Here is a 56782-nt window from a genome sequence, read left to right on the forward strand (position 1 = left end):
CACGACACCACGTGCGCTTTTGACTGCATCAAAATTCATGGACACAATATTTGCATGCGCCTTGGACGACAGCCCCAGTGCCGCGTGCAAGGTGCCCTGCACTTCCGGAATATCATCGGTATAACGCGCCTCACCCAGCACATGCAAGACTGCGGATTCATGCGGATGCGATTTGCCTACCTCTGCCCAGTCTGCATTATCTTTGGCGAGGTTTTTATCGGTCAGGAAAGCTTCAGTTTGGGTATTCATGTTTTCTCCTGAGCTTAAGCTGTGACGGTGGCGGGGGCAAAGACATTGATGGCTTGCAGTTTCAGCGGCGCATCAGTACGTGTCTCCAGCCAGAAACGGCGCAAGAGATTTTGTGCTGTCTGCATGCGGTAGGTATTGCTGGCACGCATGTCGGTCAGTGGTGTGTAATCCTGCGCCAGCAAGGCCATGGCATTTTTCACTGTTGCTTCATTCCATGGCTGGCCGTTCAAGGCTGCTTCTGCCAGCGGCGCGCGGCGTGAGGTAGCGGCCATGCCACCGAAGGCAATATGCGCATCTCGCACGATGTCACCATCAAGGTTAATTGCAAAAGCGGCACAAACGGCAGAGATGTCCTGGTCATAACGCTTCGCCAATTTATAGGTGCGGAATTGTTGCCCTGCCTTGGGCAGGGGTATGCGCACGGCAGCGACAAATTCGCCGGGCTGCATATCCTTTTTCATATAGTCGAGGTAAAAACTCTCCAGCAACAGCACGCGCTGGCCGCGCACGCTGTGCAAGACGATCTCTGCACCCAGGGCTATCATCCATGGTGCTGAATCACCAATCGGCGAACCATTGGCGACACTGCCACCGAGCGTACCGGTATTGCGTATGGGTTGCGAAGCAAAGCGCTGCCACATCTCGGTCAGTTCATCTGGATAATGCTGGCAGACTGCGCCATAAGCATCATTCAATGACACGGCGGCACCTATCTCCAGCATGCCATCCACAGTCTTGATGTGTTTTAACTCATCGACTTCACGCACATAAATGATATTGCCCAAGTCGCGCATTTGCTTGGTCACCCACAGACCGACATCGGTAGAACCTGCCAGTATGGTGGCCTTGGGATTAGCCTCACGCACTTCAGACAGTTGCTGTAAAGTGCGCGGTGCATAGAAAGTCTGGCCATCTGCCGTATAGCTGAACATCTCGCCACGTTGCAGACCTTGCAGCCCACTGATAACAGCCGCGCGGTCAAACTCAGCCGCTGGCAATTCACCCATGCGCTTGGCGGCATCGATGATGGGGCGGTAACCTGTGCAACGGCAAAGGTTGCCGGACAGGGTTTCGTCTATCTCCTTGCGGCATGGCGGAACGGAATCGCCTTCTTTTTTCAGATACAGGCTCCACAGCGACATGGCAAACCCTGGTGTGCAAAAGCCACATTGCGAGCCATGGCATTCCACCAGCGCCTGTTGCACGGGATGCAGTTCACCATTCTTTTGTTGCAAGTCTTCTACGGTAAACACTGCCTTGCCATCGAGGGTAGGCAGGAATTGTATGCAGGAATTCACCGACTGCAATTCGAGCTGCCCATGTTTCATTTCACCAACGACGACTGTACAGGCACCACAATCGCCCTCGGCACAACCTTCCTTGGTGCCGGTGCAATGCAGGTCTTCACGCAGATGCTGCAACAGTGTACGCGTAGGCGCAGCATTGCTGACTTGCTGGATTTGGCCTTGGTAATAGAAACGTATAGGGTCAGACATGAATGCTCCGGTATGAAATTCTTATGGGGCGAGGTTAGCATCCGCGGCGCTGACATCTATATGCATAAAATGATGTAGCTTATCTGCGGCTCAAAATATAAAACACCAGACCAACACCCTGGCAGGCTGGCAAGCCTTGTCAGTATTCAGTATAGACAGTACGGGCGAAAACGCAGACCGGGGTGTAAATGGGGGATATCACGGTTTTTATATACTGGCTTGAGCAAACAATATGCTTTGCTCTGCGCTTAAGTTCCGACGTCTGGCATAGGCTCCAGCCTTACCTGGAGCCACGGTCAATGTTCAGACTATGATCAACCATGAAATAAAACTCAAAAAATCTACAAATTTATGTATGATTTGCAACTCTTTTAATCAGCCGGGCTTGCGCATGTACACCTCTACGTTCACTTTCAAGAAAAAACAGTACGACGATGTTTTTTATGCGCTGGATGAGCAAATTGCCTCTCTGGCGAAAGCCACGCCCGGTTATCTCGGTGAAGAGACCTGGGAAAATGCGGCTACGGGCCAAATTTCCAATGTGTATTACTGGGACAGCCTGGAAGCCTTGCAGGCCCTGATTGCCAATCCCATACACCAGCAGGCTAAGGCAGCCCAGGCCAACTGGCTGGATGGTTATCAGGTCGTCGTGGCAGAAGTCTTGCGTACCTATGGTGATGGCAAGCTGGCACATCCCTGTGTTTCTGTGCATGCTGGCTAATGAATAAATCCGCCTGCCTGATCTTTGATTGCGATGGCACCTTGGTGGATAGCGAGGGTCTGTGCAACCTGGGCTTGCAGATAGAGTTGCAGCGTTATGGGGTAGAAGAAGATCTCGCTGAACTGACGCAGCGTTTTCGTGGCGGCAAACTGACAGATATCTGCAAAGCCTTGTCGCAGCAGCATGGCCTGCATCTGGGTGAGAATTTTATCCACAGCTACCGACGCACGGTGGATAAGCTGTTTGACGAATCCTTACAGGCTTTTCCCGATGTCATCGAAGTTTTGCAACAACTGGATTTTCCCATGTGCATTGCATCTGCCGGGCCACAGCAGAAAATCAGGAGAGCATTAAGTCTGACCGGACTGAGCAAGTTTTTTGGTGAGCATATCTTCAGCTCGTATGACATTTCTTCGTGGAAGCCAGAGCCTGATTTGTTTTTACACGCTGCCAGGAAAATGGGTGTTGCGCCAGCAGACTGTATCGTGATTGAAGACAGCGAGGTGGGCATACAGGCTGCAATCGCGGCAGGCATGCAAGCCTGCTGGTTTGGCGATGCGGGAGAAGTAGCGACTTATCCACAGGTGCCACGATTTTCCTCTATGAGTGAGTTACCATTCTTGTTATTGGGTTTGCCAACCACATCCTGAAAGCTGCAAATATGAAAACTAGTCTCAGCAAGGTCTTGATCGCCGCCTTATTGAGCAATACGCCTATCGCCAGCGCAAACAGCCAGGATGAACAGGCATTGATGGCTAAGGTGCAGGGGTTTTATGGCTGGGTGCTGAAAAATGGCAAGCAGGTTTCAGCCCTGCAACCACAAATCAAGGATATTGCGGGCAGCAAGAAATTTCAGCTGGATACCAAAAACCTCAAGACTTTCAGTGGCAAGTTCATGGCTTCCGGCTATTTTGCACCAGACTTTCCGGCAGCGCTGGAGCGTTACTATGGCAAGTACCAGCAGCAATTCAAGGCTTATACCGATGCCGAGTTTGCCCAGATGGCCAAGGATGGCCGTGGGCCGCTGATGGAAACAGAAGACATGGACATCTTCTTTTGTGCCCAGGAATATGAGTACAAGAGCTCTTTCATCAAGAAAATCAAGGCCAAGGCCATCAAGCTGGAGGGTGACAAAGCCAGTGTTACTGTGGTTTCACCCTATCAGTGGGAAGCTGAATTCAAGTTCGTCAAAGTCGATCAGCGCTGGCTGATTGCTGGTTACTGTGTGTTCCAATAAGCCTGCGGCCCATGGCTAGGGTCTTCTTGTGCATGCTATATTATGTTTTCTTGCAACTTCCTGAACAGGGCTTATGAGCGGTCCTACCACCGTTTTGACCAGAGCCGATGCGATGCGGGTTTTGCTGTCGGCAGCAGGCATACGTGCTGCCATGGCTGTCAAGCAGGCGCATCAGGATGCCGGGCTCTTGCGCACGCAACAGAATGAGCAGCAAGCCATTCTGCAAGAACGCCTGCGTGCTGCAACTGGCTTGAGTCAACAGGCTTTGCAGCAACAAATGCAAACGACAGAGCAAGGCTATGCTGATTTATTGCTATTGGCTGAAAAAATAGGCTGCATTGATCAGGTACAGGCGATTCGTCCGCTGTCTCCACAAGGAGCGGATGAGCAGGAAATCATTACTTACCTGCGTCACTTGCGGGCACTGGTGTATGAGCTCAGACCTGTGCTTTTGCAAGAGTCTGCCAGACGGGCCGATGCCCTCTTTGATCAGACAGATTTTGATGTAGCAAGGGCCAGCAGTGCAACTCTGCCGCAAGACCGGCTGGCGCGCCTGCTGAAACGCGTCGCCCACCTGCCACAATTACCAGAAGATATCGCAGGGCTGGCAAGAGAGCTGGAAATATCCCTGCCCGGCGAGCGGGCTGATCTGCTTGCCAGCGATTTGCGCCTGCACATCCAGAACCTGCTGGAAGCAGAGAAAAAACGTCAGGTAGATGAAGCCCAGGCCCTGATACTCGAGCAGACGTTGAAAGACCTTGGCTACCAGGTTGAAGAGATATCCCACACCCTGTTTGTAGAAGGTGGCACCGTTCATTTTCGCCGCAACAGCTGGGACAAATACATGGTGCGCATGCGCATGGATGCCAAGACCGGGCAAGCCAATTTCAATGTCATCCGTGCCGTCAAACAAGGCGAGAATGAACGCAGCGTGCTTGACCATCTGGCAGAAGACCGCTGGTGCAGTGAGTTCCCGACTCTGATGGCAGCACTGGAAGCGCGCGGCATACACATGCAGGTGACACGGCTATTGCAGGCAGGAGAGTTACCAGTGCAACTGGTCGTGGAAGACAAGCTGCCGCGATTTGCAGAAGAAGAGCAAATCGAAAGCCACACACAACAACGTAGCAATAAATTGCCATGAATGTACCTGACATACGCTGGCTGCAAGACTTGCAGCGCTTGTTGCCTATACGATCCCAGTATGTGGTTTCTGGCAGTATACGCGACAGTTTTCTATTGCCGCTTGATGCCGCCTCTGGCAGTGCCACCCTGGTGCCTTTCAACCGCGCCTTGTGGGAATTTTTAAAAAACCAGGACTACAGTCTTTTACTTGCGTATGACCCTGTCGATGGCTTGCGAGTCTATCCTGACGAAGCGGCGCAGCGTGATCTGGCCGCCCGCCTGTTCGATGTGAAGCTGGCAGATGGTTGTCAGCAAATGAGCCTCGAAAGCCTGAGCAAGTTGATGAAAAAAATCAGTGCTGAACGCGAAGTACGTTGCGCTCTGATGCTGGATTTTGCCTCACGCATCAGCCGCAAGCCTGAGCAGTTGAGTGAGGCTGAACACCGTTTCTTTGTCGCTGCAGAAAAAATCTCACTGAATGCCTCTGCCATAGTCCCGCGTCAGAATGGTGGACCACCGCTATACAATCCCATATTGTGGCTGGTGAACCGGGCGCAGGATTTACCATCCTGGTTCACGCTTGATAGCGAGCGGATTGCGACCCTGCATATCGGCAAACCCGACTTTGAAATGCGCCAGGCTGCGGCACAACAACTGGCACCCTTGTTTGCCGGGTTTGCTGATGCGCAAGCTGATGTCCGCACCCAATTCGTCAAAGCTTTTACTGAAGGAACGGATGGCATGTCCCTGTCTGCCCTGGCAGATATCACTGAGCTGGCGGACCGGCAAAAACTCGCTATCAGTGACATAGATGATGCAGTACGCTGCTATAAAGTTGGGGTACTGGATAATCCCTGGCGCAAGGAATATCTGCGCGACAAGATACGCGATGCTGAAAATTTTATCGAAGACCGTGTCAAGGGCCAGCGTCCTGCAGTCATCAAGACCCTCGATATTCTGAAGCGCTCGGTCATGAGCCTGACTGGGGCGCAGACACGCTCGGTCGGCAGCAGGCCACGCGGCGTCTTGTTTTTTGCCGGTCCTACCGGTGTCGGTAAGACCGAACTGGCCAAGACCCTGACAAAACTGGTGTTTGGCGATGAAGCGGCTTATTCACGTTTTGACATGAGTGAATTTGCAGAAGAGCATACCAGCGCCAGGTTGCTCGGTGCCCAGCTGGGTTTCATCGATTCTGAAGCTGGTGGCGAACTCACCAACGCCGTCAGGCAAAAACCTTTTTCTGTTGTGCTGTTTGATGAAATCGAAAAAGCCCATCCGCGCATACTCGATAAATTCTTGCAGATACTGGAAGATGGCCGCCTCACCGATGGCCGTGGCGACACCGCGTATTTTTCTGAAACCATCCTGATCTTCACTTCCAATCTCGGTATCTATGTAGAAGACAATCACGGGCAACGCCACGAAAATGTCAAACCAGGTGACAGCTATGAAACCGTGGAATTCAAGGTGCGTGCAGCCATAGGCAATTATTTCAAATTCAATTTATCACGGCCAGAATTATTGAACCGCATCGGTGACAATATCGTGGTTTTTGATTTTATTTCTGCCGAAGTCGCCGCCAAGATTTTTGATGGCATGCTGCGCAATGTGGCGCGCCGTTTGCAGGAAGAACTCAAACTGCAACTGGCCATGCCAGCGACGGTGCGCGATGACTTGCTGGCACGTTGCATACGTGACCTCAGCAACGGTGGCCGTGGCATAGGCAACCAGCTCGAATCAAATTTCATCAACCCCTTGTCGCGCGCCTTGTTTGAACAGGAACTGACAGGCAAGCAGCGCCTCACTGTAACGGCGATTACCGAAGCCGATAAAGTCATCAGCCTGAACCTGCAATTAGCATGAAGATAGCCATCAATAAAGCGCATTTCCCGGTCACCGTGCTCGGGCCGGGGCGGCGCATAGGTATATGGGTACAGGGGTGCAGCATAGCTTGCAAGGGCTGTGTTTCGCAAGATACCTGGGCCAGGGATGGCAGTAAGGAAATGACAGTGGCGGGTTTGCTGAGCTGGTGTCGCGAAGTCAGTGCCGGGCAATTTGATGGCATCACCATCTCAGGTGGCGAACCATTCGAGCAGCCCAAGGCCCTGCATGCCTTGCTCGATGGTCTGCATCACTGGCGCAGCAGTGCGGCGATCGATTTTGACATACTCTGCTATAGCGGTTATCCACTCACGACCCTGCAAAAGAAACATGCAGATTTGCTGCAAAAACTTGATGCCCTGATCCCCGAGCCTTTCATTGCCAGCAAGCCACTGATCCAGGCCTGGCGCGGCTCATCCAATCAGCCGCTGGTGCTCTTGTCAGACCGCGCCAGGGCACGCATGCAAAGCTATGTTGATGCGCCCATAGATGAACAGGACAAGCGCATACAGACCATGATAGATGGCCAGCGTGTATGGTATGTAGGCATACCGGCGCGTGGTGACATGCAGGCACTGGAACACTTATGTGCCAGTCGTGGCCTGAGCTTTGATAGCGTCAGCTGGAGGCCCTGAGTGAGTCAGATTTACATACGTCGTTGCCCTGCCTGTGAAACCGAAAACGCGCCCGAAGTCATGCGCTGTGTTTGCGGCACCTTGCTGTCTGGTGTGGACTTGATGAAAAAACGCGGGCAGGCAGAACCATCAATTGAGATAACGCCGCCAGCAAGCACAGTCACAGCAACAGAATTAATTTGCAGTTATGAAGATTGCGAACAAAGTAATCCGCCAGGTAGTGAACTATGTGTGTATTGCAATCGCCCACTGAGCAAGGAACCAGCAACACCAGACGGCAATCAGATTCACAGCCTGCTATCACTGCCGCAAGCCCTGCGTGATCGCTACAAAATATTGCATCACCTGCCGACCCTGGGGGCAGAGGCTGAACTATTATTGGTGCAAGAAAATACATCCTGTGTACAACGCGTCGCAAAAATCTATCGCCACGGCATACATGGCAAATCCGAAGTCAGGGAAAGGCTGCAAGCGGTACCAGCCGAGCACCGCGTCGTCGTGCTGGAAGCTGGCGTGTCTGACGGCCATGCCTATGAACTCATGGAATACTGTGAGCTTGGCTCATTAAAAAAATTTGTGCAAGACAAACGGCCAGATGCGGCCATGCTGGAAAGCATAGTGCGTGAACTGGCAACAGCCATCGCCAGTGTGCATAAAGCCGGACTTATTCACCGCGATCTCAAGCCCGAGAATATCCTGGTGCGCACACTACAGCCACTGGATTTGATACTGACTGACTTTGGTATTTCATCCGTGCTGGACGCCACGCAAAGACTGACTGGCACGGCGCGCACCCTGCCCTATGCCTCACCAGAAAGCCTGTCCGGCGTCATTGATGCCAAGGCAGATTATTGGGCGCTGGGCATGATCATGCTGGAACTGGCTCTGGGCCAGCATCCATTTGCCGGATTGTCAGAAGCTGTCATCCTGCACCACCTGACCACGCGCGAACTGGAACTCAGTGCTGTGCCGGATGCTTATCTGCGCAAGCTGCTGCGTGGCCTGCTGTTGCGGGACCCTAAAAAACGCTGGGGTGAGGAACAGATCATGCGCTGGCTGGCGCGTGACACCAGCTTGCCAGAGGCGGTGGAAACCATGGCCATGGGCGGCTTTCGTGAGCCGTATCATATAGGTCAATATCTGTGCCACACCCGCGAACAATTGGCAGTGGCATTGGCACGCAACTGGGATGATGGCGTCAGGGATATCTCGAATGCGCAATTGCTGGCCTGGTTCCGCGATGTGCAAAAAGACCAGAATGCGGTGCGGGTCTTGCTCGATATGCGCCAGGATAAAAAACTCTCGGTCGATTTACAGCTATTGCGTCTGATCCTGCATCTGGCACCCGGCATACCACCGGTGTGGCGTGGCGAAACCATAGAATTGCCTGCCATACTCGGCTATGCCAATCGCTCATTGAAAGGTGATGAAGCTGCCAGCAACTGGCTGAAACAGTTGTACAACTATGGTGTACTGGAAGCCTATGCCGATGCGGGTAACAAGGAGGTCGCCAGCATAGTCCAAAAATGGCAGGCTTGCTGCAAACAAATCGAACAGGCCTGGCAAGAAGCTTTTGGCCTGGTGAAAGACTATGCCAGCAAGCAATTGCCGGGGGAACATAGCAATATCGACAAACTCATGTACGGCCTTGAGACAGATGACAGCGCACCCCTGCATAGATTGCATGCCCGGGTGCTGGCGCTGGTCTATGATGAACGCTGGCCTGAGCGCCTGCGCAAGCGCCTGCAGGTCGCCTATGCTGGCCTGCAAGCTTATTGCCCCTGGTTATCTGCATTGGGCGAGATAGAAAAAATGCCGGTCGCTTCGCTGCTGGTGCTCGAAGCCCTGTTGCCGGAGGCACAAAAAGCCGCCGAACGCCAGCAAAAAGCCGATGCCTGGCTGCGTAGCACAGAGCAGGATGCCGCCGCAGCAATAAAGCAGGAAGTCTTGCAAAGTATCAAAAGCTTGCGCACGGCTGCCACTGACAGTCTCTTGCCTGACAGCGCCGTAGAAGACTTGCAAAAGGCCCTCGAAGAGTACTATGTATTGCTGGAAAAACTGCGCACCTCAGCCAGCACGGAAGCAGCATGGCAGGAAGCAAAGAAGAGCGCATCGCGGGTAGAACATATTGCCGCAGGAATATCCCGCGAGCTCAATCAACTGCTGGCAAGACGCACAGAAAACCAGGGCTGGGCAGGGCAGGAAATGCGGGTTTTTCTGGCCATTGCCATCATCGTCGCACTTGTCTTTTTCAGAAAGAGCTATTTTTACTGGATATTGCTGCTGGTCTCAGGCTTTGCCGCCTGGCGCTTCTTGCCTAATTTTTTGAGCATGCGCAAAATCCGCGAGTTGGGTGAGCAACTATAAATTCTGGAGTATCCATGTCTGCCATTTTTAACAAATTGAATTTGAAAGATCAGAGTGAAATCCTGGTCTTGCATGCACCAGCATCATTTGAACCCGAAATCGCGGCTTTGACCGGTGTCAAGGTGCTCAAGAAATTATCTGGCATCAAAAAGCTGAATTTTGCTTTGGTGTTTGTCAGCAAGCAGCAAGAGCTTGATGAAATCTCCCTGGTCCTGAGCAAGCTGGTAGAGGAGGATGCCCTGCTGTGGTTTGCTTATCCCAAGGGGACCTCGAAGAAGTATCAATGTGAATTCAACCGCGATACTGGCTGGGATGTGATCAAGGCGGCAGGGTTTGATACAGTGAGGATGGTGGCGATTGATGAAGACTGGTCGGCATTAAGGTTCAGGCATGGCGACTTTATCAAAAACTCTACCAGGAAGACTGTTGGCTGAAGGCCTGATTATTTTACAGATAAAAATACTGACTCAATCCAGTCGGCCCTGAGCTGGATTGAGCGGGTTTGAGCTGGACTAAGCCTCTTGGCAGCCTGGCAAGGCAAGAATCAAACCTGCCCACTGCCAAACCAGCCCTTCATCTTATCCCTGGCACTCTGCTTCACGTCGTCGGTAATATAAAAACTGACGGTCACCAACGCGCCCGCGATCACGCCGAGATCATCGCTGTAACCAACCACTGGCAACATATCCGGCACTGCATCGAGAGGGAAAATGAAATACCCGAGCGCCCCGAAAATAACAGTCTTGGCCCAGGCCGGAGTTTCAGGCCTCTGCGCTGCATAATATAGACAGAGTACTTTTTCTATGACTTCGCTGCCGGCAGCTTGTGCATATTTCTTGAGCTTGTCCCAAAAACCTTTTTCACTATACGCTTTGCCATGTGACATGATACTGCTCCTCAGTCATTCGCCTTTTTCACGGTGGCCAGCAAACCCGCCGCCGCCACGAATACCCCGCCAGAAAACTGGTTGAACATCTTTGCCTTGCCTTTGGAACGCAGCCACGGCCCCATGCGTTCGGCAAAAACCGCATACAGCATCAGCACACTGAATTCAAAAAATACAAAGGTGCTGCACAGGACTAAAAATTGCGGCAGCTTGGCGGCAGCCGGATTGATGAATTGCGGGAAAAAAGCGGTAAAGAACAGCAAGGCCTTGGGGTTGCTGGCGCCGACCAGCATGCCTTTGATATACAGGCGCAGGCGGGTGCCGCGCATCTCGGTTTCTGTTGGTAAAACAAAATCACTGCTTTTGGCACGCAAGCTGCTGATACCCAGATAGAGCAAGTAAGCCACACCCAGGTATTTGATGATGGTAAATACCAGCGCCGATGTCGCCAGGATGGCGCCTATGCCTATTGCCGAGCAAGTCATGATGGCAATCAGGGAAGTGATATTCCCCAGCGCCGGAAACAAGGTCATGCGCGCACCGAAATTGATGCTGTTGGTGATGCACATCAGCACGGCAGGACCGGGGGTGATGGTCAGTACCAATACGGCGATAACATACAGCAACCAGGTTTCTATAGACATACGGGCTCCCCATGAGTTAAATATCCTGTTACAGATATCTTAGTCGATTTCAGGGGCAGCCATCATATTTGCTTTTTTATGCCGGTTTCACCACTTTGCGTGGTGCTGGCGGCGGCGGTGTATAAGCGGCCCATTCTGGTTTTTGCTCTTTACCACTATCGATGATGACCATGTAACGCCCGGCCCAGGGATTATCTTCGCGGTTTTTATCGAGTACCCAGAATTTCTTGCCCTCTGCCAAGCCTTGCATATAGTCAGCATCCAGCACTGAGTAGCGGTCCAGCAAGAAATTCAAGGTACCCGGTATACGTACACAGCCCTTGGATTGCACTGTACCCAGACGTGATTCGAGTACGCCAGGGTCAGTCGCATGCATTTGCAGGCGCATGTCGGCGATGATTTTATCGCCCCAGCCTTTTTTGGCCTTTTGCCAGCCAAAATCAAAGACGCGTCGCCCTTTGATGCCATAACCGCGTATGCCCTTGCTGTTCTTGCTGCCCTCTGCACGATAATCCAGATTGGCCAGGCTATGCGCGTAGACACCTGTCGGCGTTTCAAAATGCTCGAAACCTGGCGAGCGCCCTGTAGAAACAGGTGAAGCACCAATGAACTGGTATTGCCCTTCCTGGTCCAACCAGAACAACATGGCAACCTGGACTTTGGGATTACGATCGACCAGCAAAATATATTGTGAAGGCAGGCTGGTGATGCTGTTACTGCTGAGTGCGGTAGCCATCTGCTCTATATAAAATTGCAAATCTTCAGGTGGCGGTTGTACCTGCTGCACTACAGTGCTGGCGTAAATGTCCTTGAGACTTAGGGCAGACTCCAGCGCTTGCGCAGGCGCGGCAAAAGCAAGTGCCACCGTCATGGCGATGGCAGGTTTAAGCAGGGATGAAAGCATCTTGAATGGGAAAAAAGAATCTGTAGTCTATGCAATGAGGCCCCGGGGCCTGTCGCTTTCAATATGCCGCAGTTTGATGGTCACAGACAAGTATAAACATCATGCTGGTATGCAAGGTGTTGCAACTTTGACTCATCGCAAACACCTTCATGTCACAAATACTATATTGAATGCTTTACACAGGAGGACTCAGTCGTGAAACTTATGAAATTAGCCGCACTCTTGCCCTTGTCGCTATCGCTCTGTCTGAGCATGCCTGCATTGGCCGCGGGCAGCAATTGTTCAAACAAGGATATCGCTTGTGTCACTGGCGGTATAGGCAGTACGGAAAGGGAAGAATTACAACAGCAGGCCGGGCAATACAATCTGTGGCTGCGCACTGCTGCCAATAAATCCGGCGCTTACCTGGCGGATATCAAGATCATTGTGAGAGACGACAAAACCAAAGCCGTGCTGCTGACAACGACGCTGGATGGCCCCTGGTTATTCCTGAGCCTGCCCGAAGGCCGCTATGAAGTGGAGGCACAATACCATGACAAGGCAAAACGCTCTGAGCAGATCGTCAAAAAAGTGACCGATATCAAAAAAGGCAGCCAGCGCCAGATGATGATGTATTTTGATGCCAGTAATGTTGGGGAGCTGGATTACAAGCCTGCCTCCTGAAAGCGGGCTTGAACAGGCGTTTAGTCCAGGTAAATCCTGGGCTTATACACTTCCATGAAATTGTCCGGTTTGCTCAGTGGTGTAAAACCGAACTTTTCATACAGGCCAGCGGCAGTACTGGTCGATAGTGTAAAGCGGCGCAGCTTGCTGACTACCGGGTGGGCCATGACTTCTGCCATCAGTAATCTGGAGATGCCCTTGCCACGCATATCAGTGACAACAAAGACATCGACGAGGTTACCAAAGGTCGCCATGTCAGTGATGATGCGGCAAAAGCCCACCATGCGCTCTTGCTGAAAAACACTGAAACACAGGGAATTGCGCAGGGATTCCTCAACTACAGGTCGTGAAATACCTGTGGCCCAGCCACTTTCAGTCGTCAAGAATTGATGGACGAGGTCGATATCAATCTTGTCCTTGTCTGTGGTGATCCAGTATTCGCCTTCCTGTGCTGCGTTCATGCGGTCTTACCTTTCTCTGTCTGCTGGTTTGAAAACCCTTCGATGATGGAATTGCTGCAATCTGACCCTGAAGCGGCTTGCAAGTTCCAGATTGCCAGTTCAGTTTTCAGCCGTAGTTGCCGTAGTCAGGTAATTATTCTTGATACGCACATAATGCTCTGCCGAGTATTTGAAATAACTGATTTCTTCCGGGCTCAGGGCGCGGACTTTGACTGCCGGGCGGCCTACATATAAAAAGCCGCTTTCCAGCACCTTACCTGGTGGCACCAGGCTGCCTGCACCGAGCATGACATGCTTGTGGATAATCACATCATCCATGACGATGCTTCCCATGCCTATCAGGCATTCATCCCCGATATTGCAGCCATGCAGGATGACGGAATGGGCGATCGTCACATAATCGCCAATAATCAAAGGCGAACCGGCAGGTTTGCTGGCATTTTTGTGCGATACATGGCCCATGGCCAGGTCCTGGAAATTGCTGCTACGCCCTATGCGTATGTGATTGACGTCGCCACGCAAGACGGCATTGCACCAGACCGAGCTATCTGGCCCGATTTGTACATCACCGATGATCTGGGCACTGGGGTGGATATAGCAATTTTCTGATATTTCAGGAAAGGCGGTCAGGTAAGGACTGAGTGGCATGGTGCTGTATAGAGTTTAACGATCTTATGAACAGCAATTTTAACTGATCACTAGCCCATGCTCATGTGGATAAACCTTCAGATATCCACAGGATCAATCTCCACCGACCACCTGACCCGGCTTTTCATGGCGCGCAAATCAGCTATCCAGGCTTTGACAAAGGCTTGCAGAGCTGGGCGTGAGACTGATTCGACCAGCAATTGCGCCCTGTCCACATTGGCGACCCGTGTCATGGTCATGGGTATGGGGTCATTGATCATGATGCCCTGATGCTCGGTACAGAGCGCGGCTTCTTTCAAAAACGCGATGGCGGTTTCCAGCTCTCTGGCTTCTGCCCGCAATAAAGCCTGATACATGAAAGGCGGCATGTGGGCTTGCTGGCGTTCGTCCAGCAAGTCTTTGGCAAAGTCGGGGTAATTGTGTGACATCAGCGCATGGTAGAGCGGATGGTCAGGGTAGCGGGTTTGTACCAGTACCTCGGATGCATTGCCGCCTTCTTTTTGCGCGGCCCGCCCTGCCCGCCCTGCGACTTGCATGAGCTGGGCAAACAGGCGCTCACTGGCGCGGTAGTCTTGCGAGAACAGCGCAGCGTCTGGATTCAATGCCGCCACCAGGGTCAGGCGTTTGAAGTCATGGCCCTTGGCCACCATTTGCGTGCCTATCAGGATATCGACTTCACCGGCATGTACGCGTTCAAAAGCGGCGGCGGCACTGCCTTTGAGGCGGGTGGAGTCAGCATCGATGCGGAATACCCTTGCCTCGGGGAAAAGCAGGGCCAGGCCTTCTTCCATGCGCTGGGTGCCACGGCCCAGGGGTTGCAGGTCTATATTGCCGCAAGTCGGGCATGAGCGCGGTATGCGTTGTTCCAGCCCGCAGTGATGACAACGCAATCTGTGATCACCTTTGTGCAAGACCAGATGGGCTGTACAGCGGGTGCAATTGCTGATCCAGCCACAGGCGTCGCAAGCCAGTACCGGTGCATAACCGCGCCGGTTAAGAAACAGGAGTGATTGCTCACCCTTCTCAAGACGTAGCTTGATTGCAGCTATCAATCTTTGCGTCAGGCCTTCGCTGGGTTTTTCTCTTTCGAGGTTGATGATGCGTATGATGGGCAGGACGGCGTGCTGGACTGCCCGCTCACGCAATTCCAGCAAGCGGTAACGGCCAGTCTGCGCACCCTGCCAGCTTTCCAGCGAGGGCGTGGCAGAACCCAGCAAGATGGGTATCGAGAGCTGGCGCGCCCGCCATACAGCAAGGTCACGGGCAGAATAACGCAGGCCTTCCTGTTGCTTGTAGGAAGGGTCATGCTCTTCATCAATGATGATCAGTTTCAACTTCGGCAGGGATGCCAACATGGCCAGGCGTGTACCCAGCACGATACGGGCACGTCCGGTATGTGCAGCCAGCCAGTGTAGCAAGCGCTCACCTTCGGCCAAACCGCTGTGCAGAGTGGAGAGCATCAGGCCTGGGAAACGGGCGCGGATATGGGATTCTAACTGTGGCGTCAGGTTAATCTCTGGCACCAGGATCAGGATCTGAGCATCTGGGGTCTTTGCCAGTACTTTGGCGGCGGTCTGCAAATACACCTCAGTCTTGCCGCTGCCAGTAACGCCGAACAAGAGATGCGGGGCATAGCCCTCGGCATGGGCAACCGCATCCACCGCCGCCTGTTGCTCAGGATTCAATTGCGGCTCACCCACTGGGCTGACATCGGCCTGCTCAGGTAATTTGGCCAACTTCTTGATGGCACGCTGCAGGGAAACCGTCTTGATGGCTTTGAGGTTCTTGGGCAAGGCGGGTACAGCCACCTCACCTATGGGGCGCTGATAATACTCGGCGGCAAACTGGCATAGCGCCAGCCATTCCTTGTTCATGGCTGGCAGCTCATGCCTGACAGCGATGGCGTCGCGCAGCTTGGCGGGTGGGACATCCGTCTCGCTCACCACATCCATGATCAGGCCGACGACTTCCTGGCGGCCAAAGGGCACAGCAGCCAGTTGCCCGGGTTGAGGCAAGTCGGCAACGGCCCCTCCCTCTTCCTGCGCTGCCCACCGATAATCGAAGGTGCTGTCAAGTGGGGTATCGAGGGCTACGCGTAAATAAACTTGTTTCACGATCTAAGCCTGAACATGAAAATCGGCGCTAACTATTGATTTCATAAGGCTTTTTGACATATCCACAGTTTCTGTGGATAACTTTGTGGAGAAAGGTCTATTGACATCGGTTTTCGCTAGCGTTTACGGGGGTTTCCACAAAAAGCCCTGTCTCAGAGCCAAGAATTTAGTCGTTTAAAATCAATGACTTATAAAAAATGCCGGGAGACAAAAAAATATTTTTGAAAATATTTTTTGCCGCCCCGATTTTGTGCATAAGTGACAGAAAATGTGCATAGAAATGCAAAATTTTTCTGCGGCGTATCCATTGGTTTTCCACAGCTTTCAGGCTGGAAAAGCACGCCAGTACTATGTTTTGCAGAGCAACATGATGCAAAGACAAGCGTCTCAGCCACTTGTTGTTTTACCAGTGCCTGAATATACATACTTTACCAGCGGCCTGACCAGAAACACTGGCTGGACCAGCCACTCTAATGTCAATCCTTGGCAGAAAATCATGCTTATTTTATAAATAAATACCAGTCTTTATGCAGACTGACGTTGCTGGCGGCTATATTCATGCACCGTTTCGACCAGCACGCTGACCGACTCAACCGGGGTAAATTGCGAAATGCCATGACCAAGGTTAAAAACATGGCCATGACCAGCAGCAGGCTTGCCATAACTGTCGAGCGCAGCAATGACTTGCTTGCGGATTTGTTCTGGTTCGGCAAACAGTACTGCCGGATCAAGATTACCCTGCAAGGCGACCTTGGCGCCGACTTTGGCGCGTGCCTGACCTAAATTCATGGTCCAATCCAGGCCCAGGGCATCGGCCCCTGTATCGGCCAGTTGTTCCAGCCACAAGCCGCCGCCTTTGGTAAACACGATGGAGGGAATACGCTTGCCATCTTTTTCTTTTTGCAACTGGCTGACAATATCGCGCATATAAGATAGCGAGAACTCTTGATAAGCACCATCTGCCAGCGCACCACCCCAACTGTCAAAGATCATCACGGCCTGGGCACCGGCATCGATTTGCGCATTCAGATAAGTAGCCACGGCATCGGCATTGGTGCGCAGGATGTGGTGCATGAGGTCCGGCCGCTTATACATCATGCTCTTGACGGTATGAAAGTCGCGCGAGCCCTGGCCTTCAACCATATAACAGGCCAGCGTCCATGGACTGCCGGAAAAACCGATCAGCGGCACTCGGCCATCCAATGCCGTGCGGATTTGCGTTACGGCATCAAATACATATTGCAGGCTGCCTGCTTCTGGCACTTTGAGTGCCATGACGTCTTTTTCGTCTTTCAGCGGTCGTTCAAACTTGGGGCCTTCGCCTTCTTCAAAATACAGGCCCAGACCCATCGCATCCGGCACGGTCAGAATGTCGGAAAACAGGATCGCAGCATCGAGGCCATAACGGTCTATCGGTTGCAAAGTCACTTCAGTGGCGAAACCAGGATTCTTGGCCAGGCTCAGGAAGGAACCCGCACCTTTACGGGTAGCGCGGTATTCTGGCAAATAACGGCCAGCCTGGCGCATCAACCATAAAGGTGTGTAATCAGTTTCCTGGCGCAACAAGGCTCTCAGGAAGGTATCGTTTTTGAGTGGAGCAAAATTCATGGACATAAAGGCTTTCTGTGACGCTGCGCGCATCTGCTGATCTGGTGATAGTGTCAAACTACGCAGGCAATTGCTGTATAAGCGACATTATCGCCTAAGCGCGCAGTCTCAGCATCTGATCTGCAACAAGTGGCGTAATTTTCAGCAAAATTTCTATTGATAAACTGTGGATAACTTTGTGGATAGAAATGACAAAATGCCAGTTTACTGATTAATTTTAAATCCGGTTAACAGCATTATTCTGTAAGTCATTGATTTCATTGGTAGTGAATGCTGGTTTTATTAGAATATCTGTTTTTGTGGATAAATCGCGCACAAACTAAATTGTGCATAAGTACCAGACCAGTATTATTTTTCTTGACGATTTTGCAGAAATGTTTTCGCTAATTCTTCTGCCCAAATACTGACGCCAAGTGCTGACGGATGGTAGCCATCTTCGGCCATCAGGCGCGCATCTTGAAGATTTGCGGTAAACGGCAAATGTAAAACCCGCGCCCTGCTCATCGCCATCTCTCGGTTTATTTGATCCAGGGCATGCGCCTTCATACCCAAAACCTGGCGCAAAGGAGCAGGCAGAGCAGGAAAAACCTGCATGGGAGGCACGCCAGCCAGAACGATAAGACCAGTTGTTTTTAGCATCAACTGCAATTCATCCAGCAGGCTCTGCAACTCTGCCCTGTAACTGTTGGCCGGGCAAAAGCTGGTTGTATCATTGACACCAAAAGCGAGCAGAATTACATCCCAGGCTGGTGAGTCATGGCCTTGAGCGTGACGAAATACTGGCAAGGCTTGCCTGGCCCAGGACAAGCGAGCGCCATTTTGCCCCAGAGCCTGCCATTCCACAGCAGTATCCAGCTTGTCAGCCAGGGCTTTTGCCATTTGTGCAGTAATCGCTTCTTGATAATTCGCCACGCCCACACCCGCAACCGGTGACTCACCTATACCCAGCACCCTGAGGTTATCCACAGGCCGACTCGCATGAGACCACAGCCCATGTGGCTGGTCACTGGCTTCGGGCAGGCGTGGTGTCGCAGCGCGGGTACGCCTCCCCTGCCATGCCAGCAAGGGATACAGCGGTGCTGCCAGCAGCTCAGGCCAGTAGCTAAATTTCATTTACTGAACTTCATGCACTGAGTTTGATGAACTGAGCTTCACTCTACCTTGAGCTTGCTGTAATCAGGATTACCCGGTGGATATGTGAGCTTCAGGCTCAGCAACTTTTCTTGCACTATGCTGGCTATCACGAGGTTGCGCTGGGTCTTGGAGTCTGATGGCACGGCATACCATGGCGCGTGATCGGCATCTGTTGCCTGCAAGGCATCTTCATACGCCTTTTGATACTCGTCCCAGTATTGACGCTCGACCAGATCCTGGGGATCAAACTTCCAGTGTTTTTCAGGATCAGCCAGACGCTCATCCAGCCTGGCTTTTTGTTCGGCCTTGGAGATATGCAGGAAAAATTTCAGTATCACAGTACCAGTTTCGGCCAGCATACGCTCAAAATCGCGGATTTGCGCATAACGGCGCTTACACTCTGCCTGGTCTATCCAGTCGTGCACGCGGGTAATCAGCACATCTTCATAATGGCTGCGGTTGAAGATGGTGACCTCACCCTTGCCTGGCACTTCTTTATGGACGCGCCACAGATAATCATGGTTTTTTTCATCGGTACTGGGGGCTTTAAAGGCGACCGTGCGTGCACCCAGAGGATTGATTTGCCCGAACACGCCGTTGACCGTACCGTCTTTACCGGAAGTATCCATGCCCTGCAGGATGATCAATAGCTTGTGTTCACGACCAGCATATAAGACATTTTGCAGGTCAGAAATTTCTTCTGCCAGCTTTAGTGTCGCCAGTTTGTCGGCGGCCTTGTCTGCATTCTTTTCAGTGGCTGCCGTACCCAGCAGTTTTTTATTGGCATTAGCATCCCTGACCTGAAAACCTTTACCTACCCGAAACAAGTCCGCAACTGTCATTCAAGTCTCCAATCAATATTGTTAGCTTACAAAAAATAGATCTCAAAATTAGAGATAATGTTTTGATGATAATATGAAAAGTACTGCATACCCTAGCAAGACTACAAATGCTTTCAACAGGGTGACACTGTTTGTGTGGCATACATCGCCAACTCATTGCACATGATACGAAAGAAAACTTATTACCTGGCCGCATTGTTATTGCCCATAGTGCTGACCTTACTCAGTGTCGCATGTGCACAATTCGGCGTGTTGCGCGAATTATCGCGCTTTCTGCTTGGGTCTCTGTTCATTGGTGGCATACCGTATTTACTGACGCTGCTGGTGTTCAGCATTGCTTTTTTTCGCCTGAATGAAAACAAGTTTGTTTTCTACTGCCATTTTGCGCCGTTCGTCATGGCGCTGGCATTTGGTGTTAGTGCTGCGGCCATTATGATGATTAACGAGAGGCGCATCTATATCGCTGACCTGTTCTATCTGTTTATGATAGGCGGCTTATACAGCCTGCTGGTAAGGTATTTCTATGTATTGATGGCGGCGATCATTTGCAAACTGCTCAAGTCGATAAAATTGATCTACGTGGAGTAACACCGGGCTTTTTATGAATAATCACCTTACCCTGAACATGACTGATTTTTTTACTCCACATCGAATAATGAGTGTCCGCAAATGGATAGCTGCTTTTGCCCTGGTGGCGGCCTTGCCTGCTTGTGCTACGGCTGACGACAAGATTATTACGATTACTACCCATACCAATTTAGTCGCTGACAGTGCCAAGGGGGTGGAATTCTCCGCTGCATCGAAAGCATTGAATGTGCTGATCAAGGAGCGCAAATTTGAAGAAGCGGACAGAAAAGCAAAAGAAAATTGCCGGTCTTATGAATCCATCTTTGACAACAGCAAAAAGCAATTCTCTTTCCAGACGACTCAAGAATTTGAGGAATTCAGCAAATCCAGCAAGCTGAATTTTGAATGGATAGAATGGGGTTATAAAAACTGCCTGCAAGTCCAGGCCTTTGTTGCGGTTGAAAGAAGGGATTTGCAACAGGCCTTGTCCATGCTCAGGAAATTGGAATATCTGGCCCCGGTTTCTGCCGGCACTTCGGTAGAAATTGGCTATGTCTTGAACCAGCTGGCCAAACCCACAGAAGCCTTGCAAACCTATCGTCATGCGCATGAATTGAGCAAACAATATTCCTCACAACGCCCTTACCTGGCGATGTCCCTGCGCGGCATAGGATTTTCTTTGATAGAGCTTAAGCAGCTCGATGAGGCAGAAAAAGCTTTTCAGGAATCCTTGCAGATCGAACCTGAGAATAAACTGGCGCAAAACGAACTTGCCTACATACAGCAATTGCGCTCAGCAAAGTAAACTCATGCACGGTAAAGATGTTCTATCTTGATGCACCTGTCCATCACTACTCTGATGCCTGCTGCTTCTGCGATGGCGGCAGCTTCTGTATTTACGATGCCTGATTGCATCCATAGATAAGGCACAGCTATTTGTATCGCTTCTTTGACGATGGGCGGAATATCAGCCGCATTGCGAAAGCAATCGACGATATCGATACGGTGTTCTGCCGCAGCAGTAATCAGATCAGGATAGCAATGCTCGCCCAGTATGATGTTTCCTGCCTCACGCGGATTGACCGGGATAATGCGATAGCCATGCGCCTGCATATAGGCGGACACTCCGTAACTGGGACGTGAGGTTTTTGAGGACAGGCCGACGACGGCAATGGTTTTGCTCTTGCTTAATATGCTGGTGATCAAGTCAGTTTGATTTGTGCTCATGCAATCCTGCTTTCATTTCTGAGACTATGCGTGTATTTATTATTGACCATTATTGACACTCATATTGAGTAATTGCTAATGTCGTGTTTTGCTAATTTACAACAGTTTTAATCATGTCAGGCAGTTCAATCTCATTTTCAAGTAAGAACCGCAGCAACATGAGCATACAGTGTTGACGACGCCATCTGCTATCTGTGGCCTGACTCTGCTGCTGCTCGCGCCTGGCACTATGGCCGTTACTATGGCTGCGTCCATGGCTGGCGAAGCTCAGCTGGATCAAACTATACCGCAACAAGTCATCGTGACTGGTGGGCAAAATGAGATGAATGCCAGGCGTGACTCTACGGCAGGCAAGATTACAATTGGCCGCAAGCGCATAGAAGAAAGTGGCGTCGAGAAGGTCGCGGATTTGCTTGCACGCGAGCCGGGCCTGCCCAGCACTTTGGGTGCGCTTGGCAGCCCGACTTATACACAGTTTCTGATCGATGGTTTGCCCCCTGCCAAAAATCAGAATCTCGCAGACATGGATTTGCAGCTGGTTGAGAAAATTGAAATCATCAAAACCACAGTCGCTGAATTTGGCCCGTATGGCATTGCTGGCACCATCAATATCATCACCCGCAAAATCATAGCTGAACAAAAAAAGACGGACGTCAGGGTCGCGTACAACACCAGTGCCGGTCAACCTGGTATCAATCTTTCTTCGTCTTTGAGCCACGGAAAAGAAGAAGACGTGCTGAGCATGAATATGCAACTGTCTTCATCTTACAAAACCATGGAGAACAATAGCAGCCTGAACCAGACTACCAGTCCATCGGGGAGTGGCATAGCCCAGCAATTGCTGGGGCAGGCTAGTACAAGTAACCGCTTTATGACGCTGGCGGCATCAGGCAATATGATCTGGCGACCCGACCAGCCTCACCAGCTTATCTTCTCGCCAGTCATTAATACCAGCACCAGCGTTTGGGCAAATAGTAATATCCGTCAATGGGATGATGGCAGCAGCCTGGAGATGAATGAGCATTTTTACGGGAATACGGAACAACTTAGTCTGCCGCTAAGCTGGACTATTCGCCTTGATGAACAAAGCCAGCTAATGCTATCAACGCGTATCTACCGTGTCCGCGGTCGTATGGAAACCATCTGGAATGAATACCGCAGCAGCCTGGGAAACAGCCTGCGTCGCACTTCTGCTGATAACTCAAGTAATTCAGTTACATTCAAGCTGGACTATAAAACCGTACTGGCAGATGCACATGAAATCAAGACTGGCATGCATTTGACGCGTAGTAGTGACAGCGTGGATGAAAAACACTGGCTCAACGGCAATCCTGACATGGCTCTTGATGAATTCAATGCGCCCTATAGTCTCGTAGAAACTAAGCTCCGCTGGTTCTGGCAAGATGACTGGCGCCTTGGCGATAGCCTGTCCTTGAATCTTGGTATATCCGGAGAGCAGACTACACTGGATCTGCAAGAGCGACATTATCAGCCCCATGCACTTTATCGCGTGCTGTCGCCATCCATGCATGTGCTAAAGAAGCTGAACACTGAAGGTACGCAAAGAGTGCGCTTTAGCCTGGCGCGCTCGTTTAATGCACCGCGCTCAGGTGATTTGATGCAGCGCCCGGTAATTAATACGCTGGCTCCATGCCTGGCGAATGGCGTATGCATTGCAAATGGCATAGAAACAGCAGACAGTTCTGGAAATCTGGATTTGCAGCCTGAGCGTTCCCAGGGTCTGAATGTCACTTACGAATATGATCTGTCTGCGAATAGTCTCTTGTCCCTAGGTTTATACACCAGGGATATCGATAAAAAGCGCGGCTCGGAAATACGCCTGGAGAATGTGGCCTGGTCAAATCAGGCGCGTTATGTATATCGTCCAGTAAATTTTGGCGATGCCAGTGTGCAGGGCATAGACATGGAATTGCAACTAGCTTTGCGCGATCTGAATGTACAAGCACCGGACGCCAGTTTGCGCGCAGGCTTTGGTCTGGCACGCTCCAGGGTAAATATACACTCAGGGCTGGGCATGCTGACGGACAACCAGACGCCGTGGAATGCCAAACTCGGCGCGAGTTATACTGCCAGAATCTGGCCTTTAAAACTGGATATCGATGCCAACTGGATGCCCGGAAACTGGGTGCGCATCAATGCACAGCAGCGCTCTTTCTCACCCCGGCAATTTAGTCTGAATGCAGGAGCTGTATGGAAATTCAGCCCTGATACCAGCCTGACGATTAATTTGGAAAATATCCTGGCAGACAGCAGGACTAGCGTGACTGAATATTCTAGTGGCTATGGTGTCGTACGACAGCAGAGCCTGAACAAATCACATACCCGTTTGAGTATGCGCTTGAATTTCAAACTCTGAAGGCCTGGCACTATATAGAAGAATTGGATGAACAAGTATCATCTCGGTCTCATATTGCCTTCCATCTCACAGCTGTTAGCTTGATGGACATAGCGTCAGCTCAGCTACTTATGGTGAAGCCGAACACCAAAAGCAAAAGGCAGCCAAGGCTGCCTTTTGCTTTTATGCTTGCTTACTACGCAGCGGAATGAACCACTAACGTATTAACGCTTTTGACGCAATTTTTGTATCGCTGCCAATTGGGCGATCGCTGAAGCCAATTCTGCCTGTGCTTGCGCATAGTCAATTTTGGAATCACGATTAACCAAAGCTTGTTCTGCCAGTTTCTTGGCTTCATTGGCTTTGGCTTCGTCCAGGTCGTGACCGCGAATCGCGGTATCGGCCAAAACTGTCACTGCATTCGGTTGCACTTCAAGTAGGCCACCGGCAACGAATACGAATTCGTCTTCCGCTTTGCCTGGAACCTTGATGCGCACCGCACCCGGCTTGATGCGGGTAATCAGTGGTGTATGTTTCGGATAGATACCCAATTCACCAGCCTCACCCGGCAACGCGACGAATTCGGCTTCACCGGAGAAGATCAACTCTTCTGCGGAAACCACGTCAACGTGAATAGTGTGTGCCATGTTGGACCCTTATTATTCGCTCAAAAAAGCTATGGTGCAGTCAATGATTCAACTGCACCGCCAGTGCGCTTGATTAATTAAGCAGCAGCCAGTTTTTTCGCTTTTTCGATTGCTTCATCGATAGTACCTACCATGTAGAACGCTTGTTCTGGCAGGTGATCGAGTTCGCCGGAAGCGATCATTTTGAAACCACGGATCGTTTCTTTCAAGGAAACGTATTTACCTGGTGAACCGGTAAATACTTCAGCAACGTGGAAAGGCTGAGACAAGAAACGCTGCATCTTACGTGCACGTGCGACCAGCAATTTGTCTTCAGGAGCCAATTCATCCATACCCAGAATCGCGATAATGTCACGCAATTCTTTGTAGCGCTGCAAAGTACCTTGAACAGCGCGGGCTGTTTCATAGTGCTCTACACCAACCACTTGTGGGTCCAGCTGACGGGATGTTGAATCCAGTGGATCAACCGCAGGGTAGATACCCAGGGAAGCGATGTCACGGGACAGAACAACGGTGGAATCCAAGTGAGCAAATGTGGTTGCTGGAGATGGATCGGTCAAGTCATCCGCTGGAACATACACGGCCTGGATCGACGTAATGGAACCAGTTTTGGTGGAGGTAATACGCTCTTGCAGACGGCCCATTTCTTCAGCCAGCGTAGGTTGATAACCCACGGCGGAAGGCATACGACCCAGCAAAGCGGATACTTCAGTACCGGCCAGTGTGTAACGGTAGATGTTATCCACAAAGAACAGAACGTCTTTGCCTTCGTCACGGAAACCTTCAGCGATAGTCAGACCTGTCAGAGCAACGCGCAGACGGTTACCTGGTGGTTCATTCATCTGACCGTACACCATCGCAACTTTGGAGTTTTCTGGATTTTCCAGATCAACCACTTTTGCGTCAGCCATTTCGTGGTAGAAGTCATTACCCTCACGAGTACGCTCACCCACACCGGCAAACACGGACAAACCGCTGTGTGCCTTGGCGATGTTGTTGATCAGTTCCATCATGTTCACGGTCTTGCCCACACCCGCACCACCGAACAGACCGACCTTACCACCTTTAGCGAATGGGCAAACCAGATCAATAACCTTGATACCGGTTTCCAGCAATTCCTGGGATGGGGACAGTTCGTCGTAGGCAGGGGCTTTACGGTGGATGGATGCTGTCTGCTCGTGGCTGACAGGACCGCATTCATCGATAGGGTTACCCAGTACGTCCATGATGCGGCCCAGCGTTGCTTTGCCGGTTGGTACCATGATAGGGTTGCCAGTGTTGCTGATAGTCATGCCACGACGCAGACCGTCAGAAGTACCCAGAGCAATGGTACGGACGATGCCGTCACCCAATTGCTGCTGAACTTCCAGAGTCAGCTCGGAGCCTTCCATTTTCAAGGCATCGTAAACCTTAGGCATCGCATTGCGTGGAAATTCAACGTCCACAACAGCGCCGATACACTGAACGATTTTGCCATTAGCCATGTTCGTTCCTTCAATAATTTTAAATTCAGTTTAGACCGCTGCCGCGCCGGCGACGATCTCGGAGAGCTCTTTGGTAATGGCAGCCTGACGGGTCTTGTTATAAACCAGTTTCAGTTCGCCAATCACGTTACCTGCGTTATCTGTTGCCGCTTTCATCGCCACCATACGGGCCGATTGTTCAGAAGCCATGTTTTCCGCTACCGCCTGGAAAATCAGTGCTTCTACATAGCGTATCAACAGTTCATCAATGACCGTTGCTGCATCTGGCTCATACAGATAATCCCAGGAATGGGCATTTTTATCTGTCGCCAGTTTGTCAGCTGTCAGGGGCAACAACTGCTCCATCACCGGCTCTTGCTTCATGGTGTTGATGAACTTGGTATAACTCAGGTAAACCGCGTCCAGCTTGCCTTCCTGATACGCATCCAGCAAAACTTTGACTGGACCTATCAGTTTGTCGAGGTGAGGAGTATCGCCCAATTGTGTAACATGGGAAACCACTTGCGCACCTACGCGATTCAGGAAGCCGAGACCTTTATTACCAATTGCGACCGCTTCTATCTTTGAACCCTTGCCTTCGAGTTCACGCATTTTGCTGGTGACCAAACGCAACACGTTAGTGTTGAGACCACCACACAAACCTTTATCTGTCGTTACAACGATCACACCAATTTTCTTGGACTGATCCTGTTGCACCATAAAAGGATGCGTGTACTCTGGGTTGGCCTGTGACAAGTTAGCAGTGATCGTACGAATTTTTTCACTGTAGGGACGAGCCGCACGCATCCGGTCTTGCGCCTTGCGCATTTTGGATGCGGCGACCATTTCCATCGCCTTAGTGATCTTCTTCGTATTTTCTACGCTTTTGATCTTGCCACGTATCTCTTTGCCTGCAGCCATGAGTATTGACTCCTTCTAGCTACAGTAAATTAATAGGCGCCGGATTTTTTGAAATCAGCAATTGCGGCAGCCATGGCAGCTTCGCCATCTTTGTCCAGTTGCTTGGTTTCTTCGATCTTCTGCAGCAATGCTGCATGGCTCGTTTTCATGAAATTGTGCACGCCTGCTTCGAATGCCAGCACTTGCTTGACCGGTACATCATCCAGGAAGCCTTTGTTCACGGAGAACAGAGTAACGGCCATCAGGGAGATAGACAGTGGAGCATATTGAGCTTGCTTCAACAATTCAGTCACGCGGGCACCACGATCGAGCTGCTTGCGTGTTACTTCATCGAGGTCAGAAGCGAACTGGGCAAACGCTGCCAATTCACGGTACTGTGCCAAGTCATTACGGATACCGCCGGACAGGTTTTTGATAACCTTGGTCTGAGCAGCACCACCAACGCGGGAAACCGAGATACCAGCGTTAATCGCTGGACGGATACCTGCATTGAACAAGGATGTTTCCAGGAAGATCTGACCGTCAGTAATCGAAATTACGTTGGTAGGAACGAAAGCGGAAACGTCACCAGCCTGGGTTTCAATGATAGGCAATGCTGTCAAAGAACCTGTTTTACCTTTAACTTCACCTTTGGTGAAAGCTTCAACGTAGTCTGGATTAACGCGTGCTGCACGTTCCAGCAAACGGCTGTGCAAATAGAATACGTCACCTGGGTAAGCTTCGCGGCCTGGTGGGCGGCGCAGCAGCAGGGAAACCTGACGGTAAGCAACAGCTTGTTTGGACAGATCATCATAAATGATCAATGCATCTTGACCGCGGTCACGGAAGTATTCACCCATCGCGCAACCAGAGTAGGCGGATACGTATTGCATCGCTGCAGATTCAGCAGCAGTAGCAGCAACAACGATGGTGTATTCCATGGCGCCGTGGGCTTCGAGAGCGCGCACAACGTTTTTAACGGAAGAAGCTTTTTGACCAATCGCAACATAGATACATGTCACGTTTTGACCTTTTTGATTGATCACGGCATCGATCGCAACAGCTGTTTTACCAGTTTGACGATCACCAATGATCAATTCACGCTGACCACGGCCAACCGGTACCATGGAGTCGATAGACTTCAGGCCAGTTTGCATAGGTTCAGAAACGGATTGACGTGCAATAACGCCAGGCGCAATCTTTTCGATAGGCGCGGACAGTTTTGCATTGATAGGACCTTTGCCGTCGATAGGCTGACCCAGCGCGTTAACGACACGACCGCGCAGTTCAGGACCGATAGGCACTTCCAGAATACGGCCGGTACATTTAACTGTATCGCCTTCGGAGATGTGTTCGTAGTCACCCAGGATAACGGCACCAACGGAATCACGTTCCAGGTTCAGCGCCAGACCAAATGTGTTGCCTGGGAATTCCAGCATCTCACCTTGCATCGCGTCAGACAGACCGTGAATGCGGCAGATACCGTCGGTAACGGAGATAACCGTACCTTGATTGCGAATCTCAGCTGTGTCGCCAAGGCCTTGAATCCGGCTCTTGATCAGCTCGCTGATTTCAGATGGGTTGAGTTGCATACTAACTCCTAATATTTATTACGTTCTTACGCGGTCAGGGCGACGTGCATTTTCTGCAGCTTCGCGCGTACCGACGTGTCGAGCACCTGATCACCAACCACGATGCGTACACCACCGATCAAAGAGGAATCCACTTTGACTGTAGGGTGCAACTTGCGGCCAAATTTCTTTTCCAATGTCACTGCCAGTTCGCTCAACTGGGCTGCCGACATTTCAAATGCGCTAGTCACTTCAGCATCTGCAGCGCCTTCGAGGGCGTTTTTCAGAGCATGAAACTGGAAAGCGATTTCCGGCAGCAAAGTCAGGCGGTCATAGTCAGCAAGTGTGTTGATGAAGTTTTTCGCTTCAGCAGTCACTGGAGATTTGATCGCAGACAAGAAAATCTCAGCTTTTTGATCAGCCGAGACTTTGGGGTTGTGTGCAAGAGCTTGTACATCGGGATGCGCACCTACCTGTGCCATCTCGGTAACCAGTTCCGACCAGGCGGACAGGTTACCGGTTTGGGCAACACGAAACAGCGCTTCTGCGTAAGGACGAGCGATCGTTGCGAGTTCGGCCATGATTACAGCTCGGTTTTCAATTGGTTCAACAGATCAGCGTGAGCAGATGCGTTGACTTCACGTTTCAGAATTTGTTCTGCACCTTTGACTGCCAGAGTGGCAACCTGGTCGCGCAATTCTTCGCGTGCTTTAGTCACTTGATTATTCGCATCAGCTTGCGCAGCGGCGATAATACGGGCAGCTTCAGCAGCAGCAGTGTTGCGGGCTTCTTCGATGATCAGGGCAGCGCGTTTTTCTGCGTTGATGATATGTGTTTTGCCTTCTTCACCAGCTTTTGCCAATTCAGCTTGTATACGCTTTTCAGCGGCAACCATTTCTGCCTTGCCTTTGTCAGCTGCAGCCAAACCATCTGCAATGCGCTTCATGCGCTCATCGATCGCACCAATCACTGGTGGCCAGATGAATTTTGCAGTAAACAAGGCCAGGATGATAAACACCCCTGCCTGGTACCACATGGATAGATTCAGATTCACTTTAGTTTCCTTATCAAATTAATCGTTCCGCAGGCACTTGGCCTGCGGTAGAAAAAGGAAAGCTATTAGCCTTTGAATGGGTTTGCAGTTGCGAAGAACATGGCGATACCAACACCGATAATGAACGCAGCATCGATCAGACCAGCCAGCAACAACATTTTACCTTGCAGTTTTTCCATCAATTCTGGTTGACGTGCAGACGCTTCCAGATATTTACCACCCATCATAGCGATACCGATACAAGCACCCAAAGCGCCCAAACCGATGATCAAACCACAAGCCAATGCAACGAAAGCGACGTTAGTCATGAGAAAACTCCTAGAAAGTTAAAATTAAAATACCAAAACCAAAAAACCAAAACCCAAAAAACTAAAACTTCAAAACTTAATTAATGCGCTTCGTGAGCCTGACCCATGTACACCAGAGTCAACATCATGAAAATAAAGGCTTGCAGAGGTACGATCAGGATGTGGAAGATGGACCACGCAGAGCCCAGTACCAGATGACCAATACCGCCAAACAGGGAGCCAGATGCACCCAGCAAAGCTGCAATCAACAGGAACAACAATTCGCCGGCAAACATGTTACCGAACAACCGCATACCGAGCGAGAAGGTTTTCGCTGCGTATTCAACCACGTTCAACATGAAATTGAACGGGAACATCATTGGGCCAAACGGTGCGCTGAACAATTCCTTGATGAAGCCGCCCACGCCTTTGATCTTGAAGCTGTAATACATCATCAGACCGAAGATACCGATGGAGATACCCAGAGTACCGTTCAAGTCAGCAGTAGGGACGACACGGTGTGGCATTTCATGATCCAGGCCCAGGACTGGGAACAACCATTGGGAGAACAGGTCAACTGGCAGGAAATCCAGGGAGTTCATCAGCAATACCCAGACAAATACGGACAGGGCCATAGGAGCGATGAAGCTGGTGTTGCCGTGAACGATGCTTTTTGCATTGTTATCGACCATTTCTATGAGCATTTCAACTGCGCACTGGAAACGGCCTGGTACGCCAGAAGTTGCCTTGCGTGCTGCCATATACATAATGATGGAACCCAGCAAGCCGCAAACAACGGCCCAGATTACCGTATCAATATTGACATACGACATATCCCACAAGGAGGTTTGTGCATGGTGGCCATGGTTAGTCAGATGCCCAAGGTGATGGGATATATATTCTGACGGAGTGACTTGTTCAGCTGAGCTCATGATCAGTGCCTAAAGAGTAAAATGAAATAACTTTTCAGTACGACGATGAAGGCGATCAAAAAGGCCGGCCAGTTGACATCGGGGTACCAGAAGACAACCGCTGCCATCAGCGCGACTGTCGATATAACCTTGAAAAATTCACCGATGAAAAAACTCATCGGATTTGCTCCTCCAGGCCTCCGGGCGCTCATAGTCAGGCGCAACGCGAACAAGGCATTTGGGATCGCACAGGATAATCCCCCGAACAGGGCAGACAATCCGTAAGAAATATTGCCGAAAATTCCAGCAAGCAGGCCCGCTACCAGCGCTGCCACCAGTTGCAGCAGTATGATGCGTGCCATGCTTCCCTCATTTATCCAGGACTTGCGCAAAATAGCAGCAGTGTATGAGCTCTTTGGTAGCCCCGTTGTCCAGTTTTGCACTGTGTTCGCTACGGGGCTTTGCTAACCTATCTTGCGTAAGTCCTACAATTTTATAAATATGACTGTTGAATTTGACTGGCTTGCCACGATATAACCGGGCAGCGCAAATCCTCGCCGATCAAAACCACGGAATTATACGTGGTAGTGCGTTATAACGTCAAACGTTTGATGCATATCGCCAACCGTTTGGTGCATCGCATAAAAATGCGCTATTTTGGTGCTTTTTTAATATTGTACTGTTTTTGCAATTAATCCGCTGAGCCAGTCCTGGCCTTGCTTCCAGCTGCCCAGGCCAGATTCGCCATTGATATGGCCTTTCGCACCAACCAGGTGCATTTCTGCCCCCAACTTTTTGCCCAGTCTTGCGCAAGTGATAAATCACACCAGGGATCATCACTGGATGCAACTACGGCGACTGGAAAAGAAAAACGGATTAATGGCATGGGCGCAAAGCTGGGGGCAGGGAAATCAGTACGGCCTACATCGGGCGGCGCCACCAGGAATGCTGCCCGGACCTTGCTTTTATCCACAACGTCCGGCATGCCGGACGCCAGCCACCAGGCAGTCAGCGCACAACCCATGCTGTGCGCTACCAGCACCACTTCGTCATCAACCGCATTAATGGCAGCTGACAAAGTGGCAAGCCACACATCCTTGACCGGATGATCCCAGTCTTGCTGCTCTACTCTTTTTATATCCGGTAATTCGGCTTCCCAGCGTGTTTGCCAGTGGCCGGGGCCTGAGTTATATAAGCCGGGTAAAGTCAGTATCTGCATGGCTGCTTCTATATTTATTGTCCACGTATTTTCAGGATAATGCCATCGAGGCTATCGAGATCGGCAAAATCGATCAGCATCTGTCCCCTGCCCTTGCTGCCTAATTTAAGGGCAACCTGGGTCGCCAGCAAATCGGATAACTCTTCTTCAAGACGGGTGATGTCCCGGGATTTTTCTGCCTTGTCGCGTGGCTTGCCATTCGCGCTCATCTCAGCCGTGGTCTTGGCGACCAGTTTTTCTGCTTCACGGACAGACATGCGTTTGGCGACGATCTGGTTGGCCAGTTGTATCTGGGTGGCGGCATCGGTCACCAGCAGCGAACGGGCATGGCCCATGTCGATGTCACCGGCCATCAGCATGGTTTGTACCGGCTTGGCCAGATTCAACAAGCGCAGCAGGTTGGATACAGCACTGCGTGAGCGCCCTACTGCATTAGCTGCCTGCTCATGGGTAAACGAGAAATCCGTGATCAGCCTGTGTATGCCCTGGGCTTCTTCCAGGGGATTCAGGTCTTCACGCTGCATGTTCTCGATGAGGGCCATGGCGGCAGCGGCCTGGTCATCGACATCCTTGACCAGTACCGGCACTTCATCCATGCCTGCCATTTGCGAGGCACGGAAACGGCGTTCACCGGCAATGATTTCGTAGCGTGTTACGCCATTGTTTTGTCCTATCGGGCGAACCAGGATGGGTTGCATCAAACCCTGGGCCTTGATGGAGGCAGCCAGCTCAGCCAGTGCGCCCTCGTCCATGCGGGTACGGGGTTGGTACTTACCAGCTTGCATTTGTGCAACGTTGAGGCTGGTAGGGGCACCAGTGACGGTAGGTACGGCTTCGGCAAAGTCGGCGGCACCGCCGAGCAAGGCGTCCAGGCCACGGCCCAGACCTTTTTGTTTTTTGATCGACATACTTATTTTTCCAGTTGTTTAATTCTTTCCACCATCTCTGCACCAAAGGCGATATAGGCTTGCGCCCCTTTGGATGCAGGATCAAACACCACGCCGGGGATGCCGTAAGATGGTGCTTCTGCCAGACGGACATTGCGCGGGATCAGTGTCTTGAAGACCTTGTCGCCAAAATGCTGTTCGAGCTGGTCAGAGACTTGTTGCGACAGCGTCATGCGCGGATCAAACATCACGCGCAGCAGACCAACTATCTTCAAATCAGGGTTCAGGTTGGCCGAGACTTTCTTGATGGTATTGGCCAAGTCGGACAAACCTTCCAGCGCATAGTATTCACACTGCATGGGGATGATCACGCCATGAGCGGCACACAAGCCATTCAGAGTCAGCAGCGACAAGGCTGGCGGACAATCGATGAGGATAAAGTCATAGTCAGCATCGACCTTGGCCAGGGCTTCACGCAGGCGTTTGTCACGATTCTCCAGCGAGACCATTTCCACCTCAGCACCGGCCAGCTCGCGATTGGCGGGCAAGACATCAAAACGGCCAGATTCAGAGCGTTGTTTGGCTGTTGTCACATCTGACATACCGAGCAAGACTTCATAGATGGAAGCAGTCAGCTTGGCCTTGTTGATACCTGCCCCCATGGTGGCATTACCCTGGGGGTCGAGATCAACCAGTAAGACGCGTTGATCGAGTTTCGCCAGGCCTGCGGCGAGATTGACGGTAGTTGTGGTTTTGCCCACGCCACCTTTTTGATTTGCTACACAAAAGATTTTTGCCATAGAGGTTTCCGTGTGATCAGGCCTGGGTTTTCTTGATAAAGACGAGGTGACGTTCTGCCTGCAAGCCAGGCACCGTCAAGGCTTGCAACTTATCCACATGCCAGCCAGCGGGCAGGCTGTCTATTTCCTGCTTCGGTTCCACGCCTTTCATGGCGATGAACTGGCCACCTTCGGCCAGCAGATGACCAGACCAATTGACGAAATTGGCCAGCTCAGAAAATGCGCGTGAAGTGATGACGTCAAATGCTTCCTTTACCTGCAGGGCTTCTACCCTGCCGGTATGGACGGTGACATTCTTCAAACCCAGCTCGGTCTTGGCCTGGGTCAAAAAGGCAGTCTTTTTACTGACCGTATCTATCATGGACACTTTGGCCTGTGGATAAGTAATGGCCAGCATCATACCGGGCAAACCGCCACCGGCACCCACATCCAGTATATTTTTTGCATCCTTGAATGCCGGGGCGGCAGACAGCGAATCCAGCAAATGCTGCCTGACCATTTCTTTTGGGTCACGGATAGCCGTCAGGTTATAAACAGAGTTCCATTTTGACAATAATGACAAATAAGCAATCATGTTATCAATTTGATCATTATTTAAATCCAGTGCCAACTCCTCAACACCGCTCTGTAACATCGATCTTAACTGTGCTTGTTCCACGTGAATCATACGGCGCTGCCCTCGATTAACTTCTTGTTTTTCATTTCAGTTTTATTCTTCGTTTTAATTTCTTGTGCTTGCAGGCATGCTCATACCAAAGCGGTTGTAAAAACACGCCTGCAATCTGATGTTCCACGTGAATCAATCTGCCGGGGTTTCAGTAAGCGTCTCAGCCACTGCATCTGCATTCGCCATGAACTCTTTAAAACCGCGCTTCTTCAGATGCACCAAAAGCAGAGAAATCGCTGCAGGCGTCACGCCGGAAATACGACCACACTGACCCAGGCTTTCAGGCTGATGCTTGTTCAGCTTTTGCCTGACTTCAATCGAAAGCCCATTGACTTCCATATAGTCAAAACCAACCGGCATTTTGAGATTTTCAAAATGCGCATGGCGCTCAACCTCCTTCGCTTGCCTGTCGATATAACCGGCATACTTGACCTGTATCTCAACCTGCTCGCGCACATGGGGATCAAGCACACCTGGCCCGGCCAGTTCCTGGCCTTCCACACCTTGCAAACTCATAAGGCTTTCATAAGTCACTTGTGGGCGACGCAATAAATCAGCCAGGGAATACTCGCGCTCCAAAGCCTTGCCAACGACACGCTCAGCTTCCACATCTGCGAGAATGCGCGGGTTGACCCAGGTCGAGCGCAGTCTTTCCATTTCACGTGAAACACTTTCACGCTTTTCTTCAAACTGCTGCCACTGCGCATCGCTGACGCAACCAAGCTGACGACCTATCTCGGTCAGGCGCATATCGGCATTATCTTCACGCAAGCTCAGGCGGAATTCAGCACGGCTGGTGAACATGCGGTATGGTTCTTGCACACCCTTGGTAATCAGGTCATCCACCAGCACACCCAGATAAGCCTCATCACGGCGTGGTATCCAAGCGTCTTTGCCCTGAGTTTGCAACGCCGCATTCAAGCCTGCCAACATGCCCTGGGCTGCAGCTTCTTCGTAGCCTGTCGTGCCGTTGATCTGACCGGCAAAGAACAGGCCTTCGATCTGGCGGGTTTCCAATGAGGACTTCAAACCACGCGGATCAAAATAATCATATTCAATCGCATAGCCAGGGCGCAGGATGTAGGCGTTTTCCATACCGCGCATGGAACGTACCAGGTCCAGCTGTACATCAAATGGCAGGCTGGTAGAGATACCGTTAGGGTAAAACTCATTCGTCGTCAGGCCTTCAGGCTCCAGGAAAATCTGGTGCGACTCTTTGCTGGCGAAGCGGTGTATTTTGTCTTCTATCGATGGGCAATAGCGTGGCCCCACCCCTTCAATGACACCTGTATACATGGGGCTGCGGTCCAGACCAGCCCGGATAATGTCATGGGTTTTTTCATTGGTATGAGTGATCCAGCATGGCAACTGCCTTGGATGCATGCTGGTGTTACCCATGTACGAGAACACTGGCACAGGATCGAGATCACCCGGCTGCTCTTGCATCAGTGAAAAATCGATGCTGCGACCATCTATACGTGGCGGCGTACCTGTCTTCAAACGCCCTTGTGGCAGCGCCAATTCTTTCAAACGGGCAGACAAAGATATTGCTGGTGGGTCACCGGCACGGCCTGCGGAGTAGTTATTCAAGCCCACATGTATCTTCCCATCAAGGAAAGTACCTGCCGTCAACACGACTGCGCGGGCGCGGAACCTGATGCCAACCTGAGTTACGGCACCGACAACACGATTACCTTCGACCAGCAAATCATCGACTGCCTGCTGGAACAACCACAGATTTGGCTGATTTTCCAGACGACTACGGATAGCCTGCTTGTACAAGATACGGTCAGCCTGGGCACGAGTGGCACGCACAGCAGGACCCTTGGATGAGTTCAGGATACGGAATTGTATGCCTGCCTCATCAGTGGCAATCGCCATGGCACCGCCCATGGCATCGACCTCTTTAACCAGATGACCCTTGCCTATCCCACCTATGGATGGGTTGCAAGACATCTGACCCAGGGTCTCGATATTATGGGTTAACAATAGTGTGGACTGCCCCATACGGGCAGCGGCAAGTGCAGCTTCGGTACCGGCGTGACCGCCGCCGACGACGATGACATCGAATTCTTTAGGATAAAACATGGTGGATTTCTGAGAAACTTGGGACGGGAGGCACGATTATAGTTTGTTTTGCGCGTAAACTTTTAGAGAGCTAAAGATTCTCTTTTTATTTAGAACTATGTTTCACGTGAAACATACGCATCTGGACATAAAAAATGGGGCCGAAGCCCCATTATCACTGCCTGATTGTTTCACGTGAAACACTGCTATTTAAGAAAACCATCATAAGTCGTCTTGCATATCAGTGCCACTACCACAGCAAGGAACATCTTGCGAACAAACGAAGTGCCGTGTTTTATTGCCAAATGACTACCTAAAATAGAACCGCCAACACCACACACTGCCATCGTCAGACCCAGCATCCAGAGTACGTGACCGCTATACCCAAACCAGATAAGTGCCGCAGTATTGCAGGCAACATTCAATACCTTGGCTGCTGCGGAGGCACGCAGGAAATCATAACCAAAGATACGCACGAACAAAAACATGAAGAAGCTGCCTGTGCCAGGCCCAAAGAAACCATCGTAAAACCCTATGCCTGCGCCCACCAGCATAGCCATATAGGTTTCTTTTGACCCCGAAAACACAGGTTTATTGTCAGCGCCAAACTCTTTCTTTTTGAAGGTATAGATAGCCACAGCCACCAGGATGAAGGGTAAAGCCTTGCGCAAATAGGTGGGCGGGATATGTGTCACGAGGAAAGCCCCGGCAAAGGAAAAGGCAAACGCCATGAATGCGGCTGGTGCCACCATGCTCCAGCGCAGGCTGACTGTCTTCATATAGCGAGTCGCTGCGACTGTCGTTCCCCAGATACCTGCCATCTTATTGGTACCCAGTAAGGTGGCAGGAGCCGTCCCTGGCATGAAAGAGAACAAGGCGGGAACCTGTATCAAGCCACCGCCACCAACGATGGAATCAACAAAACCAGCGAAGAAGGCGGCCAGGGCTAAAAGAAAAATATCCATATTGAGCGTATTTGATTTGTGATTAGGGCCTGCATGCTGCCTCAAGAGAATATTTTGAACGGCAAACATGACACAGATAACTTATACAGAAGCACGCTGTAGGCAACAAGGTACAGGCCATGCCATAACAGTTGCAGTACGGCTTTGCCGGTTTGACTGCCCGCGACAAATCAGACAAGATGCAAATCCGGTGCAATAAATCTGTCGCTAGTTTGTCTTTCGCAAGGATCAACGCAATGAAGATTTCTCTATCTCTGATGTTTGCAGGATGCATGTTGCTTACTAACTCCATCTCGGCACGAGCTGAAATTGAAGTTCCCCTACGGCAAAACGGCGCGCCCGGCCTGCAACATCAGCAAGCAGAGACAGCAGAAGACAGGCATGAAACTGGCCGCCTGGACAGATACATCAGCTACGTCAGCAAACCGACATTGACTATTTACCCTGCCCCCGCTGACAAGGCAAACGGCACCGCAGTACTGGTCGTGCCGGGTGGCGGCTTCCGTTACGTCTGCATAGACAAGGAAGGCATAGAAGCGGCGCAATGGCTGAATACCCAAGGTATAACCGCTGCCGTTCTGAAATACCGTACGCTGGCACCAGACGGCGACCGCAGCTGGAAGTCCATACAGCCACTGACGGCAGACACCAGCCGCGCCATGCGCGTGCTGCGGCAACATGCGGGTGAATGGAAAATCGACAGCAAGAAGATAGGCGTACTCGGTTTCTCTGCCGGCGGCGTCATGGCCCTGCAACTGTTGATGGATCAGAATGAGGGTGACACCAGCGCCACCGACACAGTAGAACAAGCCAGCAATCGTGCAGACTTTATCGCCCTGGTATATACCGGTGTGCCTGGCGGGAAAATCCCAAAGGCAAGCAAGAACACCCCGCCCGTATTCATAGTCCATGCCTCGGACGATCCCAAAGCCCCACCGGTAGTCGCCGCGAAAATCTATCAGCAATTACTGGAAGGCGGTGCCCAGGCAGAACTGCATGCCTTCCGCCGTGGCGATCATGGCTTTGGCATGACACCTGCCAGCGGCAGCGCACGCAACTGGACCAGCCTGTATGCAGACTGGATGCGCGATTTGAAACTGCTGGATAAATAGAAAACACCAGCATGTGCTAAGGTAGATATCCCTACAACTAGCTAAATGAAAATGAGATAAAAATGAATGACTTTGAATTCAGAACCGTCCCCAGCCTGATCAGCCAAACCGGTGCAGCAACGCGCCTGGGCAAAATCATACGCCAGGAATTTCCAGCGATTAGCCATGTACTGCTGGTGACCGATGCCGGATTCCTGCATACCGGCCTGGTCCAACCTGTCATTGACAGTCTGGAAACGGAACAACTCAAAGTCAGTATTTTTTCCGACGTGATTGCCGATCCGCCAGAAGCCATCGTCTTGCAGGCAGTAGCCAACGCCCGGGACCTGCAAGTGGAACTGGTGGTTGGCCTCGGCGGCGGCAGCTCCATGGACGTGGCCAAGCTCATCGCCATCCTGGCCGGTAGCGATCAGAGCCTGGCTACCATGTATGGTATAGGCAATGTCAAAGGCCGTCGCCTGCCATTGATACAAATCCCGACCACGGCAGGTACAGGTTCTGAAGTCACCCCTATCTCCATCGTCACCACCGGTGCCACCACCAAGATGGGTGTGGTCGCGCCGCAGCTATATGCCGACATCGCCATTCTCGATGCGCAACTGACTACTGGCTTGCCAGCCAAGGTCACCGCTGCCACCGGCATAGATGCCATGGTGCATGCGATAGAAGCGTATACCACCAAACACAAAAAGAACCCGCTGTCCGACATGCTGGCAGTGCAGGCTTTGAAATTGCTGTGGAACAACATCGATGAAGCCTGCACCAATGGCAACAACCTAGCGGCAAGGCAAGCCATGTTGCTGGGTGCCATGCTGGCCGGGCAGTCTTTTGCCAATGCCCCCTGCGCGGCAGTGCATGCGCTGGCCTATCCGGTAGGCGGCATCTTCCATGTTCCGCATGGTTTGTCAAACTCTCTGGTTTTGCCACATGTACTACGTTTCAATGCCAGCCACGCATCAGAGCTGTACGCTGAGCTGGCTGCCATCATCGCGCCAGAAGCCACAGGCACGGCTGAGCAGCGTTGCCACGCCATGATCAAGGCCATGGAAGACCTGGCGGTGCGGGTAGGCATAGAAACCCGCCTGAGCCAGGTAGGCATCACCGAGAAAGACCTGGACCAGCTCGCCAGCGACGCCATGTTGCAAACACGTCTGCTGGGTAATAATCCACGTGAAGTGACGAAGGAAGATGCCAGAGCAATTTACGCAGCAGCTTTGTAAGTAGAGATAAGTAGCTAAGGATGACGCATGGAGGAGCAAGCATGCGTCATCTTGCCAGTCCAGTCACATTCCATCTCCCCAACATCACGCACCTCCTGAGTAGCCTGAAGGACGATTCCAGACATGGTGAACTTTGCGCATGAAGTCTCCGGCAATTCCATACTGCCCATCATCATGGCTTGTGCGGCAACCCGCAATGCCGATGACTTCAGCCTGATCGCCCAGGGGATTTTGCGCGAAGTCTTGCCGCATGAAATGATGGTCTGCGGCATAGGTGGCGTCAGCCCGCAGGGCAACTATGTACATAAGCTGCTGCAGTTCAACTGCCCGGTTGAAACATATCAATACTATCAATCACTGCTAGACAGCAAAGGCCGGGCCAATAGCCCCCTGATGCAAAAATGGCGTGAAACCCAGGAACCGGTTTTCTTCCAGGCCGGGCGCGATGACCATGCAGTTCCTGCGGAGTGGCTGGCTTCTTTCAGGAAGCAGAAAATGCATAACACCGTCGCCCACGGCATGCTGGACCTGAGCGGACATTTCTCCAGTTATTTCATCTTCACAAATTTACCTTTTGAAGTCAGCCATCAACACGCATATCTGCTAAGCCTGTTGACACCACATCTGCACCTGGCACTTGCCCATGCCCTGACAAGCGTAGAAGAATTTCCCGTCAAGCCCGGCATCAGCAACAAGACCCTCAGTGAGCGGCAAAGAGAAATCCTGCACTGGCTGCATGAAGGCAAGACCAATTGGGAAATAGCAACCATCCTCGAACTCACCGAAGTCAACGTCAAATACCACATCGACCAGATCTTCGCCAAACTCAATGTACGCAGCCGCGTGCATGCCGTCGCCAAAGCCTATGAACTGGGCTTGCTGTTACCAAGCCATAAAAACTGCCCCCCCCAGAACCTGTTCACGATCTGTAGCGAGCGTGCGTCAGCGGGATAAGGGTAACAAAAGCGCAGCGCAAAAAGCGGAATGTACTCTAGTACATGAGCATTTTGAGCAGCACATGAGGCCCATATAAGCCACAACCGCGCTCGCGCTTAAGATCGTCAACAGGTTCTCAGCCACTATCTGAACAGATAGTGGTGCTCCTGCCAACTTGCTCCTACCCTGTTTTTTCCTGCGCGCAAAAGCACGGGATTACATAAAAACACCACTGGAGACAACACCATGCAACACCGCACACTCATCCGGGTGCTCATTGCCATGAGCCTCAGCTTTATCGCCTGCGTCAGCCAGGCAGCCTGCCTCGACAATGTGGTACTGGTACACGGCAATGCCGGTTCACCGTCGGACTGGAATGCCACCGTCAGCACTCTCAAAAGCCAGGGTTATACCGATGCCCAGCTGTACCGCCCCAACTGGGGTTCCAAAACCAATCCAGCCATCAATGATCATGGCGCAGCCAACACCAATCCCGTCAAGGCCTCCATGCAAGCCGCCAAGGCAGCGTCTTGTACTGGCCGGATCGACGTCATCAGCCACTCCATGGGCGTGACGCTGGCGATGAAAGCCATCAATGAGCTGGCCTACTCTACGTCCGTGAATTCCTTCATCGGCATTGCCGGTGCCCAGCATGGGCTGGAGTCTTGCGGCGTTTATCCTTTCAATGTATTTACCCCAACCTGCGGCAGCAATGGCCTGTCCATAGACAGCCCGCTGATACTCTCAGTCAAGAACAAGCGCTATGGCAGCAAGATGTATTCGATCAAAAGCTATATCGATGAAGTGGTCTGTTACGGCAGTTGCTATGTGTATGGTTCGCACACCAGCAATATCGATGGCCAGAATGCGACGTATGACTTTGCCCTTGGCCATTTTGGTTTGAAGGACTATACGACGAATACCCAGGCCAGCCTGGTATTTCAGTGAGTAGTATCCTTGAATGAAACGTATGACTCATGCTCATTGACTCGCGGCCATACAGCGCCACCTGCCAATGAGCAGGCTTTAACCGGATTAAGACCGTGAAAAAATTTCTGCCCTTGCTTGCCCTGCTCCTGCTGGCTCTACTGGCTATCGTATTCATGTCGCCCGGCCAGGACGCTGAGGGTGTATCAAGCACACAACTTGCACAAACTCCTGCAGCAAAACCTGCCAGCAATAGTCTGGCCCAGTTCACCAGCCTGTGGAGCAATGCCGGTAGCCCTGGCACTGAGGCAACAGATACTTTCGACCAGCTATGGGCACGCCTGATCTCGCCTGCAGACCAGAACAGTGCTGGTGACGACACCCAGGACCAGTTAAGAAAACTCATGCAAGAGCAGCCCTACTATCTGAAACGTATCATCAGCTTGTACCAGAAAGAAGCCTCACCCCAGATCAAAGAAACCATCAGGAACCTGCTTTCCGGCATACGCAGCCCCGAAGTATTTGCCCTGTCCAGGCAACTCGCCAGCAGCAATGAGAGCGAGCAAAGAATCGCAGGCCTGATCCTGCTGCGTGACCTGAATATCTACCCGCAAGAAGAGCGTCAATTGATACGCCTGTCGCTCAATAATGAACAACAAGCCGCCGTCATCTTGCAGGCACTGGCGGCCCTGAAGCCACCGACACCACCAGCAGTACCGGATGCCCCAGCAAATCGTATTGATGCCCAAACCACGAAAGACATCATCAGCCAGTTGCAAAGCCTGACGCGCAACACTGACCCAGCCGTCAGAAGCCTGAGCGTATTGCAACTGGCGCAATGGGATAAAAACGACAGCAGCCTCAATTACTTTTCTGCCGCATTGAATGATCCGGTAGCCAGTGTGCGCCAGACCGCCATCTTCGCTCTTGCTCAGTCAGGTACAAGTGCAGATGCTGTGAAACAGTTATTGGACAAACTTATCAGCAATGCTGGTGAAACTGCACAGCTTAAAGCCAGCGCACAACAAGTCATGGATGCGCTGAAAGCAGACAGAGAGAAAATTCCGGGTGTTTAAAACCACACAGATTAAGCCTCATTGCGATTAAAAACTTTGCCTGATGCTCTACAGTTTCTGCATTGAAGCCAGCAGTATCAGGGATAGACATCATGTACAAAACTCAGGCCCAATCCGGCACAGCGCAGCATCCATTGTGGGCTTAATTCCAGCGCATAGTTACGCTTGCCAAAAGAACTGGCTTTCAAATGCAAACGCGCCCCCTGTTCTCTCAGCATCAGTAAAAATTGCGTATGCGGCGTCAGCTCATCGAATACCTCTGCCACAGCATCTTCCAGCAAATCATCTGTGGAAAGATATTCACCACGCTCAAATGGATCAGCAACCCAATAGCTTTCCCGATAAACACCCTCCAATAATCGGCCTTTAGGTGTCTGACGCTGCGTACCAAACATGTGGGCATGCACAGGTTTCATACCCAGGCGCTTAGTGATAAATGAAGGGTCAATGTTGGGATGCCAGATTTGTAGAGAAAGAAAATAGGAATAATTTTGCAATACAAGCTCTCTTCGATAATGTCTAAAACTCTCATCATTATTACAAAAAAAAACGACGAGAAATTCAGAAGTGGCAGAACAGCGCAAAACTCAGGCCTGAACCTATACCCAGCAGAAAAAAGTAGCGTAGATGTGTCTTGATATCGTTCGCGGGAAGATTGCCATTGACATCGCTTATAACAGACATGGCAAACAGCATACCCAATAAAGCATAGCCCAGACACAAAATAGCTTCGACAATAACATTACCAAAGAAAAAGCCCATGCAGGCAAAAACCGCCGATGTGTAAGGTATCAGCGTCAAATGGGCTTTATGGGTAAAGCCAAACATCAACAGGCAGATGACGGCTGCATAGGCTGCGCCGGTGAGACCACCAAGCATTGCAAAAGCGATCCTGTCCCATAAGCTGGTATCAGCATCCGGCATGGCAGGTGTACGTGGTATTTTGGGTTTCATGCAGGCCTGGCAGAAAACAAGAATTGTGCAATATTAAGCAAATCGCAGACATAAAAAAACCCCGCAAGCTGCGGGGTTCTCCTTATAGCATATTGAGGAGCTAAAAGTCAGCCCGCCCTGGCCTTGCCAGTACGCTCCACGTAAGCCATCAATTCACCGACGATACCGCGCCTGAAAGCCAGTACGCAGACGATGAAGATCAGGCCCGTAACGATGGTGACGGAGTCACCTATGGTGCGGAACCATTCTATTGTCGTGATGTTTGCCAGCAGGTTGCCGAGGTCACCCAGTTTGTTTTCCAGCGCGATGATGATGATGGCACCCACTATCGGGCCCACCAGCGTGCCCAGACCGCCCACCAGGGTCATCAATACCACCAGGCCAGACATGGACCAGTGTACGTCTGTGAGCGTCTCAAAACCCAGTACCAGGGTTTTGGTGGCACCTGCCAGACCGGCCAGTGCAGCCGACAGCACGAAGGCCATGAGCTTGTAGCGGTCCACGTCATAACCGAGTGAGATCGCGCGTGGCTCGTTTTCCTTGACGGCTTTCAAGACCTGGCCAAAAGGAGAATGTACGGTGCGCATGACCAGGGCAAAACCGGCGATGGCAATTGCCAGCACAAAGTAATACAAGGTCAGGTCAGAACCCAGGTCCACCATACCCAGCAGTTTGCCGCGAGGTACGCCTTGCAAACCATCTTCACCACCGGTGAACTTGGCTTGCAGGAAAACGAAGTAGAGCATCTGCGCCAGCGCCAGCGTGATCATGGTGAAGTAGATACCCTGGCGGCGTATCGCCAGTGCGCCCATCACCAGACCTATCAGGGCTGCGGCCCCTACCCCCAGCAAGATACCCAGCTCAGTCGGCAAACCGGCATCGCGCAAGGCCCAGCCAGCGATATAACCGGCAGCGCCAAAAAAAGCTGCATGGCCAAAGGACAGCAAGCCGGTAAAGCCGATAAGCAAATTAAAGGCACAGGCAAACAGGGCGAAGCACAAAAGCTTCATCAGGAACACCGGATAGACAATAAACGGTGCCGCCAGTAACAGGGCAAAAGCAATGCCGTAACTGATTTTCTTATTCATGGTGGCTCCGTTTATTTTTCTTTACCGAACAAACCGGCAGGGCGGATCATCAGTACAATCGCCATGACGATGAACACAACAGTCGCCGACAGCTCAGGATAAAACACCCGTGTCAGACCTTCGATAATACCGAGGCCCAGACCTGTCAAAATCGAACCCAGGATAGAACCCATGCCACCGATCACCACCACCGCAAACACCGTGATAATCAGGTTGGAACCCATCAGCGGCGACACCTGTATGACAGGTGCAGCAAGCACACCGGCAAAGGCAGCGAGAGCCACACCAAAACCATAAGTCAGCGTCACCATCAGCGGTACATTGACACCAAAGGCTTCGACCAGTTTGGGGTTTTCAGTACCGGCACGCAGGTAGGCACCAAGCTTGGTTTTTTCGATGACAAACCAGGTGGCAAAGCAAACCACCAGCGAGGCAACCACCACCCAGGCACGGTAATTCGGCAAGATCATGAAGCCCAGATTGGTCGCCCCTGTCAGTGCTTCCGGCACCTGATATGGCTGGCCGGATACGCCATAGATGGAACGGAAAACCCCTTCCAGCATCAGCGTAATACCAAAGGTCAGCAACAAACCATACAGGTGATCAAGCTTGTACAGCCAGCGCAGCATGGTCTTTTCTATGACGATGCCAAACAGCCCCACCAGCAAAGGTGCAGCAAGCAGCATGACCCAGTAATTGATCCCAAAATAATTCATGCCCATCCACGCAAGGAAGGCACCCATCATATACAGGGCACCATGGGCAAAGTTAATCACATTCAGCAAGCCAAAAATCACAGCCAGCCCGAGAGACAGCATCGCATAAAACGAGCCGTTGACCAAGCCCAGCAAAAGCTGGCTCAGCATCGCTTGCAGCGGAATACCAAATATTTCCATGGCACGCTAAATAAAAAATGGATGGAAAGGTGAAGACCTCTCAACACAGAGGCACGGAAACACAGAGAAAATCAGGAGAAAATCATTTCTTTCTGCCTAATCTCTAAGTACTTCCTCTGCGAAAAATCTAGCGTTGAATGACTTCAATTTTGCAAACGTGAAGGTCGCGACAAAGTCCGCGACCTTACCCGTAAAACAACGGCAATGCTGAAATTCAATTATCGGGATGCAGAGCAAGGCGCAAAACACAGCAATACGAAAGTATTGCGAGGCTTTGCAACACAGCTATGCGCCCGAGAATTGGATTTCACTTCCAGAGGGAGCATTTGGATTCGGATTTGGTGGTAAATGCTTGCTCACCCGGAATAGTCTGCGCCACTTTGTAGTAATCCCAAGGCTCTTTCGACTCGGCGCTGGTTTTCACCTGCATGAGGTACATGTCATGGATCATGCTGCCGTCGCCACGGATATAACCGTTCTTGGCATACATGTCATTGACCTTGGCAGCCTTCAGTTTTTCCATGACCTTGGCCGTGTCATCCGTACCTGCTGCCTTGACGGCATTCAGGTAAGTCAGGGTCGCAGAGTAATCAGCCGCTTGCAGGCTGGAAGGCATTTTCTTCATTTTTTCGAAATAGCGACGTGACCATTTGCGCGCTTCTTCATTCTGGTTCCAGTACCAGCTATCGGTCAGGTACATGCCGTTAGTGGCATTCAGACCCAGGGAATGGATGTCATTGATAAACATCAGCAAGCCAGCCAGTTTCATGGTCTTGGTGACGCCAAATTCATTGGCTGCTTTAATCGCATTGATGGTGTCGCCGCCAGCATTTGCCAGGCCCAGGATTTGTGCCTTGGAAGCTTGTGCCTGCAACAGGAAAGAAGAGAAATCAGATGCCGACAGTGGGTGCTTGACCGAACCTGCGACTGTGCCTCCATTGGCTTTGACGACGTTGGCAGTATCACTTTCCAGCGAAGCACCAAAGGCATAATCAGCCGTCAGGAAATACCAGCTTTTGCCACCTTGCTTGACGACGGCAGAACCCGTGCCTTTTGCCAGGGCCACCGTGTCGTAGGCATAGTGAATTGTGCTTGGTGTGCATTCTTCATTGGTCAGCCGGGCAGAGCCGGCACCGATGGAGATAAAGATGCGTTTCTTTTCAGCGGCCACTTTGGACATGGACAAGGCTGTACCTGAATTGGTACCGCCGATCAGCATGTCTACGCCATCACGGTCAAACCATTCACGTGCGCGGCTGGCAGCGATATCGGCCTTGTTTTGATGGTCAGCTGTGACCAGTTCAATTTTCTTGCCCAGTACTGTGCCACCAAAATCGGCAATTGCCATCTTGATGGCTTCTGCACCGCCCTGGCCATCGATATCAGAATACAGGCCGGAAATATCGGTGATGAACCCGATCTTGACGGTGTCACCAGATACTTGCGCATTTGCATTCAGCGCAAAACCAGCGAGTGCGGCGGAAACTGCGAGACTTGCTACTTTTAATTTCGTGAATGTTGCTTTCATGCGTCTTCTCCAATCATATTTTTATTCAACCCTGCTTCACCAAGACAGCGAGGCAGTTACCTTACAGATATACATCTTACACACCCAACAACTCATTCAAGACCGGCATTTTTTCCTGCAATTGCGCAGACGCAAAACTCTCCACGATCTGCCCATGCTCCATGACATAAAACCTGTCCGCCAGCGGAGCAGCGAAGCGGAAATTCTGTTCCACCATGACGATGGTATAACCCTTGGATTTCAGCATCGTGATCATGCGCGCCAAAGCCTGCACGATGACCGGTGCCAGGCCTTCAGAAATTTCATCCAGCAGTAACAAACGGGCACCAGTACGCAAGATACGCGCTACCGCCAGCATCTGTTGTTCACCACCGGACAAGCGTGTGCCCTGGCTGTTTTTACGCTCAGCCAGATTAGGGAACATTTCGTAAATCTCGGCCACCGACATGCCCTTGTTATCTCTCGATACCGAAGGCGGCAACATCAGGTTTTCTTCTGTGGACAAGGAGGAAAATATCCCCCGCTCTTCCGGGCAATAACCCACACCCAGATGCGCCACTTTATGTGTGGGCAGATGGATAGCCTCTTGCCCATTGATCTTGATCGACCCCTTGCGTGCGCCAGTCAGGCCAACGATGGCACGCATCGTCGTCGTGCGCCCGGCACCGTTGCGACCGAGTATGGTCACCACTTCACCCTGGTTCACTTTGAGGTTCACGTCATGCAGGATATGCGATTCGCCATACCAGGCTTGCAGGCCGGTAATTTCCAGTGCCGGGCTGGTGTTTGTACTTGTATTTTTACTCGTGGCACTCATGCATGCGCCCCTTCCAGCTCACCACTGGTGCTGCCCATATAGGCTTCCATGACTTTGGGATTGGTGGAAACTTCCTTGTACGTGCCTTCAGCCAGCATGGCACCGCGCTGCAAGACCGAGATCTTGTCGCAAATACCCGACACCACGCTCATATTATGTTCCACCATGAGGATAGTGCGGCCAGCCGACACCTTCTTGATCAGATCAGTCACACGATGCACATCTTCATGGCCCATGCCTTGCGTAGGTTCATCGAGCAGCATCATTTCCGGTTCCATGGCGAGGGTGGTGGCAATTTCCAGCGCACGCTTGCGGCCATAGGGCAAATCAACCGTCACCGTGTCGGCGAATGAAGTCAGATCGACTTCAGCCAGCAATTCCATGGCACGCGCATTGAGCTGATTCAGCGATTGTTCGCTTTTCCAGAAATGAAAGGATGTGCCGAGTTTTCTTTGCAAGCCTATGCGCACGTTTTCCATGACCGTCAGGTGCGGGAACACTGCCGAGATCTGGAATGAACGTATGATGCCCTGGCGCGCAATCTGGGCCGGCTTGGCCGAGGTGATGTCGCGGCCATTGAACAGGATTTGCCCCGAAGTCGGGACAAGAAATTTGGTCAGCAAATTGAAACAGGTGGTCTTGCCGGCACCGTTAGGGCCGATCAGGGCATGGATATGCCCACGCTGCACCTGCAAATTCACATCGCTTACAGCTGTGAAGCCCTTGAACTCTTTGGTCAAGCGCTTAGTCTCCAGGATGACGTCGGTCATCTCTTCTCCTTATTGTCTGGCTTATGGTATTTAATCCCACTACATCCAACGCGACAACACTTCCTTATTTTTGGAAGTTTTTATATTAGCTTTTTATAATACCCAGCAAACCGTTTTCTAAACAATACGGTATAACTACCATAAGTAGTACCACGCAAGATTTGGAAGTTTTTATTTTCCCAATATACTCCTTGCCGCCTTCTCTGCAATCATCACAGTAGGTGAGTTGGTATTACCTGAGGTTATGGTCGGCATAATAGAAGCATCAGCAACGCGCAGGCCGTTTATGCCTATGACGCGCAAGTTGCTATCGACTACCGCCAGGGCATCCTCTACACGCCCCATCTTGCAGGTACCTACCGGGTGGAAGATCGTCGTGCCTATATCCCCCGCTGCCCTCGCCAGTTCTTCTTCCGTCTGGAACTGTACACCAGGCTTCATTTCCTCTGGCTGGTATTTTTGCAATGACGGCGCGGCAATGATCTTGCGTGTCAGTTTCAGCGAGTCGGCAGCAATCTTGCGGTCTTCAGGCGTTGTCAGGTAGTTGGGCACGATTTTCGGTGCTGCAGCTGCATCATTGCTGGCAATGCGCACATGGCCACGCGAAGTAGGGCGCAAATTGCAAACACTGGCCGTGAACGCCGGGAAATCATGCAGAGGGTCACCAAATTTCTCCAGCGACAAGGGTTGCACATGGTATTGCAGATTGGGTGTCGCCTGGCTGGCGTCCGAGCGGGTAAATGCACCCAGTTGTGATGGTGCCATCGACATGGGACCACTTTGGAACATCGCATATTCCAGTCCTATGCGTGCCTTGCCTATGAGGCTATTGGCCATCTTGTTGAGCGTTTTTGCACCAGTAATCCTGAAGGCAGAACGTATCTGCAAATGGTCTTGCAAATTGCCGCCGACGCCAGGCAATTCATGCACCACATCAACCCCTACCTGTTGCAAATGTGCCGCATCACCTATGCCCGACAACTGCAAAATCTGCGGTGAACCTATGGCTCCTGCGGCCAGCACGGTTTCTTTCACGGACTCGGCAAACCAGCTGCGGCCACCGCCTGTGAATTCCACACCTGTGCAACGCTTGCCTTGTTCATCATTCCTGATGACCAGTTTTTGTACCTGGCAACCTGTCATAATGGTCAGGTTCGGCCTGTTTGCTGCCGGTTTCAGGAAGGCCTTGGAAGCATTCCAGCGTACACCGCGTTTTTGATTAACGTCGAAATATCCACAACCTTCATTATTGCCACGGTTAAAGTCATCGCTGTTAGGGATGCCAACTTCGGCTGCTGCACTGCGGAAAGCATCCAGGATTTCCCACGACAGCCTTTGTTTTTCCACCCGCCATTCACCGCCCTTGCCGTGGAATTCTGCATCACCGCCGTGGTGGTCTTCACTCTTCTTGAACAGCGGCAAGACCTGCTCCCAGCGCCAGCTATCGTCACCCGTCAGCTCTGCCCATTGCTGGTAATCCCTTTCCTGACCACGCATATAAATCATGCCATTGATGGATGAACTGCCACCCAGCACCTTGCCACGCGGATAGATAAGGCTGCGGCCATTCAGGCCCGCTTCTGCCTCGGTACGGAACATCCAGTCTGTGCGTGGATTATTGATGCAGTACAAATACCCAACGGGGATATGTATCCACACATAATCATCCTTGCCACCTGCTTCTATCAGCAAAACCCTGTTATCAGGGTTCTTGCTGAAGCGGTTTGCCAGTACGCAACCTGCAGTACCGGCACCAACGACGATGTAATCAAACTGTCCTGCTGCTTCCATACCGTTTCCTTATTTTAATTTAAGCCTGCATTTCCGCGACCAGCGCAGCCATCAGTTCTGCCACGCTCACATCCCTGGTCGCTGCCATACCCTGCCCGGCCCACATCGACATCAGTTCAGTATTGGCTGCCTTGCCCGCCGCTGCACGTATGGAACCCGTCAGTGCATTCTGTATCGGGTAGGCAGGCACCTTGTCAGCCACGGCATCCATGGTTTGCATGAAATGATTGTCGAGACCACGTGCAATACGGCCAGAAAAAGCCCGGGTCTGGCGTGTGGTGTCACTACTGCTTTCCAGCAGGCGTTGTTTGTAAGCTGGGTGTATCGCCGATTCTTTTGTCGTCAGGAAGGCCGTGCCCATCTGCACCATCTGCGCTCCCGCCTGCAGCATTTGTTTGATCTGTCTGCCATTCATGATGCCGCCAGCAGCAATAACCGGTACTTGCATGTGCGGCTTACAGGCTTCCAGCAAGGCAGACAGGCCCAGGGTCGACTCTTTTTGCGCACCAATGAAAGTCCCACGGTGACCACCCGCCTCTACCCCTTGCAGGCAAACTGCATCTGCCCCCATGGCTTGCCAGACGATGGCTTCCTGCAGATTGGTCGCAGTACCCACCACTTTTATTCCGGCATCATGCAGTCGGTGCATCTGGCTGCCATGCAGCACATCAAAGGTAAAGCTGGCAACCGCAGGACGGGCCGTGATCAGGGCATCAAGCTGGGCCTCAAAGTCTTCACACCAGCGGGTTGGGGTCGGCAGGTTGTCCCAGCCCAGTTCTGCACAAACTGGCTGCAGCAAGAGCTTGGCCGCTTCCAGGGCGGCGAAATCGACTTGTGGACGGGTTTGTACGAACAGGTTGATCGCGAAGGGCTTGTCCGTCAGCCTTCTGATGTGCTCAGCCTGTTCTATGATGGCGAGCGGAGTCAGCAAAGGGGCTGCGAGAGAGCCAAGGCCGCCTGCATTGGACACTGCGGCCACCAGTTCCGGGGTAGTGGCGCCACCGGCCATGGGGGCCTGGATGATGGGGTGGGGGCAGAGGGTTTGCAGGCTGGACATTTGGGGCTCCGGGTTTATTTAAGTGAGTTGTTGGAAACAGGTAAATCAGGCTTTCATCAATTTTCGTGTTTGTACGCTAACTCATTTACTCACTTCTGTCACTGTATTGCGATTGCAGGTCGGGGGTAGCCCGACAGCTACTTACCTTTTTTGCTTCGCCAAAAAAGGTAAGCGAAAAAAGGCGACCGAGGCGTCGCTGCCCCCTAAAGGGGGTCCCATTTGCTGCAAGTCAAAAAATGGGAAAGCCCGAAAACTCGCTACGCTCAAACATCGGTCTTTCTATTTCCATTTTCTGCCGTGCAGCAAATGCATCGACACATCGGAACGGCTAACTTCAAAAACAACAGCAACCCCAAAACACAGGTTAATTGATCATGCTCAACGATATATGCATAACGGTCGCATTGACGTGGCAGTTGCTGTTGTTTTTGACTTTCAACCGCTTGGGACGAAGCCGTTTGTGTGATGCAGAAAATGGAAAAAGAAGTGTCCGTTGTTTGAGGTGTAGCTGGGGTTTCGAGATGCATGCATCTCGCCAGCGTAACGGCAATCGCTTACAAGCGATTGTGCGCCCTGCAAGGGCAGCGAGTTTCGGACACTTCCCATTTTTTGCTTCACACAAACGGGCACTCCCGAAGGGAGCGAGTCTGCGGTCGCCTTTCTTTGAATCCTTTCTTTGGCGAAGCAAAGAAAGGATTTCGGCCGCCGGGCCGAGACCCGGCTTGTCTGCACGAAGGGCAATCGTTTTAATCAAAGCACGGAAAACACAACGAACGCCACTGGGCTCCTGCCTTCGCAGGAGCGACATTAATACCTATACGGTATCGCAGCCGAACCCCATCCTCATCCCAACCTTCTCCTTGAAGGAGAAGGAGCACGCAACTGCTACTTCGCCACCGGCATCGTAAACTCTGCCCCTTTATCTATGCTATCCGGCCACCTCTGCATGATGGATTTATAGCGCGTATAAAACCGTATGCCCTCTTCGCCGTAGGCATGCACATCACCAAATAAAGAGCGTTTCCAGCCACCAAAAGAATGCCAGGCCATGGGCACAGGAATAGGCACATTGATGCCCACCATGCCGACTTGTATGCGACGCGAAAATTCGCGGGCTGTATTGCCGTCCGAGGTAAACAAAGAGACGCCATTACCAAATTCATGGCGGTTGATGAGTTCAACAGCAGACGCAAAATCAGGAACGCGGACTACGCACAGAACCGGGCCAAAGATTTCTTCGCGGTGTATTTTCATACCCTCTTTGACGTGGTCAAACAAACAGCCGCCAAGGAAGAAACCGGACTCATGGCCAGGCACTTTGAGGCCACGGCCATCGACCAGCAGTTGCGCGCCTTCGGCTATGCCTTCAGCGATATAAGACTCAATTTTTGCCTTGTGCTGAGCAGTCACTACCGGGCCCATTTCGGCATCAGACTCCATACCATTTTTGATCTTCAGGGCCTGCACCCGTGGTACCAGAGCTGCTACCAGTTTGTCGGCCACATTGCCAACGGCAACAGCGACCGAGATCGCCATGCAGCGTTCACCGGCAGAGCCGTAAGCTGCGCCCATCAGGGCATCGACGGCTTGTTCCAGATTAGCGTCGGGCATGACGACCAGGTGATTTTTTGCGCCGCCCAGAGCCTGCACGCGCTTGCCCATGCGGGTACCTTCGCTGTAGATGTATTCAGCGATAGGGGTAGAACCGACGAAAGAAATCGCCGACACATCGGGGTGCTGGAGCAATGCATCGACAGCGACTTTATCACCCTGCACGACATTGAAAACACCATCCGGCAAACCGGCTTTTTTGAGCAAGTCAGCAATCAGCAAAGAACAGGAAGGGTCGCGCTCAGATGGTTTCAGGATGAAGGTATTGCCTGTCGCTATCGCCAGCGGTGCCATCCACATCGGTACCATGAAAGGAAAGTTGAAAGGCGTAATGCCAGCTGTTACACCCAGCGGCTGGCGCAGATTGTAATTGTCTATGCCGCCGCCGATATTGTCCGAGAATTGTGACTTCAGCAATTGCGGCATGCCACAGGCAAATTCGACGATTTCTATGCCGCGTGTGACTTCACCCATGGCATCCGACAAGACCTTGCCATGTTCGCGGGTGATCAGGGTTGCCATTTCCTTATGATGCTGGTCCAGCAATTCCTTGAACTTGAACATCACACGGGCGCGTTTCAGCGGCGCAGTTTCTGCCCAGGCCGGTGCGGCAGCCTTGGCGGCGGCGATGACGGCATGCACTTCCGCTATGCTGGCGAGGGCAACACTGCCTGTCACTTCGCCAGTAGCTGGGTTGAATACATCTTGCTGGCGGCCACTGGCAGAAGCATAGGCCTGGCCATTCATATAATGCGCGATTGTGGATGTCATAAGTAAACCTTAGAGATAATGTGAAGTTTTTTCTGCGGTGACACAGAGATTAATTCACTCGCCGTGGTTAATCCAATGAGTTATTATCAATAGCAATATAAGGATTACTGATAATGGACTTGATACAACTACGCGCCTTTGTCGCCGTGGCAAAAGAAGGCAATTTGACACGGGCAGCAGAACAATTGCATGTGACCCAGCCCGCAGTCAGCCTGCAAATCAAGTCCTTGCAAGATGCCTTGCAATTAAGTTTATTCACACGTAGCGCCAGTGGCATGCGCCTCTCCAACGATGGTGCCAAACTCTTGCCTTACGCAGAAAAAGTCATTGCCAGCATGGCTGAATTTCGCCAGGCCGCCCATAGCATGCACAGCACCATTTCTGGTGAGCTGGCGATAGGCACCATACTTGACCCTGAGTTCACCCGTCTCGGTCTATTTTTGAAGCGTCTGGTCGAGACTTATCCACAGTTATCCACAAAATTGCAGCAAGGCATGTCGGGGACAGTCTTGCAGCAAATTCGCGCCGGTACGCTGGATGTGGGCTTTTATCTCGGCCAACCACCCGACGATGGTAAAACGCCTTGCCACAGCCAGGTGCTGACACCATTTACTTACCGGGTAGTGGCACCCAAGGGATGGAAAAACCGGGTCGCTGGCCAGGACTGGGCCAGTCTTGCCAAATTGCCGTGGTTGTGGACGCCGGCTGAATCCGCACATCACCGGCTGCTGAGCCAGATTTTCGCCGGACTGGGTGTCACCCCCAACAAGGTCGCCCTGGTAGACCAGGAGCCAACCATGCTGGACCTGGTGAAATCTGGTGTTGGCCTGAGCCTGATACGGGATTCCATCGCCATACGCGAAGCCCATGCCCATGGCCTGGTGATTGCTGATGCCGTCAGTGTCACGACGGAACTGAGCTTCATCTGCCAGGAAAAGCGCCAGCATGAAGCCATGATCGCGGCCAGTTTCGCCTTGTTGAAAACGATCTGGGTATAGATGTTTGCAAGAGTGTATCCTCCGCCGCACACCAGAGCTCAAAACCAGAAAATTTCTGCCTTTATTGGAAATTCAGCGGTATATTCGCACCACTTATCTATTTCGGAAAATCGTTCGTGAAACTCCTGTTATCCAGTTTGCTTGTATCTCTGGCCATCGTTCCTGCCATCAGCCATGCAGAAACGATCAAACTGCTTATCCAGGAATTTGCGCCTTTTACGCACACTGACATCAAAACCGGTGAAATCCAGGGTGCGCTGACCGAAAAGATCGCAGAGATACTCAGGCGTGCCGGCGATAACTACAGCATCAGCAGCACATCCCTCGCACGCGGTTTGAATTCCACGCTCAATGATGACAATACCTGCCTGTTTGGCTTTCGCCGCACGCCCGACAGAGAACATCTGTATAAATGGGTGGGCCCGCTGGTCAACGACAATTGGGTTTTGTATGGCCGCAAAAATGATAGCCGCGTGCTAAAAAGTTTTGAAGATGCCAAAGCGTATTCGATAGGTTCGTACAAAAATGCAGCCACAGGCGTGCAACTCAGCGAACAAGGCTACAAAATAGAGTTTGCGAGCCAGGATGATGACAATCCACGTCTGCTGGTGAATGGCAGGCTGAACTACTGGATAGTCTCAGAGTCACACGGCATGTTCCTTGCCCAGCAGCAAGGCTTTGCCAACGATATTGTGCGTGCCATCAAATGGAAAAGCATAGAGCTCAACATGCTGTGCAATGTCCGCATGGACAAGCAACGCATAGAGCTCTACAACAAGATTAATAAAGAACTGGATAATGACGGCACCATGGAAAAAATCATGCGCAAGTACGGGATCAAATAATGGCCAGATCGACCAAGGCCGCCCATGCAGTCAACCGCCTGCGTGAACGCAGCAATAATGCTCCCTATTCCATGGTCAGCCTCGCGGATGGCCGGTTTTCCCTGACCCTGGCCAATCTCGAACAGCTAGACGAATTGCCTGTCAGCGTCAGCGATGCCATGGAAATGGATGAATTTGTCGTTTATGTTAACAACCTGCATAAACAGGCTCCCAAAAAAGCCAGCAAACTGGATGTGGCTTTTGAGAAAAAAATCGCGGCAGCCAAACAGAAATAAAAGTCTTCAGAAGTAAATCTATAAGGAAAATTCTATGAAATACCATTGTCTTACTGCCCTGCTTGCCACCAGCCTGTTCACTGGCATCCTGCCCGCCGCATCGGCCCAGGCACAAGCCGCTGACAGCGTGGTCATCAGCAGGCTCACTAAAATCGATGAAAAAGTCGGCAGTGGCAAAGAAGCCCTGCCTGGCAATACTGTGTTTGTCCATTACACAGGCTGGCTGCATGATCCTTTTGCCAGCAAGGAACGTGGCACCAAATTTGACAGTTCCGTAGGCCAGCAGGCTTTTTCCTTCACCATAGGCTCGGGCCGCGTCATCAAAGGCTGGGAACAAGGTGTAGCAGGGATGAAAGTAGGTGGCAAACGCACCCTGATCATACCGCCAGAGTTGGGCTATGGTGCCGCAGGTGCAGGCAATGGCATGATACCGCCGAACGCCTACCTGATTTTTGATATTGAATTACTTGAGGTCAGATAAAGCCAGGCCATCGCGGGGTCAGGGCCTTCAGGGTAACTGTCTGGCCTTGATTTCCTGCAAGTCTGTCCAGACAGACTCATAAGAATAAATGGCATAAAAGAATACCGAGATCGCCAGCACCGTTGCCAGGGTTCCCGCATAAAACAGCAGGCTAAGGCCAGCAGGGAAAATATACTGGTACCAGCCCAGCAGGCTGGCAGCGACCATGGCAAAAAAAGACAGGTTGATCAGGCGGCGGCTTTTACGCATGGTGCCAAAAGCAAAAAACACCAGCACCAGTAAAGACAAAGAAAAATTGAGTAACCCCGCCACAGAATTGCCTTTCTTGCATAATATTAAATCAATAAACTACTATATCAAATTCAATCCTGTTTGCCATTGCAGGAATGGCTAAAATTGTAACCAGACGTCAGCATCAGGCTGAAA

Annotated in this window: 60 protein-coding genes and 1 pseudogene (1 of these 61 only partly in view); 22 read left to right on the forward strand and 39 right to left on the reverse strand. The window is 51.5% G+C overall.

From position 1 onward, the window contains the following. Both xdhB and xdhA read right to left on the reverse strand, forming a co-directional pair. A protein-coding gene (xdhB, locus tag UNDYM_RS27475) for a xanthine dehydrogenase molybdopterin binding subunit (RefSeq protein ID WP_162043987.1) crosses the window boundary here: on the reverse strand, nucleotides 1-249 show its beginning. The gene continues 2118 nt to the left of window position 1, outside the view; 249 of the gene's 2367 nt are visible here — the first part of the coding sequence; its start codon is at nucleotides 247-249; its stop codon lies beyond the left edge, outside the window. Between the two features lie 14 nt (nucleotides 250-263). Then, nucleotides 264-1745, reverse strand: coding sequence for a xanthine dehydrogenase small subunit (xdhA, locus tag UNDYM_RS27480; RefSeq protein ID WP_162043988.1), 1482 nt, complete (start codon nucleotides 1743-1745; stop codon nucleotides 264-266). Nucleotides 1746-2136: 391 nt separating this feature from the next. Between xdhA and UNDYM_RS27485 the strand changes: the two genes are divergently transcribed. From UNDYM_RS27485 to UNDYM_RS27520, 8 genes are all read left to right on the forward strand, one after another. Beyond that, on the forward strand, nucleotides 2137-2466 hold the full coding sequence (locus tag UNDYM_RS27485) for an antibiotic biosynthesis monooxygenase (protein WP_162043989.1): 330 nt from the start codon (nucleotides 2137-2139) through the stop codon (nucleotides 2464-2466). Next, entirely contained in the window at nucleotides 2466-3116 is a 651-nt protein-coding gene (locus tag UNDYM_RS27490; protein WP_162043990.1) for an HAD-IA family hydrolase, read from the forward strand. Before UNDYM_RS27485 ends, UNDYM_RS27490 begins: the two co-directional genes overlap by 1 nt. A gap of 11 nt (nucleotides 3117-3127) precedes the next feature. Then, nucleotides 3128-3703: a hypothetical protein gene (locus UNDYM_RS27495; RefSeq protein ID WP_162043991.1), complete on the forward strand. Its 576-nt coding sequence runs from the start codon at nucleotides 3128-3130 to the stop codon at nucleotides 3701-3703. 73 nt (nucleotides 3704-3776) lie between these two features. Next, entirely contained in the window at nucleotides 3777-4847 is a 1071-nt protein-coding gene (locus tag UNDYM_RS27500; protein WP_162043992.1) for a hypothetical protein, read from the forward strand. Further along, a complete protein-coding gene (locus UNDYM_RS27505; RefSeq protein WP_162043993.1) occupies nucleotides 4844-6691 on the forward strand; it encodes an AAA family ATPase in 1848 nt (615 codons plus the stop codon). Before UNDYM_RS27500 ends, UNDYM_RS27505 begins: the two co-directional genes overlap by 4 nt. Further along, complete coding sequence (locus UNDYM_RS27510; protein WP_162043994.1) at nucleotides 6688-7344, forward strand: 4Fe-4S single cluster domain-containing protein; 657 nt, start codon at nucleotides 6688-6690, stop codon at nucleotides 7342-7344. The genes UNDYM_RS27505 and UNDYM_RS27510 overlap by 4 nt, the downstream gene beginning before the upstream one ends. Then, nucleotides 7345-9711: a protein kinase gene (locus tag UNDYM_RS27515; protein WP_162043995.1), complete on the forward strand. Its 2367-nt coding sequence runs from the start codon at nucleotides 7345-7347 to the stop codon at nucleotides 9709-9711. A gap of 14 nt (nucleotides 9712-9725) precedes the next feature. After that, the gene (locus UNDYM_RS27520; protein WP_162043996.1) at nucleotides 9726-10145 is read left to right on the forward strand and encodes a hypothetical protein; all 420 of its coding nucleotides are present in this window, start codon (nucleotides 9726-9728) and stop codon (nucleotides 10143-10145) included. Nucleotides 10146-10255: 110 nt separating this feature from the next. On the opposite strand, the gene UNDYM_RS27525 is transcribed toward UNDYM_RS27520, so the two are convergent. From UNDYM_RS27525 to UNDYM_RS27535, 3 genes are all read right to left on the reverse strand, one after another. Further along, nucleotides 10256-10597 carry a YkvA family protein gene (locus UNDYM_RS27525; RefSeq protein ID WP_162043997.1) on the reverse strand — a complete coding sequence of 114 codons (342 nt, stop codon included), beginning with the start codon at nucleotides 10595-10597 and terminating at the stop codon, nucleotides 10256-10258. A gap of 11 nt (nucleotides 10598-10608) precedes the next feature. Beyond that, nucleotides 10609-11241, reverse strand: a complete 633-nt coding sequence (locus UNDYM_RS27530) for a LysE family translocator (protein ID WP_162043998.1) — start codon at nucleotides 11239-11241, stop codon at nucleotides 10609-10611. 76 nt (nucleotides 11242-11317) lie between these two features. Continuing rightward, complete coding sequence (locus tag UNDYM_RS27535; protein ID WP_162043999.1) at nucleotides 11318-12145, reverse strand: L,D-transpeptidase; 828 nt, start codon at nucleotides 12143-12145, stop codon at nucleotides 11318-11320. 195 nt (nucleotides 12146-12340) lie between these two features. Between UNDYM_RS27535 and UNDYM_RS27540 the strand changes: the two genes are divergently transcribed. Beyond that, nucleotides 12341-12808 carry a hypothetical protein gene (locus UNDYM_RS27540; RefSeq protein ID WP_162044000.1) on the forward strand — a complete coding sequence of 156 codons (468 nt, stop codon included), beginning with the start codon at nucleotides 12341-12343 and terminating at the stop codon, nucleotides 12806-12808. Between the two features lie 20 nt (nucleotides 12809-12828). Here UNDYM_RS27540 and UNDYM_RS27545 read toward each other — a convergent pair whose 3' ends face one another. The 3 genes from UNDYM_RS27545 to UNDYM_RS27555 all read right to left on the reverse strand — a co-directional run bounded on the left by UNDYM_RS27545 (nucleotide 12829) and on the right by UNDYM_RS27555 (nucleotide 16031). After that, complete coding sequence (locus tag UNDYM_RS27545; protein ID WP_162044001.1) at nucleotides 12829-13269, reverse strand: GNAT family N-acetyltransferase; 441 nt, start codon at nucleotides 13267-13269, stop codon at nucleotides 12829-12831. Nucleotides 13270-13368: 99 nt separating this feature from the next. Beyond that, nucleotides 13369-13917, reverse strand: coding sequence for a gamma carbonic anhydrase family protein (locus tag UNDYM_RS27550; RefSeq protein WP_162044002.1), 549 nt, complete (start codon nucleotides 13915-13917; stop codon nucleotides 13369-13371). Between the two features lie 77 nt (nucleotides 13918-13994). Then, nucleotides 13995-16031, reverse strand: a complete 2037-nt coding sequence (locus tag UNDYM_RS27555; protein WP_162044003.1) for a primosomal protein N' — start codon at nucleotides 16029-16031, stop codon at nucleotides 13995-13997. 280 nt (nucleotides 16032-16311) lie between these two features. Here UNDYM_RS27555 and UNDYM_RS27560 point away from each other — a divergent pair, with 280 nt between their 5' ends. Further along, complete coding sequence (locus UNDYM_RS27560; protein ID WP_162044004.1) at nucleotides 16312-16542, forward strand: hypothetical protein; 231 nt, start codon at nucleotides 16312-16314, stop codon at nucleotides 16540-16542. 14 nt (nucleotides 16543-16556) lie between these two features. Here the strand turns inward: UNDYM_RS27560 and hemE are convergent, their stop codons facing one another. From hemE to UNDYM_RS27575, 3 genes are all read right to left on the reverse strand, one after another. Beyond that, on the reverse strand, nucleotides 16557-17645 hold the full coding sequence (hemE, locus tag UNDYM_RS27565) for a uroporphyrinogen decarboxylase (RefSeq protein WP_162044005.1): 1089 nt from the start codon (nucleotides 17643-17645) through the stop codon (nucleotides 16557-16559). A gap of 342 nt (nucleotides 17646-17987) precedes the next feature. Then, nucleotides 17988-18752: an SGNH/GDSL hydrolase family protein gene (locus tag UNDYM_RS27570; protein WP_162044006.1), complete on the reverse strand. Its 765-nt coding sequence runs from the start codon at nucleotides 18750-18752 to the stop codon at nucleotides 17988-17990. A gap of 38 nt (nucleotides 18753-18790) precedes the next feature. Continuing rightward, nucleotides 18791-19615: a PPK2 family polyphosphate kinase gene (locus UNDYM_RS27575; protein WP_162044007.1), complete on the reverse strand. Its 825-nt coding sequence runs from the start codon at nucleotides 19613-19615 to the stop codon at nucleotides 18791-18793. Between the two features lie 162 nt (nucleotides 19616-19777). Here UNDYM_RS27575 and UNDYM_RS27585 point away from each other — a divergent pair, with 162 nt between their 5' ends. Together UNDYM_RS27585 and UNDYM_RS27590 are read left to right on the forward strand one after the other, a co-directional pair. After that, on the forward strand, nucleotides 19778-20203 hold the full coding sequence (locus tag UNDYM_RS27585) for a hypothetical protein (RefSeq protein ID WP_162044009.1): 426 nt from the start codon (nucleotides 19778-19780) through the stop codon (nucleotides 20201-20203). 67 nt (nucleotides 20204-20270) lie between these two features. Beyond that, nucleotides 20271-20987, forward strand: a complete 717-nt coding sequence (locus tag UNDYM_RS27590) for a tetratricopeptide repeat protein (RefSeq protein WP_162044010.1) — start codon at nucleotides 20271-20273, stop codon at nucleotides 20985-20987. A 2-nt stretch (nucleotides 20988-20989) separates the two neighbouring features. On the opposite strand, the gene UNDYM_RS27595 is transcribed toward UNDYM_RS27590, so the two are convergent. Continuing rightward, nucleotides 20990-21409 carry a CoA-binding protein gene (locus UNDYM_RS27595; RefSeq protein ID WP_162044011.1) on the reverse strand — a complete coding sequence of 140 codons (420 nt, stop codon included), beginning with the start codon at nucleotides 21407-21409 and terminating at the stop codon, nucleotides 20990-20992. Between the two features lie 169 nt (nucleotides 21410-21578). Here UNDYM_RS27595 and UNDYM_RS27600 point away from each other — a divergent pair, with 169 nt between their 5' ends. Beyond that, on the forward strand, nucleotides 21579-23786 hold the full coding sequence (locus UNDYM_RS27600; protein ID WP_162044012.1) for a TonB-dependent siderophore receptor: 2208 nt from the start codon (nucleotides 21579-21581) through the stop codon (nucleotides 23784-23786). A 203-nt stretch (nucleotides 23787-23989) separates the two neighbouring features. Here the strand turns inward: UNDYM_RS27600 and UNDYM_RS27605 are convergent, their stop codons facing one another. The 15 genes and pseudogenes from UNDYM_RS27605 to UNDYM_RS27675 all read right to left on the reverse strand — a co-directional run bounded on the left by UNDYM_RS27605 (nucleotide 23990) and on the right by UNDYM_RS27675 (nucleotide 37203). Further along, complete coding sequence (locus tag UNDYM_RS27605) at nucleotides 23990-24412, reverse strand: F0F1 ATP synthase subunit epsilon (RefSeq protein WP_162044013.1); 423 nt, start codon at nucleotides 24410-24412, stop codon at nucleotides 23990-23992. Nucleotides 24413-24489: 77 nt separating this feature from the next. Continuing rightward, on the reverse strand, nucleotides 24490-25896 hold the full coding sequence (atpD, locus tag UNDYM_RS27610) for a F0F1 ATP synthase subunit beta (RefSeq protein WP_162044014.1): 1407 nt from the start codon (nucleotides 25894-25896) through the stop codon (nucleotides 24490-24492). A gap of 30 nt (nucleotides 25897-25926) precedes the next feature. Beyond that, the gene (atpG, locus tag UNDYM_RS27615) at nucleotides 25927-26796 is read right to left on the reverse strand and encodes a F0F1 ATP synthase subunit gamma (protein ID WP_162044015.1); all 870 of its coding nucleotides are present in this window, start codon (nucleotides 26794-26796) and stop codon (nucleotides 25927-25929) included. A gap of 29 nt (nucleotides 26797-26825) precedes the next feature. Further along, nucleotides 26826-28367: a F0F1 ATP synthase subunit alpha gene (gene atpA, locus UNDYM_RS27620; RefSeq protein WP_162044016.1), complete on the reverse strand. Its 1542-nt coding sequence runs from the start codon at nucleotides 28365-28367 to the stop codon at nucleotides 26826-26828. Nucleotides 28368-28393: 26 nt separating this feature from the next. Further along, on the reverse strand, nucleotides 28394-28927 hold the full coding sequence (locus UNDYM_RS27625) for a F0F1 ATP synthase subunit delta (protein ID WP_162044017.1): 534 nt from the start codon (nucleotides 28925-28927) through the stop codon (nucleotides 28394-28396). A 2-nt stretch (nucleotides 28928-28929) separates the two neighbouring features. Further along, nucleotides 28930-29400 carry a F0F1 ATP synthase subunit B gene (locus UNDYM_RS27630; protein WP_162044018.1) on the reverse strand — a complete coding sequence of 157 codons (471 nt, stop codon included), beginning with the start codon at nucleotides 29398-29400 and terminating at the stop codon, nucleotides 28930-28932. Nucleotides 29401-29465: 65 nt separating this feature from the next. Then, nucleotides 29466-29708 carry a F0F1 ATP synthase subunit C gene (atpE, locus tag UNDYM_RS27635; RefSeq protein WP_110254369.1) on the reverse strand — a complete coding sequence of 81 codons (243 nt, stop codon included), beginning with the start codon at nucleotides 29706-29708 and terminating at the stop codon, nucleotides 29466-29468. A gap of 80 nt (nucleotides 29709-29788) precedes the next feature. Beyond that, entirely contained in the window at nucleotides 29789-30619 is an 831-nt protein-coding gene (gene atpB / locus UNDYM_RS27640) for a F0F1 ATP synthase subunit A (protein WP_162044019.1), read from the reverse strand. A gap of 2 nt (nucleotides 30620-30621) precedes the next feature. After that, entirely contained in the window at nucleotides 30622-30960 is a 339-nt protein-coding gene (locus UNDYM_RS27645) for an ATP synthase subunit I (protein WP_162044020.1), read from the reverse strand. 306 nt (nucleotides 30961-31266) lie between these two features. Continuing rightward, nucleotides 31267-31817, reverse strand: a pseudogene (locus UNDYM_RS27650) (RBBP9/YdeN family alpha/beta hydrolase). Nucleotides 31818-31831: 14 nt separating this feature from the next. After that, nucleotides 31832-32725, reverse strand: a complete 894-nt coding sequence (locus UNDYM_RS27655) for a ParB/RepB/Spo0J family partition protein (RefSeq protein WP_174244971.1) — start codon at nucleotides 32723-32725, stop codon at nucleotides 31832-31834. Between the two features lie 2 nt (nucleotides 32726-32727). Then, nucleotides 32728-33504: a ParA family protein gene (locus tag UNDYM_RS27660; RefSeq protein ID WP_162044021.1), complete on the reverse strand. Its 777-nt coding sequence runs from the start codon at nucleotides 33502-33504 to the stop codon at nucleotides 32728-32730. A gap of 16 nt (nucleotides 33505-33520) precedes the next feature. Then, nucleotides 33521-34138: a 16S rRNA (guanine(527)-N(7))-methyltransferase RsmG gene (gene rsmG / locus UNDYM_RS27665; RefSeq protein ID WP_232063620.1), complete on the reverse strand. Its 618-nt coding sequence runs from the start codon at nucleotides 34136-34138 to the stop codon at nucleotides 33521-33523. A 165-nt stretch (nucleotides 34139-34303) separates the two neighbouring features. Further along, nucleotides 34304-36259, reverse strand: a complete 1956-nt coding sequence (gene mnmG, locus UNDYM_RS27670) for a tRNA uridine-5-carboxymethylaminomethyl(34) synthesis enzyme MnmG (protein ID WP_162044023.1) — start codon at nucleotides 36257-36259, stop codon at nucleotides 34304-34306. A gap of 185 nt (nucleotides 36260-36444) precedes the next feature. Next, nucleotides 36445-37203 carry a TSUP family transporter gene (locus UNDYM_RS27675; RefSeq protein WP_162044024.1) on the reverse strand — a complete coding sequence of 253 codons (759 nt, stop codon included), beginning with the start codon at nucleotides 37201-37203 and terminating at the stop codon, nucleotides 36445-36447. 272 nt (nucleotides 37204-37475) lie between these two features. Here UNDYM_RS27675 and UNDYM_RS27680 point away from each other — a divergent pair, with 272 nt between their 5' ends. The 5 genes from UNDYM_RS27680 (at nucleotide 37476) to UNDYM_RS27700 (ending at nucleotide 42474) form a co-directional block, all read left to right on the forward strand. Beyond that, the gene (locus UNDYM_RS27680; protein WP_162044025.1) at nucleotides 37476-38315 is read left to right on the forward strand and encodes an alpha/beta hydrolase; all 840 of its coding nucleotides are present in this window, start codon (nucleotides 37476-37478) and stop codon (nucleotides 38313-38315) included. Nucleotides 38316-38377: 62 nt separating this feature from the next. Next, complete coding sequence (locus UNDYM_RS27685; RefSeq protein WP_162044026.1) at nucleotides 38378-39535, forward strand: iron-containing alcohol dehydrogenase; 1158 nt, start codon at nucleotides 38378-38380, stop codon at nucleotides 39533-39535. A 123-nt stretch (nucleotides 39536-39658) separates the two neighbouring features. Beyond that, nucleotides 39659-40489, forward strand: coding sequence for a helix-turn-helix transcriptional regulator (locus tag UNDYM_RS27690; protein WP_162044027.1), 831 nt, complete (start codon nucleotides 39659-39661; stop codon nucleotides 40487-40489). 228 nt (nucleotides 40490-40717) lie between these two features. Continuing rightward, nucleotides 40718-41419: a lipase gene (locus UNDYM_RS27695; RefSeq protein WP_162044028.1), complete on the forward strand. Its 702-nt coding sequence runs from the start codon at nucleotides 40718-40720 to the stop codon at nucleotides 41417-41419. A 95-nt stretch (nucleotides 41420-41514) separates the two neighbouring features. Next, nucleotides 41515-42474 (forward strand): HEAT repeat domain-containing protein, encoded by a 960-nt coding sequence (locus UNDYM_RS27700; protein ID WP_162044029.1) that lies wholly within the window; start codon nucleotides 41515-41517, stop codon nucleotides 42472-42474. Nucleotides 42475-42551: 77 nt separating this feature from the next. On the opposite strand, the gene UNDYM_RS27705 is transcribed toward UNDYM_RS27700, so the two are convergent. From UNDYM_RS27705 to UNDYM_RS27755, 11 genes are all read right to left on the reverse strand, one after another. Further along, nucleotides 42552-43058, reverse strand: coding sequence for a DUF4279 domain-containing protein (locus UNDYM_RS27705; RefSeq protein ID WP_370529418.1), 507 nt, complete (start codon nucleotides 43056-43058; stop codon nucleotides 42552-42554). After that, complete coding sequence (locus tag UNDYM_RS27710) at nucleotides 43036-43428, reverse strand: hypothetical protein (RefSeq protein WP_162044031.1); 393 nt, start codon at nucleotides 43426-43428, stop codon at nucleotides 43036-43038. Before UNDYM_RS27710 ends, UNDYM_RS27705 begins: the two co-directional genes overlap by 23 nt. A gap of 107 nt (nucleotides 43429-43535) precedes the next feature. Continuing rightward, complete coding sequence (locus tag UNDYM_RS27715) at nucleotides 43536-44516, reverse strand: branched-chain amino acid ABC transporter permease (protein ID WP_162044032.1); 981 nt, start codon at nucleotides 44514-44516, stop codon at nucleotides 43536-43538. Between the two features lie 11 nt (nucleotides 44517-44527). Then, nucleotides 44528-45412, reverse strand: coding sequence for a branched-chain amino acid ABC transporter permease (locus UNDYM_RS27720; RefSeq protein WP_162044033.1), 885 nt, complete (start codon nucleotides 45410-45412; stop codon nucleotides 44528-44530). A 307-nt stretch (nucleotides 45413-45719) separates the two neighbouring features. Continuing rightward, on the reverse strand, nucleotides 45720-46940 hold the full coding sequence (locus UNDYM_RS27725; RefSeq protein ID WP_162044034.1) for an ABC transporter substrate-binding protein: 1221 nt from the start codon (nucleotides 46938-46940) through the stop codon (nucleotides 45720-45722). Between the two features lie 76 nt (nucleotides 46941-47016). Further along, the gene (locus UNDYM_RS27730; RefSeq protein WP_162044035.1) at nucleotides 47017-47757 is read right to left on the reverse strand and encodes an ABC transporter ATP-binding protein; all 741 of its coding nucleotides are present in this window, start codon (nucleotides 47755-47757) and stop codon (nucleotides 47017-47019) included. Next, entirely contained in the window at nucleotides 47754-48527 is a 774-nt protein-coding gene (locus UNDYM_RS27735) for an ABC transporter ATP-binding protein (protein WP_162044036.1), read from the reverse strand. The genes UNDYM_RS27730 and UNDYM_RS27735 overlap by 4 nt, the downstream gene beginning before the upstream one ends. 171 nt (nucleotides 48528-48698) lie before the next feature. After that, nucleotides 48699-50318 (reverse strand): GMC family oxidoreductase, encoded by a 1620-nt coding sequence (locus tag UNDYM_RS27740; RefSeq protein WP_162044037.1) that lies wholly within the window; start codon nucleotides 50316-50318, stop codon nucleotides 48699-48701. A 19-nt stretch (nucleotides 50319-50337) separates the two neighbouring features. Beyond that, a complete protein-coding gene (locus tag UNDYM_RS27745) occupies nucleotides 50338-51375 on the reverse strand; it encodes a nitronate monooxygenase family protein (protein ID WP_162044038.1) in 1038 nt (345 codons plus the stop codon). Between the two features lie 263 nt (nucleotides 51376-51638). Further along, nucleotides 51639-51902 carry a hypothetical protein gene (locus tag UNDYM_RS27750; protein ID WP_162044039.1) on the reverse strand — a complete coding sequence of 88 codons (264 nt, stop codon included), beginning with the start codon at nucleotides 51900-51902 and terminating at the stop codon, nucleotides 51639-51641. 358 nt (nucleotides 51903-52260) lie between these two features. Continuing rightward, nucleotides 52261-53757 carry a CoA-acylating methylmalonate-semialdehyde dehydrogenase gene (locus UNDYM_RS27755; protein WP_162044040.1) on the reverse strand — a complete coding sequence of 499 codons (1497 nt, stop codon included), beginning with the start codon at nucleotides 53755-53757 and terminating at the stop codon, nucleotides 52261-52263. A 113-nt stretch (nucleotides 53758-53870) separates the two neighbouring features. On the opposite strand from UNDYM_RS27755, the gene UNDYM_RS27760 reads away from it, so the two are divergent. From UNDYM_RS27760 to UNDYM_RS27775, 4 genes are all read left to right on the forward strand, one after another. Then, complete coding sequence (locus UNDYM_RS27760) at nucleotides 53871-54755, forward strand: LysR family transcriptional regulator (protein ID WP_162044041.1); 885 nt, start codon at nucleotides 53871-53873, stop codon at nucleotides 54753-54755. Nucleotides 54756-54871: 116 nt separating this feature from the next. Continuing rightward, nucleotides 54872-55600, forward strand: coding sequence for an ABC transporter substrate-binding protein (locus UNDYM_RS27765; protein ID WP_162044042.1), 729 nt, complete (start codon nucleotides 54872-54874; stop codon nucleotides 55598-55600). Beyond that, on the forward strand, nucleotides 55600-55875 hold the full coding sequence (locus UNDYM_RS27770) for a hypothetical protein (RefSeq protein WP_162044043.1): 276 nt from the start codon (nucleotides 55600-55602) through the stop codon (nucleotides 55873-55875). Before UNDYM_RS27765 ends, UNDYM_RS27770 begins: the two co-directional genes overlap by 1 nt. Nucleotides 55876-55909: 34 nt before the next feature. After that, on the forward strand, nucleotides 55910-56356 hold the full coding sequence (locus UNDYM_RS27775) for an FKBP-type peptidyl-prolyl cis-trans isomerase (RefSeq protein ID WP_162044044.1): 447 nt from the start codon (nucleotides 55910-55912) through the stop codon (nucleotides 56354-56356). A gap of 27 nt (nucleotides 56357-56383) precedes the next feature. Here UNDYM_RS27775 and UNDYM_RS27780 read toward each other — a convergent pair whose 3' ends face one another. Beyond that, a complete protein-coding gene (locus UNDYM_RS27780) occupies nucleotides 56384-56668 on the reverse strand; it encodes a hypothetical protein (RefSeq protein WP_162044045.1) in 285 nt (94 codons plus the stop codon). Between the last annotated feature and the right edge of the window lie 114 nt (nucleotides 56669-56782).

This window comes from Undibacterium sp. YM2 (assembly GCF_009937975.1).
Classification (GTDB): Bacteria; Pseudomonadota; Gammaproteobacteria; order Burkholderiales; family Burkholderiaceae_D; genus Undibacterium.

Coding starts and splice junctions, on each gene's coding strand:
- UNDYM_RS27605 (WP_162044013.1), bottom strand. CDS start 24,412: ATGGCACACACTATTCACGTTGACGTGGTTTCCGCAGAAGAGTTGATC.
- UNDYM_RS27730 (WP_162044035.1), bottom strand. CDS start 47,757: ATGAGTGCCACGAGTAAAAATACAAGTACAAACACCAGCCCGGCACTG.
- UNDYM_RS27735 (WP_162044036.1), bottom strand. CDS start 48,527: ATGACCGACGTCATCCTGGAGACTAAGCGCTTGACCAAAGAGTTCAAG.
- UNDYM_RS27725 (WP_162044034.1), bottom strand. CDS start 46,940: ATGAAAGCAACATTCACGAAATTAAAAGTAGCAAGTCTCGCAGTTTCC.
- UNDYM_RS27775 (WP_162044044.1), top strand. CDS start 55,910: ATGAAATACCATTGTCTTACTGCCCTGCTTGCCACCAGCCTGTTCACT.
- UNDYM_RS27525 (WP_162043997.1), bottom strand. CDS start 10,597: ATGTCACATGGCAAAGCGTATAGTGAAAAAGGTTTTTGGGACAAGCTC.
- UNDYM_RS27720 (WP_162044033.1), bottom strand. CDS start 45,412: ATGGAAATATTTGGTATTCCGCTGCAAGCGATGCTGAGCCAGCTTTTG.
- UNDYM_RS27760 (WP_162044041.1), top strand. CDS start 53,871: ATGGACTTGATACAACTACGCGCCTTTGTCGCCGTGGCAAAAGAAGGC.
- UNDYM_RS27585 (WP_162044009.1), top strand. CDS start 19,778: ATGATACGAAAGAAAACTTATTACCTGGCCGCATTGTTATTGCCCATA.
- atpD (WP_162044014.1), bottom strand. CDS start 25,896: ATGGCTAATGGCAAAATCGTTCAGTGTATCGGCGCTGTTGTGGACGTT.
- UNDYM_RS27750 (WP_162044039.1), bottom strand. CDS start 51,902: ATGCATCTCGAAACCCCAGCTACACCTCAAACAACGGACACTTCTTTT.
- UNDYM_RS27530 (WP_162043998.1), bottom strand. CDS start 11,241: ATGTCTATAGAAACCTGGTTGCTGTATGTTATCGCCGTATTGGTACTG.
- rsmG (WP_232063620.1), bottom strand. CDS start 34,138: ATGTTACAGAGCGGTGTTGAGGAGTTGGCACTGGATTTAAATAATGAT.
- UNDYM_RS27550 (WP_162044002.1), bottom strand. CDS start 13,917: ATGCCACTCAGTCCTTACCTGACCGCCTTTCCTGAAATATCAGAAAAT.
- UNDYM_RS27690 (WP_162044027.1), top strand. CDS start 39,659: ATGGTGAACTTTGCGCATGAAGTCTCCGGCAATTCCATACTGCCCATC.
- UNDYM_RS27695 (WP_162044028.1), top strand. CDS start 40,718: ATGCAACACCGCACACTCATCCGGGTGCTCATTGCCATGAGCCTCAGC.
- UNDYM_RS27745 (WP_162044038.1), bottom strand. CDS start 51,375: ATGTCCAGCCTGCAAACCCTCTGCCCCCACCCCATCATCCAGGCCCCC.
- UNDYM_RS27710 (WP_162044031.1), bottom strand. CDS start 43,428: ATGAAACCCAAAATACCACGTACACCTGCCATGCCGGATGCTGATACC.
- UNDYM_RS27740 (WP_162044037.1), bottom strand. CDS start 50,318: ATGGAAGCAGCAGGACAGTTTGATTACATCGTCGTTGGTGCCGGTACT.
- UNDYM_RS27570 (WP_162044006.1), bottom strand. CDS start 18,752: ATGAAATTTAGCTACTGGCCTGAGCTGCTGGCAGCACCGCTGTATCCC.
- UNDYM_RS27625 (WP_162044017.1), bottom strand. CDS start 28,927: ATGGCCGAACTCGCAACGATCGCTCGTCCTTACGCAGAAGCGCTGTTT.
- UNDYM_RS27490 (WP_162043990.1), top strand. CDS start 2,466: ATGAATAAATCCGCCTGCCTGATCTTTGATTGCGATGGCACCTTGGTG.
- UNDYM_RS27685 (WP_162044026.1), top strand. CDS start 38,378: ATGAATGACTTTGAATTCAGAACCGTCCCCAGCCTGATCAGCCAAACC.
- atpA (WP_162044016.1), bottom strand. CDS start 28,367: ATGCAACTCAACCCATCTGAAATCAGCGAGCTGATCAAGAGCCGGATT.
- UNDYM_RS27545 (WP_162044001.1), bottom strand. CDS start 13,269: ATGAACGCAGCACAGGAAGGCGAATACTGGATCACCACAGACAAGGAC.
- UNDYM_RS27645 (WP_162044020.1), bottom strand. CDS start 30,960: ATGGCACGCATCATACTGCTGCAACTGGTGGCAGCGCTGGTAGCGGGC.
- UNDYM_RS27495 (WP_162043991.1), top strand. CDS start 3,128: ATGAAAACTAGTCTCAGCAAGGTCTTGATCGCCGCCTTATTGAGCAAT.
- UNDYM_RS27510 (WP_162043994.1), top strand. CDS start 6,688: ATGAAGATAGCCATCAATAAAGCGCATTTCCCGGTCACCGTGCTCGGG.
- UNDYM_RS27680 (WP_162044025.1), top strand. CDS start 37,476: ATGTTGCTTACTAACTCCATCTCGGCACGAGCTGAAATTGAAGTTCCC.
- UNDYM_RS27770 (WP_162044043.1), top strand. CDS start 55,600: ATGGCCAGATCGACCAAGGCCGCCCATGCAGTCAACCGCCTGCGTGAA.
- xdhA (WP_162043988.1), bottom strand. CDS start 1,745: ATGTCTGACCCTATACGTTTCTATTACCAAGGCCAAATCCAGCAAGTC.
- UNDYM_RS27590 (WP_162044010.1), top strand. CDS start 20,271: ATGAGTGTCCGCAAATGGATAGCTGCTTTTGCCCTGGTGGCGGCCTTG.
- UNDYM_RS27655 (WP_174244971.1), bottom strand. CDS start 32,725: ATGTCGATCAAAAAACAAAAAGGTCTGGGCCGTGGCCTGGACGCCTTG.
- UNDYM_RS27520 (WP_162043996.1), top strand. CDS start 9,726: ATGTCTGCCATTTTTAACAAATTGAATTTGAAAGATCAGAGTGAAATC.
- atpE (WP_110254369.1), bottom strand. CDS start 29,708: ATGACTAACGTCGCTTTCGTTGCATTGGCTTGTGGTTTGATCATCGGT.
- atpB (WP_162044019.1), bottom strand. CDS start 30,619: ATGAGCTCAGCTGAACAAGTCACTCCGTCAGAATATATATCCCATCAC.
- mnmG (WP_162044023.1), bottom strand. CDS start 36,259: ATGTTTTATCCTAAAGAATTCGATGTCATCGTCGTCGGCGGCGGTCAC.
- UNDYM_RS27660 (WP_162044021.1), bottom strand. CDS start 33,504: ATGGCAAAAATCTTTTGTGTAGCAAATCAAAAAGGTGGCGTGGGCAAA.
- UNDYM_RS27675 (WP_162044024.1), bottom strand. CDS start 37,203: ATGGATATTTTTCTTTTAGCCCTGGCCGCCTTCTTCGCTGGTTTTGTT.
- hemE (WP_162044005.1), bottom strand. CDS start 17,645: ATGTCCATGAATTTTGCTCCACTCAAAAACGATACCTTCCTGAGAGCC.
- UNDYM_RS27485 (WP_162043989.1), top strand. CDS start 2,137: ATGTACACCTCTACGTTCACTTTCAAGAAAAAACAGTACGACGATGTT.
- UNDYM_RS27755 (WP_162044040.1), bottom strand. CDS start 53,757: ATGACATCCACAATCGCGCATTATATGAATGGCCAGGCCTATGCTTCT.
- UNDYM_RS27505 (WP_162043993.1), top strand. CDS start 4,844: ATGAATGTACCTGACATACGCTGGCTGCAAGACTTGCAGCGCTTGTTG.
- UNDYM_RS27500 (WP_162043992.1), top strand. CDS start 3,777: ATGAGCGGTCCTACCACCGTTTTGACCAGAGCCGATGCGATGCGGGTT.
- UNDYM_RS27560 (WP_162044004.1), top strand. CDS start 16,312: ATGCAAAATTTTTCTGCGGCGTATCCATTGGTTTTCCACAGCTTTCAG.
- atpG (WP_162044015.1), bottom strand. CDS start 26,796: ATGGCTGCAGGCAAAGAGATACGTGGCAAGATCAAAAGCGTAGAAAAT.
- UNDYM_RS27535 (WP_162043999.1), bottom strand. CDS start 12,145: ATGCTTTCATCCCTGCTTAAACCTGCCATCGCCATGACGGTGGCACTT.
- UNDYM_RS27715 (WP_162044032.1), bottom strand. CDS start 44,516: ATGAATAAGAAAATCAGTTACGGCATTGCTTTTGCCCTGTTACTGGCG.
- UNDYM_RS27595 (WP_162044011.1), bottom strand. CDS start 21,409: ATGAGCACAAATCAAACTGACTTGATCACCAGCATATTAAGCAAGAGC.
- UNDYM_RS27575 (WP_162044007.1), bottom strand. CDS start 19,615: ATGACAGTTGCGGACTTGTTTCGGGTAGGTAAAGGTTTTCAGGTCAGG.